We start from the raw sequence: 56,993 nt of genomic DNA on the forward strand, positions 1-56,993 counted from the left end.
GCCAAACAGGTCGATGGGCGCACTCAGCTTGCCGGTTTCGAGGTCCAGCCTGTACGCCGCTTCCGGCCAGGGATTGCTGTCTTCCGGCGCCTGCGACAGTCCCGTCGCCCAGAGGGCCTGGTTGCCTTTACGCACCGGACTCAGGAAGGGGTTCTTCCACACCACCGGCAGGTCGAAGATGCGCCAGCGGCCGCTGTCCGGGTTGAACATGGCGTGCTTGTTGCCGCCGACGGCAACCCAGACCCGGTCCTGCGGGTCCACCTGGATATCCTGAACCCCGACGATGCGCTGGGTGCCGGGCGCGGGTTCCGCCGGGTGGAAGTTGGGGGCCTCCCACTCGGAGAATTCCCCGGTTTCGGGATTCAGCCTGCCGATGTAGTCCCAGCCAGTATTGCCGTACCAGACATCGCCCTGTGAATCGACGTCGAGATCGTGGATAACACTGGGTTGGCGCGGAATCGGGAACACAGTCACGACGGCCCGGGTGCCTTCACCGGTTGGACGGGGCAGTGGCCTGAGCCGATAGTCCCAGGTGCTCTTGCCATCGCTCAGGTTGATGGTCGCCAGGTAGCTGGCAATATCGGCGGCCTCGCGCCCATACCACATCAGGCCCTCCAGTGGCTCCGGCGGCGCCGCGATCTGGATTCGCTCCGCCGAGGAGTGGTCGCTCTCGTAGGTCTTCATACGCTGGATCACTCTGAGCATGTCTTCAGCGCTGTGGCCTGATCGCGCCACCCGTTCCAGGCTGTGGCAAAAACCGCAGTTCACCATGTTGCGCACCAGCAGGCTCTTCTGGGCTTGAGAACCCGGGAAGCTGTTGATCCAGCCCAATGAGGTGAGTTGGCTGGCCAGTTGCGAGGGCTCATCCACTTGCTGCAGGGACAGTGACAGCCGGGCGGGAGAGGATACCGCCACCTCCACCTGGTGCTGGCCGGGGCTTAGCTGCCAACCGGCGGCGCGGACGGTGATGGTGTACTGGCCGGGCTGCAGGCGCTGCGCCGGGAAGGTGAAGCGGCCGTCGGGGCCGGAGGTGACCGCCGTCAGCACATCGCTCCCAGTACCCCGCGCAATGACCACGACACCCTCCATGGGTCCCTGGCCGGCGCTGATTACCGTACCGCCCAGGGGCGGGGTACCAGGCTCGACGCCAGCGTGCGCGAGGCCACCGGCGCTCAGGCAGGCCACCAGCAGGCCCCAGGTGAGGAGCCGGCCGTGGCTGGCGACGGCGTGCACTGGTCGGGCGGGGGGTGGCGAATAATGAATTTTGCAGTCAGACATGAAAACCCGCGAAAATCAGTGGAACAGGGCCGCCGGATCGTTTTCCGCAACGATCTCCTGCAACTCGAACACATTGCCGTCCGGGTCTCTGGCGTAGGTGGCCCACACGCCACCGAAATCCTGGGGAGGGGCGTGAAAGTGCACACCGGCTGCCAGCAGCCTGTTATAGACCTCGCCGATATCGGTCACATCCATGCAGATGTGGGTATGCCCGTGATTGCACACCGGACGATCCGGGGCCATCGGCGCCGGCTCGGGTGACGCGAACTCGAACAGTTCCAGGCACAGGTTGCTGGTTTTCAGCATGGCCTGGCGTGCCGAACAGTCATGCAGTGCCAGTACCCGGTCGATCTGCCCAGTGCCCCTGGGCCAGCTGGTTTGCTGTATCTCCTCGAAACCGAGCTGGTCGCGATAGAAGGCCAGCAAGCGGTTGAGATTGGGGGTGGATATCGCTACATGGTGTACGCCGCGGATCATGCTGTCTGTCCTCCATTCAGGTACTTGTCCAGCGTCTGGTGCAGCTGGCGCACCCGGGCCTCCTGGTAATTGCCCAGCGTTTCTCCCGCTTTCATGCTCGACTTGAAGCCGCGCTGCTGGGCGATGAGGTTGCCGGTGTCCTGGTCATAGATGGTGGCCAGCCCTGGGTCAAACCCGGGTACCTCGTGGAAGGACTGGTCGAAGCCCAGTTCCACCGGCTCGGCCGGATCCGGGCGCTCACCGGAGTCTGGCAGCGGCTGCAGGTAGAGCAGGTCAAAGACGGTGGAGTCCGGATCGTTTCCGTTGGGGACAAAGCGGTACACCATGGGGAATAACAACGAGGGGAACAGGCAGGTATTGGGAAACAGGCTGTACTCGATGGCATCGATGGTTTCACTGACGGACAGGGCGGAAAAGTCTTTTGCGAAAGCTTCACCCAGTGTTTTCTTCAGGTGGTCGGCAAACACTTCCCGTGCGCGCCCGCCCTTCGGCACCTGGAGTCTGGAGCTGTCGTCGTAGACACCTTCGACGACGCCTTCTGCCATCAGGGCATCGAGGGTCTGCTGTTCGCTGCGCGGCTCCTGAATGTGCGGGCTGGGAAAGCCTACAAGGTGCACGAAACGCGACACATGGTCACCGTACAGGTCGTACTGGGTGTTGGCATCACCGACCGTGGCCACCCCCTGGGGGTGGGTTTCCAGCACGTGGAAGGATTCCAGGAAGGCCTCGATGCAGGCTTTCCAGTTGGCTGGCAGCAGCTTGCGCACATGCATGGCCACGAATTTGTCTTCGAGTTTCCAGCTGGCGAAATGTTCGGGGATCACGCCGAGAAAATCCTGCAGCGAGCCCGCGTTCTGGTCGAAGTTGATGAACACGAATCCCCCCCAGGTATCGACCCGCAGTTCCGGCAGACAGAAGTTGTCCGAGGTGACGTGCGGGAAGTCCCACTGGCAGGGCACCTCCTTCAGCTGTCCTTCGAGCGTCCAGGTGAAGCCGTGGAACGGACAGCGTAATTGCTGGCTGCTGCCGCAGGAGCCCGAGGGCTTGAGCTGGGTACCCCGGTGCAGGCAGGCATTGGGGTAGGCCTTGATGGCGCCATCACTGGTGCGAACCACCAGCACCGATCGCTCGCAAATGTCGTAGACGAAGTAGTCACCGGGTTCGGGGATGTCCTCTTCCCGGCAGGCCCACTGCCAGGTCTTCATCCACATATGCTCCACTTCCGACGCGAAGAACGCGTCTGAGGTGTAACGTGTGAAGGGGATATCCTCGTTACCGAGAAAACGGTAGGACTCAGAGAGAATGTGGGCGGGCGCGCCACCGCGATCTGCGGCGATAATTTCGCGGGTGCTGGCTCCGGGGCAGCGGGCTTCACCGGGGCGGGACTCGGACATTCCGGGTGACTCCTGTGTTTCGATAGTCGGTTCTTTTATGACTTTGCTTTATCGATAGCAGGGCGCCCCTTTGCTGTATCGGGGCCGCCCCTATCATGGCAAAGTAGCAGCCCTTCATATTAAAAACAAGCAGGATGGTGTTTTTTGTGATAGCCTGTCGCGACAGTGTTTGTGTATAACCAATACGTATAAGGAGCATGTCAATGCCATTCAGCGGACCTCTTGAAGATCGGGTGCAAATCCGGGAGTTACTGTCCAGTTACTGTGATGCCGTAAACCGGCGTGATGGCAGGGCCTGGGGCGAGACCTGGGCGGAAGATGCTGTATGGGAATTGCCTCACCTCGATATGGACAATGTCGTCGGGCGGGAAGCCATAGTTGCAAGCTGGGAAGAGGCGATGAAACTGTTTCCTTTCGTCAACATGATGTCCGAGGCGGGCTCCATCGAGGTGGAGGGCGACCGGGCCACCATGCGCAGCTATACCTCAGAAGTGGCGGTGATGCAGGATGGCAAGGAGATTCGCCCTGTGGGGCGCTACGATGACGTGTGCGTACGCCGCGATGGCCGTTGGCAGTTTGCGCATCGCATTTTCACCGTATTGCACGGCGAATAGTAAAGTTTGCGTGGGGCTCCCGTCGCGGAGCCCAGCCGGCCGGGTTGGCAGGGTCAGACGCCAGGCAGGCCCGCGGTGGCACCGCCATCGATGACCAGTTCCGAACCGGTCATGAATCTTGCGTTGTCGGTTGCCAGGTAGATAACCAGGGATACGATTTCCTCGGTGGAGCCCAGGCGTCCTACCGGTGCAACGCTTTCCAGGAGTTTCCGCGCTTCTGCGGGGTTGGGAGCCTGGTTGATAGCGCCCTTGATCAGCGGTGTCTCTATCACCCCGGGGTGGATCGAGTTGCAGCGGATGTTCAGTTTCTGCTTTGCGCAGTGCACTGCGACAGACTTCGCCAGCAGGCGCAGAGCCCCCTTGGTGGTGGAATAGGTGACATCCCCGGCCAGGGCAAGAATGCCGTTTATCGAGCTGTTCAGCACGATTGAGCCGCCTGACCCCTCCGGGTTTTGCCTCATCAGGGCAATGGCATGTTTGCAGGTGAGCATGGCGCCGGTCAGGTTGACATCGACAATGGAGCGCCACGCATCCAGTTCTACCGTTTCGATGTCGCTGTCTCCAATGTGTATGCCCGCGTTGGCAAAAGCGAGATCCAGCCGCCCGAGTGAGCGGACCGCGGCGCTTACCTCCGCCCAGCCTGCGGCATCCTGTACCCGGTGTTTGACAAACTGCGCACCGGTTTCGGCCGTGATGCGCGCCGCGGCCTCTTCATTGCCGCCGGTAAAGACGACCTGGGCACCTTCGGCGACAAGACCCCTGACGGCGGCTTCCCCGATGCCATTGGTACCGCCAGTCACAAGGGCGACCTTGTTCTTCAATTGGCCTGTCATATAGCTGTATACCTTATTCGTGGCGAGTGGATAGTTGGGATTGTCGGGCTTGATCCGGTTGCCGGGCGCCAGGCTGTAGGGCCGGAGCCTAGCATTCAATCAATAAAAAAACAAGCTAGACTGTGTTTATTGTGCTTGCAAGACCGGCCTGTCTGTACGCATCCTCGACCATTTCCCCAGAGGAAGCAAAACGTTCAGTAGCTGTCGTTGTCGGTCAGGCGAACCAGCAATTTACCCCGGTTGGCGCCGGTAAAGAGACGGCGGTAGGCATCGACCGTACTTTCCAGGCCTACCACGACATCCTCTGCAAATTTCAGCCTTCCCTCGTCGAGCCAGCGGCGGAGGTCTTCCAGTGCGGCCGGGAAGCGATCAACATAGTTGGTTGTCAGCAAGCCCCTGACGGTGGCGCTGCGGGCCAGAACCTGCCAGTAATTGAACGGCCCCGGTACCGGGCCGCTGGTGTTATACGAGGAAATAGCGCCGCAGAATACCACCCGGGCGTACTTGGCAAGATTCATCAGCGCCGCATCGAGTATCTCGCCTCCCACGTTGTCGAAGAAAATATCGACCCCCTCGGGGCAGATTGTCGCGATGGCGCTGTCAAGGTCGGCTTCGGCGCGGTAGTTGATATAGCCGTCGAACCCCAGCTCATCGGTCAGCCAGCGCCCTTTCTCGTCGCTGCCTGTCAGCCCTATGACCCGGCACCCCTGAATCTTCGCGATCTGACCTGCAATCGAGCCGACCGCCCCGGCGGCAGCGCTGATCAGTGCGGTCTCTCCGGGCTTCGGCTGGCCGAGTTCGAGCATGCCGAAGTAGGGAGTGAGCCCCATCGCGCCACTGAAGATGCTCAGGTGGTAGTGAAGGGGGAAGGCTTTTTCCTGATCGACTTTGGTCAGTAGGTCGCCAGCGGTGCAGCTGTAGTCCGCCCAGGTATTGGCAGCCAGGCCGAGCGCAAAATCGCCGGGCTGGTAGTCGGGGTGGCGACTGCTGACGACCTCTCCCAGTGTTGTGCTGCGGATCGCCTCGCCAATGGCAATGGGTGGCATATAGCTGACCTTGTCACTCATCCAGTCACGCTGGGCAGGGTCGAGCGACAGATAGAGGTTCCTGAGCAGAACCTCCCCGTCGTCCGGGCGGGGTGCAGGTACCTCGCGAAGCCGAATGTCCTCGCCTGTCGGGATTCCCTGGGGGCGTTGGTGCAGGTACAGCTCGCGATTCGTCGTCATAAGGTGCGCCTCGTGAGGGGTTGGTGAATGCTGTTTTCAGAGCTTAACAACAGTCAATAAAAAAGCAAGCATGCTTGACTTTTATATTTCCGGAACCTAGTCTGAACGCCACACAATAAAACCTCATCATATTGGAGAGGGCCCGCTATGCCAGTGATCGAAGCTTCGCACGACTATACCGTTAATGCAGAATCCATCTGGGGGCTGCTTGTGGACTTCGGGAATATTGAGGCCTGGTGGCCCACCTCCGGGCCGGTCAGGATCGCCCGTGTTGAGCTGGAGGGTAAAGGCGTCGGCATGGTTCGCCATATTTTCAACGAGGGGATGCCCGCGCCCGTGAGCGAGCGTCTGGATGGCCTCGATGAAGACTCGCTGACCTGGCAGTTGTCGATTGTGGGCGAGCGTCCGGCCGGACTGTTGCAATATCAGGCCACCGGGACGCTCGCTCCGCTGCCTCGGGGCGGATGCAGAATGGCCTACCGCGGTGAATTCGAGGCCGCACCCGGGCGGGAAGAGGAGGCTCGCGAGTTCCTCAAGGGAGCCTATGCTTTGATGTTTGATGGCCTCGAGCAGGCTACACGGCGCTGATGCCGGTGGAGCTCACCCTGTGGCCGGCTTGTGTAAAAACGCACGGGTTTGCTGATCAGTTGGCGGCCGCGGCCGAAGCCGGATACCACACACTTGCCATGGGCCCTTTAACCTACAGGAAGCTCCTGCAGGAAGGCTGCTCTCCCGCAGAGATACGCCGTATGGCACGGGATCACGGTGTCAAGCTTGGGCACTATGACGGTTTTGCCCGCTGGGCTCGCTATCCGTTCGCGCAGGGTACGCCGTCGGCGGCGAAGGAGGTGTTTGCAGACTCCGTGGATGAGTGCCTGCAAACCTGCCAGGACCTTGAATTGGCAGCGATTTGTGCCACGGGGGTTTACGACCCGCTGGAGGCAGAGCAGTCCTGTCTGATTGATGACTTTGGCGAGTTCTGTGAAAAAGCAGCCCGCTGCGGTGTTCAGGTGGACCTGGAAGGTATCCCGATGTGGGGTGTTCCGGATCTCGCTTCAGCCTGGGCGATCGTAGAAGGCTCCGGGTGCAATAATGCGGCCGTGCTCCTGGATAGCTGGCACTTTTTTCGCGGTAGCGCCGACTGGGAGCTGTTGCGTGCTATGCCTGCCGGCAGTATCCGTACTGTACAACTGGCTGACGCACGCGAATTGCCACCCGAACGCAGCCTGTTGGAGGATTGCCTCGGTTACCGTCTGCTTCCCGGCGAGGGGGATATACCCCTGAAGACACTGCTTGGAATCTTGAAGGATAAAGGTGGCATTTACAGTTTCGGGCCAGAAGTGTTCTCACACGAACTGGATGCGCTAGACGCGAGAACGGCCGCGGCCAGATGCGAGCGCGCAACGCGCAAGGTGATATCAGCTGTATATTCAGCGGCCGGTGGCACGCCGGCCGCTGACAACGATTCAAACATAACAATGGAGTAAGCAGGATGATCGCAATAACCGCCCGTGCAGAAATTTCATCTGCCGATGCCGACGCCTTTGTTGAGGCTGCCCGGCAGATCGTGGAACCCACATTGAAGGAAGCCGGATGTCAGTGGTACGCCATGGCCCGGGATATCTGCAATTCAAATGTTGTCTGGATATCGGAGCAATGGGAAAGCCAGGAGCATCTCTTCGCTCATCTGCGCAGTGCCCATATCAGGCAGTTTATGGAGAAAACCGCCTCCCTCGAGATAATCAGCCTTGAGCCGAGACAGTACGAGGTTACCTCGGTCGGTCCGGTCCAGATGCCGGAGGATTGAACAATGAGTGTAGAAGCCAAAGCTGCCGTTGCCGCCATCCCTGAAGCGCTGGCGGAGTGTTACAACCGGGCTGTCGAGTCCATGATGGACCATGTCGAGAACGGCACCACTGACATGGCCGAGGATGTCATGCGGGTGCCCTATGAACAGTATACGGACCCGGATGTATGGCAGCGCGAGATCGATCTCATATACAAGCGTTTACCGATCATGGTCGGGCTTTCCATTGAGATACCCGAGCCGGGTGACTTTAAAACCATCGAAATGCTGGGCATGCCGCTTCTTGTCACCCGGGCATCGGACGGAGAAGCCCGGGTCATGCTCAATGTCTGCAGCCACCGGGGAATGAAACTGACGACCGAGGGTTGCGGCCACGCTCGTCTGTTCACTTGCCCCTATCACCGCTGGTCCTACGGCCTGGACGGTGCCCTGAAAGGGGTGGCGGAGTACAAGAAGTTTGGCGATGTGGACAAGGCAACGCTGGGTCTCACGCAGCTGTCCTGTCATGAGCAGGGTGGCATGATATTCGCGGTCCTCACCCCGGGCCTGGAGGTCGACTTCCAGGCCTTCCTGGGCGGAATGATTGCCGATGTGGAACAGAAGCACTTCGAGAACTGGCACTTTTGCGGTAGACGCGAGATTTTTGGTGGAAACTGGAAAGTTGCCTACGACGGTTATCTGGAAGGTTACCACTTCGCAGCAGCTCACCCTGAGACCATTCATCCGCGCACCTATTCCAACATCATGCACTTCGAGGCTCATGGCCCCCACATTCTGATCGGGTTTCCACAGCGCAGCATCGATCAACTGCGCGACGTTCCGCGAGATGAATTGTGGAAATACGAGAATAACGGTTACGACTTTATCCGGACTTTCTTCCCCAACATTTCCATTTTCGTGGCACCCGAGATCACCCAGGTGGCACAGTTAATCCCCGGGCCGACGCCCGCTGAAAACCGTACCATCCTCTATTTCCTCAAGCCGGAGCCGCCGGCCAACGATGAGGAAAAGCAGGCCACTGAGACCATGGTCGACTGGCTGCAGTCCGTTGTTGATCGGGAGGACTACCAGGTGGGATTGCAGGTCCAGCGAGGGTTGGAGTCCGGTGCCCACGACAGTGTGATTTTTGGGCGCAACGAGCGAGGTAACCAGTATTTTCACCGCTGGTTGGACTACTACCTCGCAGGGGAGGCCGACGCCCCACCCCCTGAATTATAGATATACAGTAAATACACCGCGGCAAGACCAGTCGGGCTGGAGCCCGGCTGGTCTTGTCCGTGGTATGTCACTCCTGCAATGCCCCCTCCCGGAGATGCCGGAACTCAGAGACGTAGGATCAGTTTGCCGGCGTTGCTACCGTCAAAGAGCTTGAGGAACGCGCTGAATGTGTTCTCAAAACCATCGACAATTTCTTCCCTGAACTTGATCTTGCCTTGTTCCACCCATTCGCCCATCTGGGCAATACCCTCGGGGAAGCGGTCGACGTAATCGCTGACCAGGTAACCCTGCACGGTCACACTGCGTGCCAGGATCTGCCACCAGTTGTAGGGACCGGGCACTGGCTCGGCGCTGTTGTAACCCGAGATGGCTCCGCAGAAGACGATGCGGGCGCCACTGTTGAGATTCAGTAGTGCTCCGTCGAGGATTTCGCCACCCACATTGTCGAAATAGATATCGACGCCTGCCGGGCAGGCCCTGGCGATGGCGTCGGCGATAAGACCGCAGGTCTTGTAGTTGATGGCCGCGTCAAAGCCGAGTTCGGAAATGATCCAGTCGCATTTTTCATCGGAGCCGGCCAGACCGACGACGCGGCACCCGGCCAGTTTGGCTATCTGTCCGCCTACAGAGCCCACAGCGCCTGCTGCCGCGCTCATCAGCAGCGTGTCACCGGGCTTTGGCTTGCCGGCGTCCATTACGCCAAAGTAGGGTGTCAGGCCCACGGCACCGAGGATGTTTGCGTAGTAATGCAGTGGAAAGCGGTTGTCGTCCTGTACCTTGCTCAGCATGGCGCCGGGCACGGTCGAAAACTCTTCCCACGCTCCCATGGCCACCACTTTGTCTCCCGGCTGGAAATCTGGATCAAGGCTTTCGACGACTTCGCCTACGGTTGTGCTGCGTACCGGAGTGCCCAGTTCGATGGGGGGCAGGTAGCTGGGTGTGTCGTCCATCCAGCCGCGAATGGCGGGGTCCAGAGAAAAATAGGCGTTGCGCACGCGGACCTGTCCCGCAGCCAGGGGGGCAAGAGAATGCTCTTCGAGAACGACGTCGTCGGTAGTAGGGGTGCCCGCGGGTCGTTGATGCAGGATAAACTGCCGGTTTTTGCTGGTTTGCATGTCAGTAGCCTCTGATTATTTGGCGGGCCTTGGCAGGCTCCGGGGTGGGGTCGGCGTTTTGCATAGTGGCCAGTCTATGCGTCCTGACATAAAAAGCAACCATGATTGTTTTCGTTTTTCTCCCGGACTATAATCGCGCTCTTCAAGAACCGCCTCTGCCCCTCCTGCCACAGCGGTCAACTTGCTGTTGGCAGCGCATTGACTGAAAGGAAAACACCATGAGCTATGACATCAATCGCCAGTGGGTACTCAGGGAGAGGCCTGTTGGCCTGGTCGGGCGCGAGCACTTCGAATGGCGTGAAGGCAAAATTCCCGAGCCGGATGACAATGAGATTCTGGTCAGGAACCATTATGTATCGTTCGAACCTGCCCAGCGAGGCTGGTTGAATGATGTGCCGAGTTACGTACCCCCGGTCAGGATTGGCGAGGTCATGCGGTCGGCCGCAGTGGGGCAGGTGGTGAAATCGAGAAACCCTGATTACCAGGAAGGGGAATTCGTAACCGGTACCTTCGGTTGGCAGGACTACATTGCGACCGACGGCGCGGGTATGTTCCCGATTGCCAGGGTGGGTGAGGTGTCCAGCATCACCTATCCCCTGCATATTTACGGCATCACCGGAATGACGGCTTATTTCGGCATGATGGAGTATGGCAAACCGGTACAGGGTGAGGTTGTCGTGGTGTCCGGAGCGGCTGGCGCGACCGGCTCAGTGACGGGGCAGATTGCCAGGCTTCATGGGTGCACGGTCATTGGTATCGCCGGCGGTCCGGAGAAATGTCGCTGGTTGACCGAGCAGGCCAATTTTGACCACGCCATCGACTACCGGAATGAATCTGTGGCCGAGCGCCTCAAGGAACTGTGCAACAACCGGGTCGACCTGTTCTTTGACAATGTGGGTGGTTCCATACTGGATGATGTACTGGGCAATCTTTCCCTTAATGCGCGGGTTGTCCTGTGCGGTGGAATTTCATCGGGCTATACCGCCGGTAATTTGCCGCCCGGGCCTGCTAATTACATGCAGCTCGTTATACGCCGCTCGACTATGTGTGGATTCCTGGTGCTGGATTTCCTGGACCGCTTTCCGCAGGCAATAGAGCAAATGAAGGCCTGGGTGGGCGCCGGAAAGATTCACGTGGAGGAAGATATCGTTGAAGGGCTGGAAAATTGCCCGGAGACATTGGCCGGTCTTTTTCAGGGCAGGAACTTTGGCAAGCAGTTACTGAAAGTGACTCCGGCCTGAGCGGATACAGCGATTCGCTTGCGTGCAGTCGTCGCAATTCCTTTAAAAGCAGTCGCGATTGTTTTTATTGTGAGGGCGTACTATACTCAGGCCATTACATCGATAACAGGGAGTCAATCCGTGGAAAATTTCCAGGCGGTATTTGCTGCTGAAGAACTGGATAATAACACCGCCAGGGCAGTAGACGTCGATGGCGTCAATGTCCTCGTATGCAATGCTGGCGGAACATTCTACGCCGTCATCAATCAGTGTACTCACCAGGCCTCAGAACTGGAGGGTGGGCGCATTCGCAACTGTTTTATTTCCTGCCCGCTACACGGTGCCCGCTTCGATCTGCGAGACGGTTCCACCAAGGGGCAGCTGACTCAGATTCCGCTGACCACCTACCCGGTACGCGTGGTCGATGGGCAGGTGGAAGTTGCGGTTGACTGATTAGTCAGGACTGCATGACGTGGCGGCCGGCGATATGGCCGAAAGTCAGGGCCGGCCCAATGGTGCCGCCCGCGCCCGCGTAGGCTTGCCGGGTCGGGCTGGAGATGCAGTTACCTGCACCATAAAGGCCGGGTATAGGGCTGCCATCCGCGGCCAGTACCTGTGCGTGTTCATTGATGACGGGGCCGCCGCAGGTGTCCAGCGCTCCGGCGGCAAGGATGAAGGCATAGTACGGGCCCTGCTCGCTGAACGGGTGCATGACCAGGCTGGGCATTGGATTGACGGGATATTCAGTGTCCTTGCGGTGGCTCGAGAACAGTTCGTGCCAGTCGCTGTCGTACTGGTGCTTGCCGCGCTGGAATTCAGTATCCATCCCTTTTCTGGCGTACCCGTTGAAACGCTCGACGCTGTCCTGCAAGGCATCCCGGAAAATCGGGTCCAATGTGAATCCGCCGCTCTGGTCCGCTACGCCTGCCAGTCGTGCGGCGATGTTTGCGGTCAGTTCATCCCATGTGTCGCCCTTGATCAGGTAGCGCGAACCCGCGGGGCTTGAAGGTAGCGGAAAATTCCCGCCGAAGGCGTCGAGGCTGCGGTGATCAAAGACCATGAACTGCAGCTGATTTGGGTATTCTTCCCGGGTCGGATCATAGTAGAAGTGAGTGCGGGTACGGTCGTTGTAGTTGCGCTTCTCGTTGGTGACGCGGCGGCCGTAGCGGTTAACGACAATCATCGAGTCCCCGGGCAGTACGAAGGCGCCAAGGCCCAGTTCCCTGTCGCGCAGGGCTTCTTCGAACAGGACCTGGGTGCGCCAGGCCATGTGTAGCGCTCCCATCTGTGCTCCCACAGCGCCGGCCATGCCAATGAAATCGCCTGTTGACCCGGGCAGGGCGCAGCTACCATAGAGGGCCGTCTGGTGCAGGCTGACCAGGTCGGTGTTGTGGGCGTAACCGCCGGTGCCAAAAACCACGCCCTTGCGGGCTTTGAAGTTTAGCGTGTTGCCTTCGTGGAGCACTTCCACACCCACCACGCGGTCAGCGGCCATAATCAGCCGCGTGACCGGGTGCTCTGTGAGCATGGGGACACCCTGTGACTTGAGCCAATTTGCCAGCGTAACGGCCAGGGAGCCGCCACCAGCGCTGGCACCTGCCCCCGAGGCCGGTTCGATACAGCGTCCACGGGGTACCTTGTTCTCTGGCAGGTGGTCTGCGTAGTCCGGGGGCACCTTGTCCACGTGCCACATTCTGAACTGCTGGAACTTGACGATGTCGTTGTCCTGCAGAAATTCGATGGCTTTGGTGCCGTTGTCGTAGAAAGCTTCCAGCAGGCGGTAGTCGGATTCACGTAAACCCAGAGTGGGGCTGTTGGGCGTATATTGCTGGGGGTAGGCGTAGCGCGCGAGGTAGCGCAGGCAATCAAGCTTGTCGTCGTCTATCCCCTGGGCGCGCAGAATCGGGTTGTTCGGGATCCAGGTGACGCCGCCCGACTTCGCGGTAGTGCCGCCCAGCATTGGCAGTTTTTCCAGGATCAGTACCGAGGCGCCGGCGTGGCTTGCCACAGTCGCGGCGGAACAGGCGGCCGCGCCACTGCCGACGCAGATAACATCGACTTCACGCTCCCAGTGAATGCTGTCCATTGCCGGGTGCGCCGGGCGCGCGCTAACGCCCAGCACGGCTGCTGCGCCAGCTCCGGTGAGCAACTGGCGGCGGCCAATTCCGGTTTGATGTTTCTCTCCCATGGCCTTTATTTCCTTTATCGGGGGATGGATGAATTGAGTTTTCGCCGCTCTCTATGATTCAGAATCCGGCGTATACCAGATAGGCGATGAATAGGCCCGATCCTGTACCGTCATCGGTGCTTTATCGGGCATGGTCTTGTCGAAATAGGCCGCGTCGTAGGCGTTCCAGCGGGGTTTGGTGATCTCGAGTACCCGCACGTAGTAGAACGCGGCCTGCCCTGGCTCAAAGTCGGGGTCGGTCCAGACCGTCGCGAGGCTGGCCGCGCCGACACTGTTCCTGTAGGTCGCATTGGCGACATCTGCGGTGGTGGGAAGCGGCGGCACCTTGCCGGTGTCCGGATCGGCGTGGCGTTCGTCTGACAGCGCCACGTTGTAAACCCGCTCGTGGGACTCTCCCGCGGCGTCCAGCCAGCCTTTAACGATCTGGATTCTGTCGAGATTGGCGCCATCGGGCTCTTTCTCAGCCACAACGAGGAAGCTGGGAGGGGGCGTGGTGCCGCCCTGCGGTAGCAGATCGCCCCCCATGGGAACGCCCTGCTCATAGGCAATGTCTGCGTAATCGGGGCGCTCGTAGAGCGCCGGGTCCATGTTCCAGGCCCCGAAGAAGCGCAGGCGAATCCTCGGCCCTGTCGTGCCGTAGACCTCCTTGCGCCTGAAGGCGTCGAAAATCGCTTCCCGGGTATTGTCGGTGGCCCACACGGCGGCGAGACCGGATGCGCCGAGTTCCCAACTCTCCTGCAGCACATGGGCCATCCTGTTGGTGGCGCGATCTGGCGCGGGCTCCGACTCCAGGAACTTGCCGAAGAAGTTATCTTCCGCCGTGGTGGACAGGGCCGTGTGCGAGTCGGTGCTGCCTATCATGCCGAATTTGAAGGGATTGGTGCCGGTCTTGTCCTGGTGGCGCAGCCCTTCGCGCAGCGCGGAGCGAGCGTACTCGTAGCGCAGCATCCAGGGTTCCTTGTCGGCGGTGAGGGAGATATTGCCCTGATCCCAGGTTTCGAAATCGGCAAATTCATCGGTGGGAGAAAGGGTCGGATGGGTTTCACCGTCCCCCTTTACCTGGGTTACCTCGTACACGGGTTCCCAGCGACTGCGTGTTTTGGCGTAGTCGCTGTCCAGGGCTTTGCCCTTCAGCGTTTCCGGGGCGAACATCCGCCCGTTGCTGACATTGCCATTGTGGGCGATGGCCAGGACCTGGCCACCGGTTTTCTCTTCATAGTCGGCAAGCGACTGCCACAGGTCTTCCGGGTCGGTGCTTTCTTGAGAAGTGAAAGGGAGTTGCCGGGTTACCGTATCTGCATCGTCGCGGTAGAAGACCACCCGGTGAAGATTGTCGCCGCTGATCATCGAGGTCCATTCATAGCCGATCAGGGTGGTGAACATGCCGGGCTGGTTGAACTGGTCGGCGATATCGGCGACCTCCATCCAGGTACTGTAAACAAAGGCCTCGGGCGTCTTCAGTGCATCATCGCTGGACTGAACCGCACTCCCAAAGGCGCGGACGAGTTCTCCGAGTCGCTCTTCCGCCAGCATCGCGGACCATTCATCCCCTACCGCCCAGCCAGCCAGCGCTTCGTCTTCTCGAGCAAGCCCGCGATAGACGCCGAGGTAGTCACTGTGGTCGGTGACGGCGAGAAAGTCGAGGGGCGCCCGCAATCGCGCCTGCATGCCGTTGTCGGCAGTCACGGCCTCGCCACGGGCAAAGCGGTAGCTGTCCTCGGGGCCAAGCCGGGTACCGTTGATAAAGGCGTCGGCGGAAAGCGCGGTGTGCAGGTGGGTGTCGCCCCAGTACAGCTGCGTTGTACCTTCGCGTGTGGGCGGGGAGTAGGCCTCGTCGCTGTGGGTGAAGGCTGTGTGGCATAGCAACAGTGCAGGCAGCAGCAGTGTGCGTTTCTTGAATCGATGCATTGCGGTAAATCCCTCATGCCGTCCGCAGGGCCACCCTGTTGCTCACTGGTTGGCGGTCAGTAGTGAAGCTGCGGTGTTTTTATCATTGACTTCATCAGTTTATATTCGCATATAAAAAACGTCAATGATGGTTTTAAAGTGGGCGGTCCTGTGCGATGATCAAGGCCCCCGGAAATAAGAAAATGCGAGGAGTGAGATCGCGTGATGGATTTTGAGAATCGTGTGGTGCTCGTCACGGGGGGCGGTGCCGGGCTTGGTGAAGCCTGCGCGCTTGAGTTTGCCGCCCAGGGAGCCAGGGTCGCAGTCGCCGACTGGTCCGCCGAGTCCGCGGAGCGGGTCGCCTCTCGTATCAATGATAACGGGGGCGAAGCAATCGCCCTCGCGATTGACGTCTCGCGTGCCGATCAGGTAGACGAGATGGTTAACCGCATCCTCTCGCCCTGGGGGCGCCTCGACGTGGCGGTGAATAACGCCGGTGTCTCTGCGCCGATCAAGCCCCTGGCGGAAACCGAAGAGGACGATTACGAACGTCTGATGGGGGTGAACCTGAAAGGGGTCTGGTTGTGCATGCGAGCGGAGTTGCGCCAGATGCTCAAGCAGGGAGGCGGCAATATTGTCAACATGGCGTCTGCGCTGAGCAAGCGTGTATTCCCGGGCGCCTCCTTCTATGTCGCGAGTAAATTCGCCGTGGCAGGCATGACGCGGACCGCGGCACTGGAGTACGCGGAGCAGGGCATCCGCATCAATGCGGTCTGCCCTGGCAATGTGCGCACGCCTCTACTCGAGAGTACCACCGATGCACAGACTCAGCAGATCCTGGCCGGGCTGCACGCCATGAAGCGTATGGGTACACCGGAGGAGGTCGCACAGGCGGTACTGTGGCTCGCCTCGGGCAGGGCGTCCTTCTGTACCGGTAACCTGATGTCGGTGGATGGAGGCTGGACTGCCGGCTAGCCCCATAGGAGCACCGCTTACAACCGTAACCCAGGCTTGCTGGAGGCCACCAACATGACGCCCCGACTCTTCCCCATCGCCCCCGCCTTTCTTTTGCTGGCCGCTCTGTTGCCCTTTGGCGCCAGTGCCGCATTGGCCACCCCCAGTGTTGTTGTGTCGCCGTCGCCAGAGGCGCTTGCCCGCACTGTGGCCCGTCAGGAGATTGAGTACCTGCGGCGGCAGTACGCTCGGGCGACCGACCTGATAGGACTCAATACGCCTGAGGGCATTGCCGAGGGGCGCGCGATCTACCGGCGTATTTTTGCAGCGGATGCAAAAATCGCCGCAACCGAAGGTGGCAAGACGGGATTTTCGGCCACCGGGCCGGATGCCTGGGTGGAGGTGGCTGCGAAAGCGCTTGCCGTCTTCGCTACCACACAGCACATGATCGGCACCCAGCTGGTGGAAATTCACAGCCTGCCCGATGCCGACGGCAAGGGTGGCGAGGCCTCGATGACCAGCTACCTCCAGGCCTGGCACGACGATCCTGGCCGGCTGGTGGATATCTTTATCGGTACCTACCACGATACCGTGCGCTATACGCCCGGCGTTGGCTGGCAGATTTACGCCATGGAACTGGAGCGGGTTGCGGGGCAGGTGACCGAACGTTAGTGGCGGCGGGACAGTTGAACTGACATTCCTGCTGGTGGGACCGAAGCGAATGCTTTCAATCCCGGCGGGGTAACCCGGCTGGACGATTTGGAAGAGTTTGTGTATTCAGGCGGCATTGCCTCCGTCGACCATGTAGACGCCACCGGTGCAGTAACTGCTGTCGTCGCTGGCCAGGAAAAGCATCAGCTTCGCGACTTCCTCCGGCGTACCGTAGCGACCCATGGGCACGCCGGCGGTGAAGGCTTCGCGCACCTGGTCGGTGTTGTCCTTGTCGAACCCGGACTCGATGGACTCAATCATGCGGGTGGCTACCGGCCCGGGGTTGACCGTATTCACGCGGATATTGTCGGCAGCGCCCTCTTTCGCTGCGCAGCGCATGGTGCCGATGACGGCGTGTTTGCTGGTGTTGTAGGGGCTCATGTTGGGCATCCCCTGGACGCCGGCACCGGAGGAGGTGATGACAATACTGCCGCCGCCCTGGCGGCGCATGGCCGGCATGGCGTACTTGATACCCAGCCAGACACCGCGGACATTGACCGCCAGCACTTTGTCGAAAGCTTCCACCGGGCAATCCTCGATGGATTGGATCGGGCCGACGATGCCAGCATTAGCAACGTAGATATCCAGCTGGCCGAAGTGCTCAACGGTACTCGCAACCGCACGTTCCGCCTGCTCGGGTTGCGTGACGTCCACCACAACACTGGCGGCCTGCTCGGCGCCGAGTTCGGCGACAGCAGCTTCCAGGGCTGCCTGGTCGATGTCTGCCAGCATAACCCTGGCCCCTTCGCCAACGAACAGTTTCGCTGCCGCCAGGCCAATGCCGCCGGTAGCGCCGGTGATCAGTGCGACTTTATTGGTCAGTTTCATCAGGCTGTTTCCTCATTTTTCTTTGCTTGCGATGTTTACGGGTTGTACCAGATAGGCGACGTGTAGGCTCTTTCCTGGGTTACCATCTCGGCGTCTACAGGGGCTTCAGTGCCAAAGTGGGAAGCGTCGTAGGCGGTCCAGCGCGGCGTGGGGATTTCCAGTACCCGTGCGTAATAGAACGCGCGTTCCTGCGGGTTGAAATCCGGGTCCTGCCAGACGGTGGCTAATTGCACCGCACCGAATTCATTGCTGTAGGTGGCCGAGTCGACGTCCACGGTATTCTTTACGGGTTGGGCTTCTCCCGTCGTGGCGTCTACCACGCGTCCGTCGGACAACGCCACGTCGTAGACTTTTTCATGCACCTCCCCGGCGCCGTCGAGCCAGCCCTTGATGACCTGTATGCGATCCAGGTTGGCTCCCCGGGACGCTTTCGAAGCCACCAGCATAAAACGCGGGCTTGCGCCCTGCGGCGGGTCGCTCAGCTTGCCCCCCATGGGCACACCCCGGATGTAGCCCGCCCGGTGATAGTCGGGCCTTATCAGGTCGTTCGGCGTGAAATCCCATCCGCCGAACAGTCGCACACCGATTCTCGGCCCGGTCGTGGCGTAGACCTCCCGCCGTTTCATGGCGTCAAAGATCGCTTCGCGGCTATTGTCGGTGGCCCACACGGCGGCCAGGCCGGAGGCCGCCAGCATGGAGTTGGGCCAGGTCAGCCACTCCATGTTCGAGCCGATGCGTTTGTCGGAGGGCTCGGACTCGGGAAACTTGCCGAAGAAATTGTCCTCGGCGATAGCGGGCAGGCCCGTGTGCGCATCGGTGCTGCCAATAAGGCCGAACTGGAAGGGGTTGGTCCCGAGATTCTGCTCGTGTAGCAGTCCCTGCTTCAGGGCCGGGCGGGCGTACTCGTACTCCAGCATCCAGTCCTCCTTGGGCTGGCCACCGCCTTCTCCCGCGGGGAAGTTGCCGGTATCCCAGGTCTCGTAGTCGGCAAAGCCGTCATCCGGCGAGAGCGTGGGATGGGCCTCGCCATCGCCCTTGATCTGGGTCACCTCGTAGAGGGGCTCCCAGCGGTTGCGGGCGCTGGCGTAATCGGCGGACAGAGGGTTGCCCTCGAAATTCTCCGGCGCGAACATGAGTCCGTTGCTGAGGTTGCCGTTGTGGGCGATTGCCAGCACCCGGCCGCCGGTCTCGGCTTCGTAGTCAGCCAGGAAGCGCCAGAGATCTTCCGGGTTCTGGCTGTCCACCGCGGAGAAGGGCCGCATCTGGCCGGCGGTCTCGGCATCGTCCCGGTAAACGACTACCCGGTGCAGATTGCTGAAGTCGGGGCTCGAACTCCACTCGTAGCCGATCAGCGCGGTGAAGCGGCCAGGCTCGTTGAATGCATCGGCGGTGTCCGCGATCGACTGCCACATCGTTTTCTTGGTGGACTCTGTCACCGGGTCCTTGTCGCGTCCGACTATGGTTTGCTGGAATTCAGCAAAGGGTGAGGTGACATCGCCTCTTTTCAGGAACTCGTGCCAGCGCTTGCCGAGTTCCGTTTCCATAAACCAGGGTTCCCCGTCGGCCGCAGCGGCGAACAGGCCGATAAACTCAGCGTGGTCCGCCACTACCAGGAAGTCGAGCGGATCCCGAAGCGCCGCCTTTACTCCGGTCGAAGACGTCACGGTCTCCCCGCGGGCAAAACGATAGGCCACTTCGGGTGTGAACTCACGGGTGCCGCTCATGAACGCGTCGCCGGAGAGGTTGGTGTGCAGGTGGGTGTCTCCCCAGAGCAGTTGATCGGGGAATGCCTGGTCACGCACCGCGGGCGAGTAAGAGGTGTTGTCCGTCGCCAGGGCAGTGGTACAGGTGATCAGTGCTGCGGCGAGTCCCTGCAGACAATTCCGATGATTCAGCACAGCTCTCTCCTTTCGTTCTTCATTCTTCAGTATGGTCGACCGGCATGACCGGTGGCGGCAGCCATTCACGCTCGAGTATGGCCCGTTCGGGTATGTACAGACGCATCATCAGGTAGAACTCGCCCGCGGGTGCCGGCAACCAGTTGACTGCTGACGTGTCCGGGGCATCGCGCTGAATCCGGATATCGATCGTGCCGTCGTCCCCACTGACCAGTCCCGGCGTGCGGTCACCTATGGTGTAACGGCCGATCGGATTCTCCACCAGGTAGCCGCTGTCGTTATACAGAGTGATGGACCAGAAGCCCTTCACGGGCGGCAGGGCGTCAGCGGGGAGCGAGATGCGATAGTGCTGATCGCCGTGCAGTGGCTCGCCATTGGCATCCAGGCGGGTGATCGGGTAGATGGCCTCTTCGGGCACGGTCACGTAGATCTGGTCCCTGGCGACCGCCGCACGTAACAGGTAGTCGGTGCCGAAACGCGAGCCCAGGTAATTGATCGTCCATCCATTGTGGTTGCTCCCCAGGTCGCGGGAACGTCTTGCTATCAGTTCACTCGCGTCCCGAGCGGCGCGTTTCATGGCATCCAAGGTGGCGTTTTCCAGCCCCTCGATATGAAACGCCTGGGCACTCAATCCGATTTCTTCGAAGGAGCGCAGCAACGATTGTTCTTCCGCGGCAGGTATCCAGTCCCGCAGTACGTTGCCAAGCTGTGCATAGAGCTGCAGATAGTGGCTAGCGCTTTCCACTCCCGCGGAAAGGCGGGTCTGGTCTGGTACTGACGCCGGCGCGGGCTTCCCGGCCAAGTAGCTATCCAGGGGGCGCATGCGAATCCGGTCCTGCAGGCTGTGGACGATCCGGTAATCCTCTTCGGTACCGCTGGTGAGTATGCGGCCGGCAAAATTCAGGTACCGCGTGGCGATACCAATGGCCAGCATATCGTCGGGCACCGGACCGTCGTAGAGCGGGCCGTGAATCAGTACCGTGGGGAGCTGGCTGCCATGGGTCCTTTGCCCAATGGTATCGGCGGAGGAAGAGTCCGCGTTGTAAATTGAGAAGGTGTAGTAGCGGTCACCGAAATCCGGGGCTTCCAGTACCCAGGCCTCGTCCTCGAGATCAAACCAGCCGAAACTGTACAGGGTATCGTGGTTTACCCCTACGCCATTGCGAAATTCCGGGCCAAATAGTTCGCGGGAGTGGTTCAGTGTGTTTAGCGGGCCGGCGGCACTTGGTTGTGCACGCTCCACGTAGGGATCGTCGGGATTGGTGTGTGCCATGCGGATGGCGGCGGCCTTGACCAGCGGATAGCCCCAGATATAGGCGCGCAGCGCCAGCCGGTAGGGGTCGTCAGTTTCACCCGCGAAAATGGCGTCGTTGCTCTGGTAGGTCATACCGGGCGTGGAACCGATATCTTCTGCGGCGTTACCGACCTGCCCGAAGCAGGTCAGCGACAGTGTGAACGCCAGCAAGGCGGTCAGTCCGGGGCGTGTACGAATCGGGGTTGTGTGTTCCATCGCTGATTCCTCTGGTTACAGGACCTGGACATTCAGTAATGTCCAATGCAGGGCGTGGCCAGGCTGTACTCGCGTATTGTGTCCATTGAAAAAAAGGGCGCCCGGTCCGGGCGCCCCTGAGGGCCTCAGAAATAGAGGCGTCCCTGGATGGCTACAGTCCTGCCGATGTCGTTGTGCCTGAAGAAGCTACCGGGTGACAGCGGAACGTCGTTGCCCCAGTGGAAAGTCGTCTCGTCATTGAGATTCCTACCTACCAGGGCGATCTCCCAGCCAGCCGACAGGTTTTCCAGTGCCGCTCTCAGGTCAAACTTGTAGAAGCTGTCCTGGAGCAGAGTGGGGTCGAGATCGTTAGCGACGAAGAATTCGTCGGAGAACACGACATCTGTGGCCAGGGTCAACAGGTAGTCTGAGGAGATTGGCTTTTCCCACGTGAGGTTGAAGTGGCCCGAGTACTCGGGCGCAAACTGCAAATCCTCGCCAGAGAGGTCATTGACACAGAGCTGACCGGTCGGTGTAGCCTGAGTCTGCTGGAAGTTGCACTGCGCGCCGGGGAAGCTGTCATAGGTCGCGTCCAGGTAGCTGAAAGCTAGGGAAGAGGTCAGCTCATCGGTGAGTGCCCAGACGATTTCGACATCGACGCCCTGGGAAACGGACTCTGCGGCGTTGCCGACGTTGAAGTTCGCCACGCCATCAAAGGTGCTGACCTGCAGGTCCGAGTATTCGTTGCGGAAGATCGAGACGTTCAGGGTCATGGCGCCGTCAAGGAGCTGACTCTTGCTGCCGAGCTCCAATGCATCAACTTCCTCGGGTTCGAACTGGAGTTGGTCGAGGTCGCCGGTGGCCAGTCCGAGGTCGAACCCGCCGGCCTTGAAACCCTGGCTGTACTTGGCGTAAACCAGGTGATCGATTGTCGGCGTCCACTCCAGGATCACCGCCGGTGAGAAGTCATTGTCAGTGCGCTCGTCATTGATCACAAAGGCGTTACCCAGTGCTCCCAGCGAGGGAATGGGCAGGCGGTCTGTGGTTTTCAGCGCAGAGAAATACTGCTCCATATCCACTGACTTCTCGTCTTTGGAGTACCGGCCACCCACGGTCAATCTCAGCAGATCACTGATGTTCCAAGTAACCTGGCCAAAAGCGGCGAACGACTCACCTTCCTGCGTGGTAAACGTAGTCCGTGATATACCCGCATCACTGAGGTTGAAGTTATTCCAGACCTCCAGTTTGTTATCCTCATAGTAGACTCCAGCTATGTAGTCGAAGGTCTGCCCGAGGGGCGAGGTCAGGCGCAGCTCCTGGCTGAAGTTTTCATATTTCTCGTCGCGGTTCGATCCCAGTGTATCGAGATGGGTATAGTCGACGTCCAGGTAAAAATCGTCATCGTGATCGGTGTAACCGGTGATCGAAGTAATCTGGTGCTCGCCCACGTCCCAGTTGACAGTAACGCCCGCGCTGAAGGCCTCGAAGTCCTCGGACCCGGGGCCGCCGTCGCTGTCTTCAGAGAAAATGGTGGTCTTGCCGTTGAAACGACAGTCGTCGACACCGGCAACAGTCTGTGCCAAGGTGGGGCTGCACCTCACCAATTCAGCCGGCTTCTCGCCGATCTGAAGATCGGAGTAGGTCAGCTTGCCAATGACTTCCAGAGTGTCGGTCGGATTCCACACGGTGCTGAGCCGGGCTACCAGGTCTTCCTGCTCTTGCATTTCGTCGCCGGTAAAGGTGTTGTCGATCCAGCCGTCCAGTTCGGAGGCGCGTACGGCAAGGCGGGCACCGAAAGTGTCGCTTAGCGGCCCGCCATAGGCGGCTTCCACCGTTTTCTCGTTGGTCTCGATTTCGTAGGTGGCGTTGACGAAGCCTTCGGCTTCCAAACCGGGGTTCCTGGTGGTGATATTCATGGCTCCTGCGATGGTGTTTTTTCCGAACAGAATGCCCTGGGGGCCTTTCAGTATCTCAACCCGCTCCAGGTCGAGGAATCCGGCTTTGCTGCTGCGACCGCGGCCGTAGTAGAGCCCGTCGATAAACATCCCTACGGATTGCTCAAAGCCCTTGTTGACACCGGACCCAACGCCGCGGATGAAGATCTGGTCCTCGCCGGTTCCCTCGGTCACCATGACGGTGGGCGTGTACATGGTCAGGTCGTCGAGGCGCTTTATGCCGAGGTCCCCGATTTTCTCGCCGTCGATGGCAGTCACGGCCACAGGTACATCCTGCAAACTCTGGGCCCTTTTCTGGGCCGTCACGATAACTTCCTCCAGTTGGGCTGCGAGCGCCGGCGTTCCCGCGAGGGCGAGTAGGGCTCCGCCGGACAGGCTTTTGAGCCAGGTCGAGTGCGTGGATAGTTTCGGGGTCTTGCGACGATTCACGTTCATGGGGTCACCTGTTTGTAACGTTATTGGGTTGACTCTGTACCGCTTTTGGATTGTTCAACGTCAGGTTGGGCCCCTTTCGCGACACAGCGATTTGGGCTCGGGCACGTTGTATTAATAGCTAGCTGCTTTCAGGTCTGGGGCGACCGTGTGTTCCGGCTTCATAAGGCATTCCCGCGAATTGGCTGCTGCCTGCTAATTATCAGTTCTAAAATGTACCAAACAGTTCATTCAAATAAAAGCAGTTATGTATGTTTTTTTGATTGTAAATAGTTGGCTGCGACGGGCTGTCAGGTGATACTCATGAGTCTCCGTCTAACTGAAATGGGTGAAAATCTGTGGCCAGAACGCAGCCTCGTCGCCGGGCGCCGAATCAGCTCTCTTCAGAGCGAGAGCAGGAGGTGCTGGATGCTGCGCGGGAAGAGTTTTTTGAGCGCGGGTTGGGCAAAGCGACGATAGAGCGGATCGCCCGGCGCGCCAATGTAACGAAAGTCACGGTTTATCGTCGCTACGTCGACAAGTACGCGCTCTTCGAGGCGGTTATAGCCGATGCCGCTGAGAAGCTATTCGCTGACCTGTCCGGTTTGCAGTTGAATCCCGATACCCCGGGTGAAAGCCTGCGCAAGGCGGCGGAGGCGGTCAGTCGCACCTATCAGTCGCGAGTGCATATTGAGGTTACCCGGTTGATGATTGCCGAGACACCGCGCCACCCCGAGGTCTGTCAGCAGGCGCGTGCAAAGATGATTGCCGTTATCGGTGGCGATTTGCGGCCTTTTTTTCAGGGATTGTCTGCTCGTGGGTGGATGGAAGAAAGTGTCGTACAGCACGCTGTGCTGACGTTTATCCTGGTATTTTCAAAAGGATTTCGCCCGCTGTTCGGCGTGTCTCTTGGTGAGGGGGGAGAGGCGCGACAGTTCGAGGCAGACCTCGCAATGTTCGCTCGGGGTTATGGCATCCCGTATCGGTCTTTCCCCGAGAATCCCGGGTTCTCCGCATCAGTCGGGTAGCGGGTGTTGTTCATCGGTTCGTCAGCTGGTGTGCTGGCACGACGATCCGGAACGCCTGCTGGATATCTTTTTTCAGCCATGGAACTGGAGCGGATTTCGGGAAAAGTGCACTCGGTGTGAGTGCTGGCCAGGTTCATCACGGTCGGCCAGCGTCTTTCAGAATCAGGTCCGCCGCACGGTACCCCAGTGCCATTGCCGGCGCATTGGTGTTGCCCGAGATCGGTCCCGGCATCACCGAGCAATCCGCGACCCGCAGGCCCTCGACTCCCCTGACCCGCAGCTGCGAGTCGCAGACAGCGTCACTGTCTCCGCCCATTCTGCAGGTGCCTGTGGCGTGCAGACCGCACATGGCTTTTGCCCGGAACGCTTCCACTATGTCTTCGTCGCTCTGACAGTCCGCTCCGGGCACCATTTCTTTCACGATATGCTGCGCCAGCGAGGGTTGCGCGGCCAGCTCGCGGATGCGTCGTACCGTGTCTATGGCCTGGCGGCGATCCTCCTCGTGTTCCAGCCAGTTGGGTTCGATTGAAGGAGGGGTGGATGCTTCGCCGTCTCGAATTGTGATAGAACCCCGGCTCTCCAGTTGTAGCAGCTGCCCGTAAATGGTCAGGCCCGGTTCGGGATCGATAGTCGACAGTGGCACCGGGTGTTTGTCGTCACTCAGTGCGAAGTTATAGCCTGCCATAAACAGTTGCAGATTGGGCGGGCCATCGTTGGAACCGACGCGGGTGAATGCACCTACCTCGAAGGGGCCGGTGGTCATCGGGCCCCTGCCCAGCAATTGGTATTGCAGCACGCTCCATAACAAGTGCGGCCAGCGGTAGTGGTGGTTATTGCCGCCGCAGGGGCGGGTGCGGAACATCATCGAGAAGCCGAGGTGTTCCTGCAGATTGCGTCCGACGTCAGGGCTGTCGCACAGCACATCCACGCCGGCGGCCTGCAGTACGTCGGCGGGACCAATGCCGGAACGCTGCAGCAGGAGTGGGCTCTCAAGCGCGCCACCGCACACGATAATTTCTCCGGCGCAGTCGAAATCTCGTGTCATCCCGGCCACTTGTGCAGTAATGCCAACGGCTCGTCCCTGGTCGAAATGGATTTGCTCTGCCAGCGCATGGGTCACGATGTCCAGGTTGTCGCGTGCCTTTGCCGGAGTGATAAAGGCCGCGGCACCGCCGTCGCGTCTGCCATTGCGGACATTATGGCTGTAGTAGCCGATGCGTGGCCCGTGCAGGTCGTTGAGATCAGCGCTGCGCGTCAGGCCGAAGCGTTCACCGGCGTTCAGCATGTCCTCCGTTAGCGGATAGCGGTAGTGCCCGCCCGCGGTAATGTGGACTGGCCCGCCACTGCCGCGGTAGTTTCCCGCGCCAAGCTCGTGGTCTTCAATCGCCTTGAGTGCGCTGTTCATGCTGGTCCAGTTCCAGCCCTCGCAACCGGCCGCCTCCCAGGCCTCGTAGTCGGCCGGCTGACCGCGCGACCAGATCATGCCGTTGATGGCCGAGGAACCGCCCAGTCCGCGACCCCGGATCCACACCTCGGGCCTGTCTCCGGCGCTTTCATTGCCCGCGGTGTAGGACCAGATAAGGTGCGGGTCGTTGACGATCCGGGCAATGCCCTTGGGCATGCGGATCAGGAAATGGTCATTATTGCCGCCGGCTTCCAACAGCAATACGCGGTGCGATGGGTTTTCCGACAGGCGATTGGCAAGGACGGAGCCGCTTGACCCGGCGCCAACCACGATGTAGTCGTAACCTGGTGAATGCCCGTTCATGACGTTATTTCCTCCTGTACATCAGGGACGCAACTGGCCGGGATAAAAAAACCCGGCCGCAGAGGGCCGGGAAGGTGCCACAATTACCGGGACCCGGTATGAGTACCCCGGTCAGGGGGTGGCGAGAGCCTCAATAGTCGCCGAAGGTGTAGACCAGCTCCGCGCCATAGGTGCGGGGCGGGCGGGGGGTTGCAAAGCCGAACAGGGATGACCCGTCTGAATTGGGAGCTACCACGAAGGTGTGGCTGTATTCATCCTCGTCGGTCAGATTGCGACCGAATACGCCGACGCGCCAGTTGCCGAACTGGTAGCTCAATGAGGCGTCGAGCACACCGTAGGCATCCACGTGAGTGCCGGGAAAGTCAGTGACAGTACCGGCATAGTCATCGCGCCAGTTGTAGGACAACCGACCGGTCAAGGCGCCGTTGCCAACGTCCTGCAGGTAATTCAACGCAGCGGTGTAGGTAAATTCCGGTGCCCGGCGCATGGGCAGATAGGAGTTGTCGTCCGTCAGTGCGCCGTCACCAAATATGCGGCCGGTGAACTCGTCGTATTCCGCGTCCAGGTAGCCGCCGTTGAAGTCGACACTGAAGTAGTCATTGATGATGGCCGACAGTTCGAGTTCCAGGCCCTGAATGGTGGCGGAGCCAACATTGAGCACCGCGTCCTGGTTACCCTGTCCCACCCCCGGTAGCGGGATGTTTACCTCCTGCTGCATGTCGTCGTACTCCATGTAGAAGGCAGTCAGGGCGTAGCGCAGGCGATTCTCGAAGGCGGTGGACTTGATCCCGATCTCGAAGTTGCTGACCTGCTCGGGCTCAAAACCTGCCCCTACGATTTCCGGAGAGCTGGCCCGGATACTGAAACCCCCGCTGCGGAAGCCGGTGGAGTAGGTGGTGTACAGCATCAGATCGTCGGTGGGCTCCCAGCGCAGACCGAGACGATAGATGATGTCGTCATCGGTACGCTCCCCGGTGGTGGTGGGCAGCTGGACCAGGCCGAATACCGGCAACTCCGTGGTCTTGGTCAGTTTCTTGGTTTCCTCGATCCAGCGCGCGCCGGCGGTAACAATCCATTCGTCGCTCAGGCGGTAATCACCCTCGAAGAAAACCGAGTCCGAGTCGGATGAGGCCTCGGCGGTTTGTAGCGAGCAGGGCACACCGTCAAAACCACAGGCCTCGACAGGGACACCAATAAACAGGGAGATATCGGTTTCGTTGACCCAGTCGGTCAGTTCGGACTGCCAGTTGAAATAGCCGGCGGTAAAACTGAGGGCGTCGCCGGCGTCGTAGTCAAAGCGCAGCTCCAGGCTGTCCTGCTCGTAGCTATTGGGGCGATAGGCGTGGAAGATCTCGGTCGGAGAACCGTCGAAATCGAGGAAACTTACTTCGTCCATCTCGCGGTGGGCGGCCACCAGTACTGCGCTGAGGTCGCTGTTGATCTCCCAGTTCAGGTCTACCTGGTAGTCCTCGCTGTCCAGTTCGAAGTCCTGTTCCAGGTCGCCGGCGCCTTTGCGGCGGTCACCCGACAGCGGTTTGTCATCGCTCACGGCGCAGGCGCCGAAGCCCTGGCAAAGTGTCGCCTGGGGGCCGCTGATGGACAGCATTGGGGCCAGCGTGCCGTCCTGTTCATAGCTGTTGTACTGTACTTCCGCACGGAAGGTATCGGAGATGTCCCACAGCAGGTGAATGCCGTAGCGGTCCTCGGTGGAATCACCTTCATCCTTGCCGGTGGTGATGTTCTCGAAATACCCGGCTTTTTCTACCTGGGCCAGGTTGAGCTTGACCGCAGCATTGTCTCCAAGCGGGACGTTCAGTACGCCTTCGAGGCCGTAGGCGTCGTACCGTTCAGCACGCGCCCGGACCTTGCCGGCCCACTGGCCCGCGATGGGCTTGGTTCGATGGATATTGATCACGCCGCCGACGGCGTTCTTGCCGAACAGGGTTCCCTGGGGGCCGCGCAATACCTCAATGCGCTCGACATCGAGCAGACTCATGGCATTGCCGGAGTTCGTACCCAGGGGAACACCATCAAGATGGATCAGCACGGTGGGGTCGAAGGTCTTTTCCACGTCCTGGAAGCTGATACCGCGAATCGCGATACCGCCGCCATTGGGCGTGCCGGCGGAGATGTCGTCGAAAATCAGGTTGGGTGAATACTGTACGATGCCGGTAGCATCGCCGAGGAAGGACGCATCGATCGTATCCTTGCTCACCGCGCTGACTGCGACAGGCGAGTCCTGGATGGATTCCTCTTTCTTGCGCGCCGTGACCACGACTTCTTCGAGGGCCATTTGGGCATAGGCGGGCAGCGGCCCACCCAGGGCTGCGGTGACGGCGCAGGCGATGGGCAGGCGGTTGCGGGAGTTAGTGCGCATTGTGTTGTTCCTCTGACGCAAAGCTCAGGTGGCACCCGGGCTGGTTGATTTATGATTATGCGACTGGCGCAATGCCAGTGACGGAAGAATAGCCAAATTACAAAAACAGTCAACACTGTTTTTTAACAACTTTTGTATCTTATAAAAACAGTCGAAGCTGTTTGTTATATCCTGGCGGGTGTGGCACACTCCGCATCCCGAGATGGTGAAGCCATCTGGATCCCGATGTTCAATAAATGACATAACTGAATGGGAGTCCTCAACGATGTTATCCGGGTTGCAAGGAAAAACTGTTCTGGTGACAGGCGCTGCCGGGGGTATCGGCAGTGCGACCTGCCGGCGCTTTCTGGATGAGGGGGCAAACGTTGTAGCCGCTGATCTCAATACGGAGTCCCTGTCCTTTGCCGAAAGCGAGAGGGTGCGTCGAGTCGATGTCGACCTGAGGCGGGCCGAAGGCGCTGCGGCCTGTATCGATGCCGCCGTCGAGTCCTTTGGCGCACTGGATCTGGCGTTTCTCGGTGCGGGGGTGGAGTGCAGGGCCGCCATGGTGGCGGATTTTTCGGAAGCCGAGTACGAGCGCGTCTTCGACGTGAACGTGCGCGGTATGTTCCTTTGCTCCCAGGCGATTGTGAAACATCTGCAGGCGAGCGGCCGCTCAGGCGGCATCCTGATGGTCTCCTCCATCGCCGGTCTGACGGGAAACGCCACCACTTCAATCTACAACGCCTCCAAGCACGCTGTGGTCGGCATCAGCCGTTGCCTGGCACGGGAGGTCGGTTCGCAGGGTATTCGCGTCAATGTGCTGTGCCCCGGCATGGTGGATACCCGCATGGCGCACTCCCTGGAGCAGAGCATGGGGGCCGCCAGTGGTCTGGAGGCGACTCAGGTACGGGCTGCGGTGGAGGCCGGATCCTCGCTCGGACGCTACGCGACTGCAGATGAGGTCGCGTCAATGGGTGCCTGGATTCTGAGTGACGAGGCGCCTTACTGCCACGGTGAAATCTTTACCATCGGTGGCGGCATGATGGCCTAGGAGGAAGCAATGGCAACGCAGTATGACGGTGAAAACCTGCTCGCCGTCCAGGGTGTGCGGCAGGCACTCGCCCTGCACAGCCAGGGCGTCGACCGGGCGGATGAAGGGCTGCTGGCCGCCGCCTACCATGACGATGGCGAAGTCGACTACGGCTTCTTCAAGGGCGCGGCCAGTGAATTTGTCCCCATCCTGAGTAGCGCCCAGCGCCAGGGGCCTGTCACCCTGCATCGCAGCAGTCCCCCCTGGGTACAGATCCTCGGGGAGAGGGCTCTCTCCGAGACTTACGTGCTGGCCTGTGCTGAAGGCGAAGAAGACGGGCAGGGGGTGCAGCGCTTGATCGGCGGTCGCTACCTCGATCGTCTCAGCCGCCGCCGTGGGGAGTGGCGGCTCGATCACCGGCGCTACGTCATGGACTGGAACATCAATCGCCCCGGGCAGTCCGCCTGGCCGGGTACCTCCGCCCTGCTAGCCAACTTCGTACCGAGAGGCGGGCACGCCGAGGCTGATCCCGGCCGCACCCTGCTGGCCCTGGGACTGGCACGGATCAAAACACAGGAGAAAACCATGTCTGCCGACAATCGCGATGCCCAGCTCGATGAGGCTCTGGCGAAGCTTGCCGTGCACGATCTGTTAATGGCCTACGCCCGCGGGGTGGATCGCGCCGATAGTGAATTGCTGGGCTCGATCTTCCTCCCGGATTCAACCGTGGTATCGGGCGCCTTCAATGGCTCCGGGCCGGAATTCGCTCGCGAGATCACCCGCTCTGTGAGCGAAAACCTGGTGCGTTGCTTTCACTCGATCGCCAATGAGTGGGTGAAGGTGGAGGGCGAACACGCGGTGGGCGAGGCCTATGTCATAGCGCACATGACAGCGGGCGGCACGGACACTGTCACCGGCGGGCGCTACGTCAATGAATTCGAGCGACGCGATGGCAGCTGGAAAATCCGCAGCCACACCTTCGTGGCCGACTGGAACATGAACTTGCCCACCAGCTTCCAGAGCGACGGCATGTACGCCGCCCTGGACAGCCGCGGCTGTTTCGGCAGGAACGATCCGGTGTACCGTTTCTGGGAATCTGCGTGATGCGCGTGGCAAACCGGGCAATACGACACAGGTCAACAGGAGAGTAAATATGGCCGGCAGAATGCAGGACAAGGTGGTGGTGATCATCGGTGCTTCGGACGAGCGCAGCATGGGTGCGGCGACCGCCCGGCGCTTGCACGCCGAAGGCGCCAAACTGGTGCTGGCGGCGCGCCGGGAGGACCGCGTAAAGGCGGTGGCCGAGCCCCTGGGCGCGATTGCCATGGCCTGCGATATCAGTGACGAGGCCCAGGTCGAGGCGTTGGCGCAAAGAGCCGTGGACAGCTACGGCCGCCTGGACGGGGCGATAAACTTCGCCGGGGTGGAAGCGGGTGGCCCGATTGCCGAAATGACCCGGGAAACCCTGCAGCAATGCTGTGATGTACATTTCATTGGCACGGCCCTGTTTATCAAACACATGGCGGCCCATATGCCAGACGGGGGCTCCATTGTCACCGCCTCATCGCAGACCGCGATCCTCGCGCCGCCGGGGCTGGCTGCCTATTCGGGCACCAAGAAGGGCGCGGACCAGGTGGTGCGTGTGGCCGCGGTTGAATACGGCCCGCAAAACATTCGCGTCAACTCCCTCTCGCCGGGCTTTACCCCAAGTGCGATGACCGCCGGCTATATGGAAGTCCCCAGTGTCAAGGCGGCCTTCCTGAAGGAAATGCCCCTGGGGCGATTCCCGACCACGGAGGACATGGCCAATACCGCGCTGTGGTTGCTGTCCGACGAAGCCTTTGTGACTGGCCAGGTGATCGACGTGTCCGCCGGGCAGACGCTGCGTCGCATACCCACGCCCGACGAGATGGCGTAGGCCGTGCCGGTGACCAGAATGCTAACGCTGATCCGGCGCGCGAGATCGCCGGGGCTGAGGCCACGCTGTTCGGTCCGTGCAGCCTGCGCAGTTTCACGGTCGAAGAATTTAAATCGGATATGGGGTAACGGTTTATTATGACCAGTAATCAAGCTGTCGTGCTGGCGCGCTTCCCGCGTGGCGAAATCACGCCGGAAGACTTCGCGATACGGGATATCCCGGTACCAGAGCCTGACCCCGGTCAGTTCGTTACGCGCAACCTGGTGCTGTCGATGGATGCGGGGTTCCGGCAGTGGATGAATGAAGGCGCCGGGGACAACTATCTGCCGGGCATGGCGCTGGAAACGCCGGTGCAGAGTATTGTGCTCGGCCGGGTGGTGGCGAGCGAGCATGCCGACTATCCGGTGGGCACTGTGGTTAACGCGCGCACCGCGTGGGAAGAATACAGCCTGCTGGACGGCTCGGATCTCTGCTCCCCGCTCACCCTCGACCCGAGGGTACCGGTGGAAGAGTACATGGCCACCCTGGGGCCCACCGGCATGACCGCCTATTTCGGCCTGTTGGAGGTCGGCCGTCCAGTCGCGGGCGAGGTGCTGGTGGTGAGTGCCGCGGGCGGTGCCGTCGGCACTGTGGTGGGTCAACTGGGGCGGCTGCAGGGCTGCTACTGCATCGGTCTGACCAGCAGCGAGACCAAGGCGCGCTGGCTGGAAGAGGAGGTGGGCTATCACCGCGCGCTCAGCCGGGAGCGCTACCCGGATCTCCCCGCCGCGCTGCGGGAGGCTGCTCCCGACGGGCTGGATATTTTCTTCGACAATGTCGGCGGCAGTGTGCTGGACGCGTCGCTTGGCCACCTGCGTGAGCGCGCGCGTCTGGTCCTCTGTGGCGCAATTGCCCAGTACGAACGCGACCAGCCAGAACCGGTCTACAACGCCTGGGAACTGATCACCAAGCGTGCCACCGCCTCCGGTTTTATGTTTTCCGATTACGCCGATCGCTTTGGCGAAGCCATGGGAGCGCTGATGGGCTGGCTGCAAGCGGGCGAGGTGCGCGGCTTCCTGAACACCTATGAAGGCCTGGGCAGCGTGCCAGAAGCGTTCTGCGACATGATGCACGGCCGTTCGCGCGGCAAGTGCCTGGTGCGGCTGGGCGATTGAGGAAGTCTTGCGCCCGACGGGCGCCTAGAACTGGGCTTCAGGCAGTCTAACCACCAGGCCGTCCAGTTCCTGGGTAATATCAATCTGGCAGCCCAGGCGGCTGTTGTCCCTGGGTTCCACGGTAAAGCCAAGCATCTGCTGTTCCAGCTGATTGGCTTCACCCACGGTTTCAACCCAGGCTTCGTCGATGTAGCAGTGGCAGGTGGCGCAGCTGCAGGCGCCGCCGCACTCGGCCACGATGCCTTCGATGCCGTTGTCGACAGCGGTTTGCATGACAGTGGAGCCGATTTCCGCGTCGACCTCGAAGGTTCTGCCATCGTGTTCAATGTAGGTGATTTTTACCATGTGACGTTCGTATCCTGTCGTTCAGTTCGCTTTTTTGTGGGTGCTTGAAGCCGTGCCGGAACCGCTGCTGGCGGCTTTGGGGCGAGGGCGGGTGGCCGCCGTTTTCTTCGCCCCGGACGCTGCCGCTGTGCGATTGGCACGGGGAAGGTAGATCGCTTCCAGTTCCTCCAGCGCCTGGCCGGTGTAGATCGCCAGTTTCTGCATGTGTGGCAGCGTGTCCCGGCAACCGGAGAATCCGAAGGTCATGGTGCCGGCATAGCTGTAGCAGGTGATATTGAGCGCCTGCCCATGGGTAACCGCCGAAACGGGGTACATGGCTTCCAGTCGCGCGCCGCGGAAATACAGGGGTTCCTGTGGCCCGGGTACATTGGACACGGTGACGTTGAAGACCGGACGGGTCCTGCCTTCCAGGCCGGCAATCATCTGCAGGCCGTATGGCGTCATAAGGGCCATGGAAAATTTTTCGATGGAATCACGTGGCAGGCCCTGCAGCACCGCCTTGGCACCCCGGGTGGAAGTGGCGATTGCCTGCAGTCGGCGCATTGGGTCGGCCACGTTGGTGGCGAGGTCGGCGATGATGAAACTGACGGCCGAGCCTGCTCCCTGGTCATCCGCTGTGCGCAGGGACACCGGAATGCCGGCGGTAAGAGGTCGCCCGGGTAGCGCACCCAGTTCCTTGAGGAAGGTCCGCAGGGCGCCCGCACAGAGTGCAAGTATGATGTCGTTCACCGTGCACTCGGCCAGTTTAGACAGGCGCTTGATGCGGTCGAACTGGTAGAGCTGCGTGGCAAAGCGTCGCTGGCCCTGGATGCGGTGATTGAGGATGGAGACCGGTGTCTGGAACGGCAGCACCACGTGGTCATCGGCCTGCTGCGAAGCGCGCAATAGCTTGACGAGACCGCGCCCGACGTTGGCGAAGGACGCCACAGTGCCTGGCAGCGAACGCAGTGTATGGAATACAGAGCGATGCGGCTTCAGCTTCATGCCGGCGCTGGGGGCATGGGCGCTCCATAAGGCAGGCGTATCCACGTCCTCCGGGCTGGTGGACATGGACCGCTGCAGCATGCGGATGCCGGCGATACCGTCGACCATGGAGTGATGCATCTTGAAGTAGACGGCGAAGCTGTTGTCCTGCAGATTCTCGATGACGTGGTATTCCCACAGGGGGCGCGCCAGGTCCATGGGATTACTGTGCAGGCGTGAAATCAGCATGCCCAGCTCCCGTTCGCCGCCCGGTCTTGGCAGGGCGTGATGGCGCACGTGAAATTCCATGTCGAGGTCGTAGTCGCGGATCCAGGTCGGTGGGGAGAGTACGCGCAGTGCCGGGTTTTGCAGGCGGCGATTGAAGGGGTCGGCGAAGTCTGTTGAGTCGCGCAGCGCTGCGACCAGATCATGCATGTAGTTGTCACCGGCGTTGGTCGGCAGCGTGTAGATCAGCAGCGTGGCGACATGCATGGGGCGCTCGCGGCTCTCCATCATCAGCCAGGACGCATCTGAAGCGTTAACTCTCTCGTTCATGGGAACACCTCATCCTCTCTGTGCTACAGAGCTGTCATACCGCCGTCGATTGAGAAAGCCGCCCCGGTCGCGAAGCGCGATTCGTCAGATAGCAGGTAGGCGGTGATTGCGGCGATGTCCTCCGGTGTGCCCATACGCCCTATCGGGTGTACCGAGAGAAAAGCGGCGAGTGTCGCCTCGGGATCCTCGACCTGGGACAGGACCTTGTCCACGATCGGCGTGCGAATGATACCGGGATGTACGCTGTTGCAGCGGATGCCGTATGCGGAACGGGCGCAGTGCAGCGCCACGGATTTGGTCATCATCGTCACTGCCGCCTTGGCGGAATTGTAGCCCACCAGGTCGGGATCGGCTTTCAGCCCGGCCGCGGACGACATGTTGACGATGGAGCCTCCCGTGGTTTTCATCAATGCTATGCCGGCCTTGCAGCCGAGAAAGACACCGATCACATCGACTTCGAGCTCGTGCCGCAGGTCCGCGACATCGAGTTCCTCTATCGATCCCATGGTGGTAATGCCGGCGTTGTTGACCACGCCATCCAGCCGGCCCCACTGGCTGCGAACCTGGTCGCAGCAGCGCTGCCAGTCGCCTTCGCTGGTCACGTCCAGTGGTATGGCGATCGCCATGTCTCCCAGCGTCTCCGCGGCCGCTTCCGCACCTGCCGCGTCCAGGTCGCAAATTGCCACGCGAGCGCCTTCGGCGACAATCCGCCGGGCGATGGCCAGGCCCAGTCCGGACGCGGCTCCGGTGACCAGTATGTGGTGCCCCGCCAGACGGTCGACGTGGGGGCGGAGTGCCTGCGAGTCATTGTTCATTATTTGCGCCTGGTAGCGGGTGAATGCCGGCCCGCAGGTACAGGCGCCGGCATAGTCGCCAATTTACTCAGCCATGTAATCATCCAGCACCTCGTGGAAGTGCTGCACGCGCCGCTCCTGGTGAGGCAGGTAGTAGCCCTGGAATCCGGCCGATGCCAGGCCCCGTTGCTGGGCATTGCCCACGCTCAGGTCCTGGTCGGCGGTGGTGCCGAGGGTCTTTTCGCCGTAGCGGACATACTCGTGCTCGGCGTCTTCCACCGGCAGGTCCGGGCCACCGGCGGGGGAGGGGGTGGTGTCCTGGCCTTCGACCTTGTTCACCAGCCACCAGTGATCAAACAGGCACTTGCCCGGATCGGTGGGGTGCGGGCGCGGTCGCAGCAGCTGCATACCATCGGGGCCCGCGGTCAGGACGTTGTTCGGAAAGATGTTGTAGATCACGTAATCGGTGAGCTGGTAGTCCGCCAGGTGCTCGTAGTGCAGGTAGCCTTTTTCCTTGCTCTGTTCGCGTTTCCTGTTCTGCACATCGACGCGCAGCTTCTTCCAGCTGTCGCGACCAATGTATTCGTTGCTGTCGATACCCCAGCTGGCCACCATACTCACCAGGGGCTCATCGATGGTGTCAGAGGAGAACTGCTTCGATGGCAGGAAGGCCGGGAACCAGCCGCGATTGTGGCCGTTCTCGAGGAGGTCGAACTGGCAGTCCTCGTAGTCTGCGGCAATATAGGGGATCAGCTCCGGGTGCAGGGTCTTGACGTGATAGGCCTCGTTGAAGTTGTCGGTGATGATCTTCCAGTTGCACTCGGCCTCTGCGGTCATATCCAGCACGCGCACCATTTCCTCGCAGCGATAGGATTCGAGTTCCTGCACCACGGTTTCACCGAGAAAGTCCTTCAGTGAGGGGGCGTCTTCGTCCAGGTTGAACCAGATGAAGCCAAACCGCTCCTCGCAGCGAATTTCCTTGAGGCGCGCTTTGCCGCAGGGGCTGCCCTGGGGGAAGTCCTCCTCGTCCGGCACCGCGGTAACAATGCCCTCAGTATTGAACTGCCAGCCGTGGTAGGGGCACTGAAAGCGCTTGGTGTGGCCCTCTGGCGCCTCGGTAATGCGCGTGCCGCGGTGCGGGCAGGAATTGTGGAAGGCGCGCACTACGCCGTCTTCCTGGCGCATCATGATGATGGACTCGTGGCCGAGTTCTGTCATCAGGTAGTCGCCGTGATCCGGCATCTGGTAGGCGACCCCGCCGATGTTCCATACCCGGTTCCACATCTGCTGCAGCTCGCGGCGAAGATAGTCCGGGCAGGTATAGCGATCGGCGGTTACCGGCGAGCCTCGCAACTCGGGTTCCGGGTGCTTGGGAGGGCACTGGAGGTCGGACTGTAATAGGGCGCTGGTCATCGGTTGGCTCCTGCTGGCTTTGGGCCAGTTCAATTATCGGTATAGGCAGCCGGCGGCTATGGGCTCCGTACATCAAGCAGCAAGATTATCAGTGCGTATTTAAAAAAACAATGACGATTGTATTTTATGAAGTGGCGGTAAGGGGAGCGAAGATACCCGCCGGCTTGCTCAGTGCGCCCGCTCAGCCCTGGGCGTTAACGGCCTGTCCGTGAACGCCGGCGCTGTCTTCGCCCATCAGGTAAAGGTAGGCGTGCATGATGTCTGCCGGTGCGGGATTGCTTGCGGGGTTCTCCGCCGGGTAGGCGGCCCGGCGCATGGCGGTGTTGGTGCCGCCGGGGTTGAGGCTGTTTACCCGCACCCTGGAGGTGTTTTCCTGCTCCGCCGCCAGCACCTGCATCAGGCCTTCGGTAGCGAATTTGGAGACCGCATAGGCGCCCCAGAAAGCCTTGCCGCGGCGACCGACACCGGAGGAGGTAAAGATCAGCGATGCGTCGGGGGCACGCTGCAACAGGGGTAGCAGGTAGCGGGTCAGCAGGAACTGGGCGTTGACGTTGACCTGCATCACTTCTTCCCAGGCTCTCCAGGTGGCGCTGTCGATCGGGCGACGTTCGCCGAGCACGCTGGCGTTGAGCAACAGGCCGTCGAGGTGGCCGAAGTTTTCCTCAATGGCCTGGGCCAGTTCCCGATAGGACGGTTCTTCGGCGCTGGCAAGGTCCAGCGGAAAGATCGCCGGCTGCGGGTGGCCCGCGGCCTCGATGGCATCGTAGACCGTTTCCAGTTTTTCGACCGTGCGCCCCAGCAGGATTACGGTGGCACCGTGGGCTGCGTAGGCCTCGGCTGCGGCGCGGCCAATGCCGTCGCCGGCGCCGGTGACCAGGATTTTTTTGCCCGCAAGCAGGTCGGGGCGTGGTTGGTAATCGGCGGGAGCGGTGGTAGTCGGGTTCAAAACAATCCTCGCAGCCGGCATCAAACCGGACTTTGCATGCTAAATGATCAGGCCCTGCAACTCGGTGCTGCAGGCAACCGAGGCGTTTGCCCCCCAGCTGCCGGGGTCGTCGTCCGCCTCGATATAGCCGTAAAGGGCGGCGATGGTGCGCATGCCGGCGCGACGGCCGGCCTCGATGTCGCGGCGATGATCGCCGATGTAGATGGTGCGCGCCGGACTGCAGCCGAGCTGGCGGCAGGCCAGGTAGAGAGATTCCGGATGGGGTTTGCGCTCTTTGACATCGTCCGGGCAGACCACGCTGCCGGCGGCGGGGCTCAGCGCCAGCGCTGCCAGCAGGGGCTCGGTATAGGCCCGCGGTTTGTTGGTGGATATTCCCCAGCCAATGCCGCGCTCGCCGAGTTCCACCAGCAGTTCGGCAATGCCGGGGTAGGGCACGGCGGTGGTGCCGAGCACCTCGCTGTAGAGATCCAGCAGGCGCAGGCGCTTGCGCTCGAATTCAGCCGCTGATTCGTCGATGCCCAGGGCCAGCTGTACCAGCGCCCGTGCACCGTTGGACACCGAGGCGCGGATGCGCTGCTCTTCCAGCGGCGGCAGGTCGTGTTCGGCGCGCAGGGCCTGCACCACCACCACGAATTCGCTGGCGGTGTCGATCAGGGTGCCGTCGAGATCGAACAATACCGCCTCCAGCGGCTGCTTGCGCGCGCTCAAAGGGGCTTCTCCGCACGCAGCATGTAGTTCACCGAGACGTCCGTCGGGTGCAGGCGGTAGTGCTTTGTGAGCGGGTTGTAGGTGAGGCCGGTGGTCTCGCGCAGCAGCAGGCCGGCGTCGCGGATCCAGCCCGCCAGTTCCGAAGGCTTGATGAACTTGCTGTATTCGTGGGTGCCGGCGGGCAGCAGTTTCAGCAGGTACTCGGCGCCGACAATGGCGAAGGCGAAGGCCTTGGGGTTGCGGTTGATGGTGGAGAAGTAGAGGCTGCCGCCGGGGCGCGCCAGCTCGGCGCAGGCGGCCACGACAGAGGCCGGGTCCGGTACGTGTTCCAGCATTTCCAGGCAGCACACGACATCGAAAGCCCCCGGTTCTGATTCCGCCAGCGACTCCGCCGTGCTCTGGCGGTAGTCGACTTCCACCCCGGATTCCAGTTGGTGGATGCGCGCGACGGCCAGCGGCGCCTCGCCCATGTCGATGCCGGTGACACTCGCTCCGCGCTGGGCCATGGCCTCCGCCAGGATGCCGCCGCCACAGCCGACATCCACCAGTCGTTTGCCGCCGACCGGCGAGTGCTGGTCGATGAAATTGGCGCGCAGTGGGTTGATGTCGTGGAGGGGGCGGAATTCGCTGTTGCGATCCCACCAGCGCGACGCCAGGGCCTCGAACTTGGCGATTTCCTCGGGGTCCACGTTCTGTGCCCCCGCCGTATCCCGGGTTTCAGTTTGCTGTTGGCTCATGCCGCACTGTTCCTGTGTGTTGCGATGCGCCCGCGCCAGTCCTGTACCCGGCTGGCGAGGGCGCTGGTATTGATGGTGGTGAGCTGGCGGTCGCGCAGCAGGGGGCGACCGCCCACCCAGCTGTGGCTGACCTCACTGCCGTTACAGGCATAGACAACCTGCGACAGCGGGTTGTGCACCGGCTGGGTGGCCGGCCCGGATAGATCCACGGCGATGATGTCGGCCAGTTTGCCCACTTCCAGGCTGCCCACCTGCTCGTCGATGCCCAGCGCCCGGGCGCCGCCGAGGGTCGCCATTTCCAGCACGGCAGCCGCGGGCAGGGCACTGGCATCGGCGTCGCTGACCTTGGCCAGCAGGGCCGCGGCCTGCATCTCCGCGAACAGGTTGAGGCTGTTATTGCTGGCTGCGCCGTCCGAACCCAGGGCCAGGTTGATGCCGCTCGCACGGAGTTTTTCGCTGGGGCAGATCCCCGAGCCCAGCTTCATGTTGGAGCGCGGGCAGTGCACCACATGGGCCCCGGTGGCGACCAGCAGCTCGATGTCCTGCTGGCCGAGATCGGTCATGTGCACGCACTGGGCGCGGGGGCTCAACAGGCCGAGGCGGTCCAGGGTATCAATGGGGCGCTCGCCGGTGGCCTCCACCGCCTGCAGCACTTCCGCTGCCGTTTCGTGCAGGTGAATCTGGACCGGCAGGTCCAGCTCGGCGGCGAGGGTGGCGACCCGTGCCAGGTCGGCCTCCGGCACGGTGTAGGTGGCGTGGGGGCCGAAAACCACGCTGATGCGCTCGTCGTGCTTGAGGCTGTCGCGCAGCGCCAGCCCCTTGCTGATGCATTCGCCGGCATCCCGCGCCCAGGCGGTCTGGAAGCCGATGACGGGGATGGACAGCTGGCAGCGCATGCCGGCGGCCTGCACCGCTTCGGCCGCCGCTTCCGGAAAGAAATACATGTCGCTGAAGGTGGTGGTGCCGCAGCGGATCATTTCCGCCATCGCCAGTTCAGTGCCGTCGGCGACGAACTCGGCGCTGACATGGGCGGCCTCCGCCGGCCAGATGTGCTGTTCCAGCCAGGGCATCAGCGGCTGGTCGTCGGCGTAGCCGCGCAGCAGGCTCATGGCGGCGTGGCCGTGGGCATTGATAAGCCCGGGCAGCAGGACTTGCCCCGGTAATTCCAGCTCTTCCTGTGCCTGCCAGCCGGCAAGCTCCGCCCGCGGCGCCAGGGCGACGATACGGCCGTCGCGCATGGCCAGGCTGTGGCCGGTGAGCACCTCTCCCGCCGGTTGCACCGGGATGATCCAGTCGGGGTGGAGGAGGACGTCTGCAATCTTGCCGGGGCTGCTCATGTGCTCATTCCGGGGCGCCTGGGCGGCCGCACCTGGTCGATAATCGGTTAAAAAACAGGCGCCTGTTCCGCGCCGGCGCCTTTTTCCTGCGGCGCCGAATGCGCCAGCGCGGCAGTATAACCGTAAATGGCCCGCCGCCGCCCCGGGTTGGGGGCAAAACGGCAAAAACATGGCGGCTGAAGGGGTTCTTCCGTATAATCGCGGGTTTGCGTCGGGGGCCGTGCAATGCCGGCCGAGGCCAGCATCAGCGTCCTCTGGCTCCGCTCCCGCGCCGAGAATAAAACCTCGCTTTTCGCTGAAGGAATTCGCTGTAAATGGGTGAATTAGCCAAAGAGATACTGCCCGTCAATATCGAGGACGAGCTGAAACAGTCGTACCTCGACTACGCCATGAGTGTGATCGTCGGGCGCGCCCTGCCCGATGTCCGGGACGGGTTGAAGCCGGTCCACCGGCGCGTGTTGTTCGCCATGAACGAACTGAGCAACGACTGGAACAAGGCCTACAAGAAGTCCGCCCGTGTGGTGGGTGACGTGATCGGTAAATACCACCCCCACGGTGATTCCGCTGTCTACGACACCATCGTGCGGATGGCCCAGCCCTTCTCCATGCGCTACATGCTGGTGGACGGGCAGGGTAACTTCGGCTCCATCGACGGTGACAACGCCGCGGCCATGCGTTACACCGAAATCCGCATGCGCAAGATCTCCCACCAGATGCTGGCGGATCTCGACAAGGAAACGGTGGATTTCGTCGACAACTACGACGGCACCGAGCGCATTCCCGCAGTACTGCCCACCCGGGTGCCCACGCTGCTGGTCAACGGCTCCTCCGGGATTGCCGTGGGCATGGCCACCAACATCCCTCCGCACAACCTGCGAGAAGTGGTCGGCGGTTGCCTGGCCCTGCTGGCCAATCCCGACCTCACCGTGGATGAGCTGATGGAGTACATCCCGGGGCCGGATTTCCCCACCGGGGCCATCATCAACGGCCGCGCCGGCATCATCCAGGCCTATCGCACCGGGCGCGGGCGCATCTACGTGCGCGCCAAGGCCGAGGTGATCACGGATGAGAAGAAGGGCAAGGACACCATCCTCATCCACGAGATTCCCTACCAGCTGAACAAGGCGCGCCTCATCGAGCGCATCGCCGAGCTGGTCAAGGAAAAGAAAATCGAGGGCATCACCGAGCTTCGGGACGAGTCCGACAAGGACGGCCTGCGGGTGGTGATCGAGCTGCGCCGGGGCGAGATGGGCGATGTGGTGCTCAACAATCTCTATGCCCAGACCCAGCTGCAATCCGTATTCGGCATCAACATGGTGGCGCTGGTCGACGGCCAGCCCAAGGTGCTGAACCTGCGGGAAATTATCGAGGCCTTCCTGCGCCACCGCCGCGAAGTGGTGACCCGGCGCACCATCTACCTGCTGCGCAAGGCCCGCGAGCGGGGCCATATCCTGGAGGGCCTGGCGATTGCCCTGGCCAATATCGACCCGGTCATCGAACTGATCCGGTCCAGCCCCAGTTCCGCCGAAGCCAAGGAAAAACTGATCGCCCAGGCCTGGGTGCCCGGCGACGTGACCGCCATGCTGGAGCGCGCCGGCGACGACGCCTGCCGCCCCGATGACCTCGAGCCCCAGTACGGCCTGCGCGATGGTAAATACTATCTGTCGCCGGTTCAGGCCCAGGCCATCCTCGACCTGCGCCTGCATCGCCTGACTGGCCTCGAGCACGAGAAGCTGCTCAACGAATACGGCGAGAAGCTGGCGGAGATTGCCGACTACCTGGAAATCCTGGCCGACCCCGATCGCCTCAAGCTGGTGATTCGCGAAGAGCTGGAAGAGATCGTCACCGAGTACGGCGACGAGCGCCTGACGGAAATCACCGCCTCCCAGCACGACCTCACCGTGGAAGACCTGATCACCGAAGAAGACCGGGTGGTCACCATCTCCCACGGCGGCTACGCCAAGACCCAGCCCCTGTCCGACTACCAGGCCCAGCGCCGCGGCGGCATGGGCAAGTCCGCCCTGGCGGTCAAGGACGAGGACTTCGTCGAGCATCTGCTGATTGCCAGCACCCACGCCAACATCCTCTGCTTCACCAACATGGGCAAGGTGTACTGGCTCAAGGTCTACCAGATCCCGCTGGCCGGGCGTAACTCCCGCGGCCGCCCCATGGTCAACCTGCTGCCGCTGGAAGACGACGAGCGCGTCACCTCCATCCTGCCGGTCAACGAGTACACCGAGGGCTATTACATCTTCATGGCCACCGCCAACGGCACCGTGAAGAAAACCGCGCTGCCCGACTTCTCCCGTCGCCGCAGCGTGGGCCTGCGCGCCCTGGAGCTGGAAGAGGGCGACGTCCTGGTCGGCACCGCCATTACCAACGGTGAAAACGACATCATGCTGTTCTCCTCCGAGGGCAAGGCCGTGCGCTTCAGCGAGACCCATGTCCGCGCCATGGGCCGCACCGCCAAGGGCGTGCGCGGTATCACCCTGGGCGAAGGGCACAGAATGCTCTCCCTGATCATTCCCCAGGAAGGCGGCCGTGTACTTACCGCCTCCGAGAACGGCTACGGCAAACGCACCCCGGTGACCGAGTTCCCCACCAAAGGACGCGGCACCAAAGGCCTCATCGCCATGGCCACCACCGAGCGCAACGGCAGCCTGGTCGGCGCCGTGCAGGTGTTCGATGGCGACCAGCTCATGCTCATCTCCAACCAGGGCACCCTGGTGCGCACCCGCGCCGACGAAGTCTCCGAGTTGGGCCGCAACACCCAGGGGGTGCGCATCATCCGCACCAAGGAAGGCGAATTCCTGGTGGGCGTCGAGCGCATCGAGGAACCTGACGAAGAAGAGGTGATCGAGGCGCTGGAAGCTTCGGAGACTGTGGAGGCCACTGGCCCCGTGGCAGATACTCCGGTCGATAGCGATGATAATGCCGCAGAAGACGGTCCTTCAGACGACTCCGGCGACGACTAGAAATGTGCCTCGTACCTGCCGTTGGCAGGGCGCGAGGTGTAATTCGCGGGGGGAGGGTGCAGTGACCGTGTGAGACATGGATGTCGAGCACGAGCCTACATGGACGTATTCACGGCGTGTCACAGAACCCTTCCCCCGCGGATTGCGCCGGACTACAGGGTGCCCGAGAATGCACCTGCAAGTCCGGCCCGATACAACAACGCGTTTCCACCGGTTTATGGTGGTGTTTTAGGGAAATCCAAACAAATGACCCGCAAATACAACTTCTGCGCCGGCCCCGCCGCCCTCCCGGAAGCCGTCCTGCAAACCGCCCGCGACGAAATGCTCGAGTGGCAGGGCAGTGGCCTTTCCATCATGGAAATGAGCCACCGCAGCCCCGAAATCGTCGGTATCGCCGAGCGCGCCGAGGCCGACCTGCGCGAACTGCTGGGCATCTCCGGCGACTACGCCGTCCTGTTCCTGCAGGGCGGCGCCAGCACCCAGTTTTCCGCCGTGCCCCTCAACCTGCTCGGCGACAAAAAGAGCGCCGACTACGTCAACACCGGGCAGTGGTCCAAAAAAGCCATCGCCGAGGGCAAGCGCTACGGCCAGGTAAACGTGGTCGCCTCCTCCGAAGACACCAACTTCAGCACCATCCCGGCCTTCGATACCTGGCAGTTGGACAGCGCCGCCGCCTACCTGCACTACACGCCAAACGAAACCATTGGCGGTGTTGAGTACTTCTGGACGCCGGACGTCGATGTGCCCCTGGTGGCGGACATGTCCTCCACCATTCTGTCGCGGCCCATCGATGTGTCCAGGTTCGGCGTGATCTATGCCGGGGCCCAGAAGAACATCGGCCCTGCCGGGCTCACCCTGGCGATTGTGCGCAGGGACCTGCTCGGCCGCGCCTCCGCCATCTGTCCCGCCATGCTCGACTGGCAGGTGGCGGCGGAGAACGACTCCATGTACAACACCCCGCCCACCTATGCCCTCTACCTGGCGGGCCTGGTGTTTGACTGGCTGAAACAGCAGGGCGGCCTGACAGCGATGGAAGCCCTGAACCGTCGCAAGGCGGAAAAACTGTACGCCGCAATCGATGGCAGCGACTTCTACGCCAACCCGGTGGAAGTGGCGAGCCGCTCCCTGATGAACGTGCCCTTCACCCTGGCGGATGACAGCCTGGACAAGGCCTTCCTTGCCGGGGCCGACGAGGCCGGCCTGCTCAATCTCAAGGGCCACCGCTCCGTGGGCGGCATGCGCGCGAGTATCTACAATGCCGTGGGCGAAGACGCCGTCGATGCCCTGATCGCCTACATGCAGGACTTCGAACGTCGCCATGGCTGATCAACGCACCCTCGAGGAAGTTCGCGCCGATATCGATGCCATCGACCGTGAAATCCAGGCCCTGATCAGCCGCCGCGCGGGCTGTGCCCAGCGTGTGGCGGACATCAAGCTGGAGCAGATGCAGGCGGCCAGCGAGCGCGGTGAAACGCCGGGGGAGGTCGTGTATTACCGCCCCGAACGGGAAGCCCAGGTGCTCAAGCGCATCATGGACCGCAATGAGGGCCCGCTGGCCGGCGAGACCGTGGCGCATATCTTCCGCGAGATCATGTCCGCCTGCCTGGCGCTGGAAAAGCCCCTGCAGGTGGCCTACCTCGGCCCCGAGGGCACCTTTACCCACGCCGCGACCATCAAGCATTTTGGCCACGCCGCCATCCCGGTGTCCCAGAACACCATCGACGCCGTGTTCGCGCGGGTGGAATCCGGCGAGTGCAACTACGGGGTGGTGCCGGTGGAGAACTCCACCGAGGGCATGGTCAGCCACACCCTGGACAACTTCATGGATTCGCGCCTGAAGATATCCGGCGAGGTAGAGATGCCCATTGTCCACCACCTGCTGGTGGCGCCGGGTACCGAGCAGATGGCCGTGACCAAAATCTGTGCCCACCAGCAGGCCCTGGCCCAGTGTCGCAACTGGCTGGACCTGCACTGGCCCAATACCGAGCGCGAAGCGGTCAGCAGCAACGGTGAAGCCGCGCGTCTGGCGGCGGCGACACCCGGAGTCGCCGCTGTGGCAGGGGATATGGCGGCGGAACTCTACGGCCTGGAAAAGCTCGCCGAGCATATCGAGGACTACGCCGACAACACCACCCGCTTCCTGGTGGTGGGGCGCGACGAAGTGCCCTCCAGCGGCCGCGACAAGACTTCCATCATCGTTTCCAGCCGCAATAAACCCGGTGCCCTTTACGCCCTGCTGGACCCCTTCCGCAAGGCCGGTGTCAGCCTGACCCGCATCGATACCCGCCCTTCGCGCACCGAGAAGTGGGCCTATGTGTTTTTCATCGAATTCGAGGGTCATTTGCAGGACGACAACATTCGTGCCATTGTCAGCGAGCTCGAAGAGCAGTCCATTCTGCTAAAACCCCTTGGCTCCTATCCGCGGGCGGTACTGTAGGCCGCTCGAGCAAGACCTATGGCAGCGCGTATCGACACCATGCTCATTCTGGGCCTCGGCCTGATTGGCGGCTCCCTGGCTCGCGCCCTGAAGGCGCGGGGCTTTTGTCGCCGTATCGTCGGCTACGGCCACCGCGAGGCCTCGCTGCAACGCGGCGTGGAACTGGGGGTGATCGACAGTTACACCCTCGATCTCGACGCCGCCCTGGCGGAGGCGGATCTGATCGTGGTCGCCACGCCCACACTGGTGGCGGCGCAAATGCTGGAACGCATTCTGCCGCGCCTCGCTGAACTGGGCCGCGCGCCAGTGATTACCGATGTCGCTAGCGTCAAAGGCAACCTGCAGCGTGCGGCTATTGCCTGCTGCGGCGCCATGCCGCCCAACCTGGTGCTGGGCCACCCCATCGCCGGTTCCGAGAAGAGCGGCGTAGAGGCCTCGCGAGAGGATCTTTTCGTCAATCACCGCGTGATTCTCACACCGGCAGCGGAAAATGACCCGCAGGCGGTCCAGCTGGTCCGCGACCTGTGGGAAGTGACCGGCGCAGAGGTTGTGGATATGGCCGTGGATGACCACGACGCCGTACTTGCCGCCACCAGTCACCTGCCGCACATGCTGGCCTACGCGCTGGTGGACGCCCTTGCCCAGAGCCCGATGAGCACCGATATTTTCCGCTTTGCCGCGGGCGGCTTCCGCGACTTTACCCGCATTGCCTCATCGGATCCGGTGATGTGGCGGGACATCGCTATTGCCAATCGCGATGCCGTGCTGGCGACCATTGACCAGTTCAGCGCCCAACTCGCCAGCCTGCGTGCAGCCGTAGAGCGCGAGGACGCCGACGCCATGCTGCAAACCTTTAGCCGCGCCAAGGCGGCGCGGGACGAATTCGCCCTGATGCTGGAAGCGCGCAGCCGCAAGGACTGACGCCCCGGACCGAAAAGCCTGGAGAACAAGAGACTATGGAATTCAAACTCATGCCCGGCGGCACGATCAGCGGCGAAGCGCGCGTGCCGGGAGACAAGTCAATCTCGCACCGCTCCATCATGCTGGGGGCGCTGGCGGAGGGGACTACCCGGGTCAGCGGCTTCCTGGAGGGCGAGGACGCGCTGGCTACCGTTGCGGCCTTTCGCGCCATGGGGGTGCGTATCGAGGGGCCGGAGGACGGCGAAGTGGAAATTCACGGCGTCGGCCTGCACGGGCTGAAGGCCCCGGCCCGCGCCCTGGATGTGGGCAACTCCGGCACTACCATTCGCCTGCTGTCAGGCTTGCTGGCCGGCCAGGACTTCGACGTGGAACTGACGGGTGACGCATCGCTGCAGAAGCGGCCGATGGGACGGGTCATGGAGCCGCTCGCCCGCATGGGTGCCCAGATCACTGGCGCGGACGGCAAGCCGCCGTTGAAGATCGCCGGTGGCAGTGCCTTGAAGGGGATTCACTACGATCTGCCGATGGCCTCTGCCCAGGTGAAATCCTGTGTACTGCTGGCGGGACTCTATGCCGAGGGCCGCACTTCAGTAACCGAGCCTGCCCCCACCCGCGATCACACCGAGCGCATGCTGCGGGGTTTCGGCTACGAGGTGAAAAACAGCAATGGCGTCATCAGTCTGGCCGGCGGTGGTCAACTGCAGGGCGCGGAAATCGACGTGCCGGCGGATATATCCTCCGCTGCATTCTTCCTTGTGGCTGCCAGCATCGCCCCCGGCTCCGACCTGCTGCTGACCCACGTCGGTATCAATCCCACCCGCATCGGCGTCATCAATATCCTCACCCTGATGGGCGCCGATATCCAGCTCAAGCACGAACGCGAAGTGGGCGGCGAGCCGGTGGCGGATATCCGGGTGCGCTATGCGCCCCTGAAAGGCATTGAAATCCCGGAGGATCAGGTTCCCCTGGCCATCGACGAGTTCCCCGCCCTGTTTATCGCTGCGGCCTGTGCCGAGGGGCGCACTATTCTCCGTGGCGCAGAGGAATTGCGGGTCAAGGAGAGCGATCGCATTGCCGCCATGGCCGAAGGCCTGACCACGCTGGGCGTTGGCAACGAAGTGCTGGACGACGGCATCATCATCGACGGCGGGCCGCTGGGCGGCGGGGTGATCCACACCTACCACGACCACCGAATTGCCATGGCCTTCTCCATCGCCGCCCTGCGCGCAGAGCAGGAAATCCGCGTGCTGGACTGTGATCACGTGGCGACCTCCTTTCCCGGTTTCGACGCCCTGGCCCGCGGTCTCGGGCTGCAAGTCTCGGCGCTGGCGGACTAATGTCCAGCACGCCGGTCATCACCGTCGACGGCCCCAGCGGTGCGGGCAAGGGTACTATCAGCCACCTGCTGGCGGAGAAGCTGGGCTGGCACTTCCTCGACAGCGGTGCCCTGTACCGTGTCACTGGCCAGGCCTGTGTGATCGAGGGGGTGAGCTGGGAGGATCACGAGGCCGTGACCCGCATCGCCCGCCACCTCGATGTCAGCTTCACAACCGCCGACACCGGAGAAATCCTGGTGGCCTATAAAGGGAGGGACGTGAGCCGGGCCATTCGCACCGAAGAGGGCGGCCGGGGCGCCTCCACCGTGGCGGCCATTCCCGCGGTACGCCAGGCCCTGCTGGCACGACAGCGTGAATTCCTGCAGCCGCCCGGTCTGGTGGCAGACGGCCGCGACATGGGCACGGTGGTTTTCCCCGATGCCCCCCTGAAAATTTTCCTGACAGCCTCCGCCGAAGAGCGCGCCAGGCGGCGCTTTGATCAGTTGCTAGCCAAGGGAGAAAGTGTTAGTCTCCCGCGCCTTCTTGAGGACATCGAGGAGCGAGACGCGCGTGACAGCCAGCGCAAAGTCGCTCCCCTGCTCCCCGCGAAGGATGCCGTCGTCATCGACAGTACGGCCACTCCGGTGGCTGATGTGTTTGCGGCGGTCATGAGGGAAGTGGCGGCAAAAGGCCTGAAGTAGGCGGCTTTTTGCGCTAAATGCTGCAAAAATCCCTTTTTGAGTGGTAAGAAACTGAGCGTGAGGCCGGTCCAGAAGAGGCCCGCGCGCAGTATTTTTTATTGACCCGGACCGGCTGGCGGTGCGGTGCAGGCGTAACAACGCCGAATCACTTTTTACAGGTAATGTGTAATGAGCGAATCTTTCGCTGAACTTTTCGAAGAGAGTCTGAAAACTGTCGAGATGGAGCCGGGCAGCATTGTTACCGGCGTAGTGATAGACATCGACAACGAGTGGGTCACTGTCCACGCGGGCCTGAAGTCCGAAGGTGTGATTCCCCGTGCCCAGTTCATCGATGCGGCGGGCGAATGCAGCCTGAGCATTGGCGATGAAGTACAGGTGGCACTGGAAACCGTAGAAGACGGTTTCGGTGAAACCAAGCTGTCCCGTGAAAAAGCCAAGCGCGCCGAGGCCTGGAAAGACCTGGAAGCTGCGCACGAAGCCGACGAAGTCGTCACCGGCGTCATCAACGGCAAGGTCAAGGGCGGCTTTACTGTCGACATCAACTCCATCCGCGCCTTCCTGCCAGGTTCCCTGGTGGATGTGCGCCCCGTCCGCGAAACCACCCACCTGGAAGGCAAAGACCTGGAATTCAAGGTCATCAAGCTGGACCAGAAGCGCAACAACGTTGTGGTTTCCCGTCGCGCGGTCATGGAAGCGGCGAACTCCGAAGAGCGCGAAGCGCTGCTGGAAGCCCTGCAAGAGGGCATGACCATCAAGGGTATCGTGAAGAACCTGACCGATTACGGCGCGTTCGTCGACCTGGGTGGCGTAGACGGTCTCCTGCACATTACCGACATGGCCTGGAAGCGTATCAAGCATCCTTCCGAAATCGTGGAAGTAGGCCAGGAAATCGACGTCAAGGTGCTCAAGTTCGACCGCGAGCGCAACCGTGTTTCCCTGGGGCTCAAGCAACTGGGTGAAGACCCGTGGGTCGAAATCACCGGTCGCTACCCCGAAGGCAGCCGCGTCAAGGCGCGTGTTACCAACCTCACCGACTACGGCTGCTTTGCCGAGCTGGAAGAGGGCGTGGAAGGCCTGGTGCACGTATCCGAAATGGACTGGACCAACAAGAATGTACACCCCTCCAAGATCGTCCAGCTGGGCGACGAGGTAGAGGTGATGGTTCTGGATATCGACGAAGAGCGTCGCCGTATCTCCCTGGGCATCAAGCAGTGCCAGCAAAACCCCTGGGACGCCTTCGCTGCCCAGTACAGCAAGGGCGACAAGATTTCCGGCAGCATCAAGTCGATCACCGACTTCGGTATCTTCATCGGCCTGGAAGGCAACATCGACGGCCTGGTACACCTGTCCGACATCAGCTGGAACGAAGCTGGCGAGGAAGCGGTTCGCAACTACAAGAAAGGCGACGAGATCGAGACGGTTATCCTGTCCATCGATCCGGAGCGCGAGCGCATCTCCCTGGGCATCAAGCAGCTGGAGGGCGACTCCTTCACTGATTATGTCTCCGAGAACGACCGCGGCACCATCGTGACCGGCGAAGTGATCGAAGTGGAAGCCAAGGCTGTGATCGTGAAACTGGCCGAAGACATCGAAGGCGTACTGAAAGCTTCCGATATCAGCCGCGATCGCGTCGAAGACGCCCGTGCCTCCTTCAAGGTTGGCGACAGCGTGGAAGCGAAGATCATCTCCGTTGATCGCAAGAACCGTGTTCTTGGCCTGTCCATCAAAGCCAAGGACTACGACGATGAGAAGGAAGCTGTGAAGTCCCTGAAAGACCAGGACGAAGCGGCCTCTCCCGGTACCATCGGCGACCTGATCAAGGCGCAGATGAACGAACAGTCCTGAGATTAATCGTCTCGCTGTTTGAAAAGGGCCCTTCGGGGCCCTTTTTTTCGTTAAAAAATAACAACTTGCGCTATTGGTCGCGGACGCTAAAATAAGCGGGAACGCGCGCTGGCGTGATAAGAGGCCCTCTCTGTCGGAGGCAGAATGACCAAGAGCGAACTGATAGAAACCATATCCGCACGGCAGTCCCAGCTGTCCTCCAAAGACGTGGAGCTGGCGGTGAAGACGATACTGGAGCACATGTCCCAGGCCCTGGCGGTTGGGGAGCGCATCGAGATTCGCGGCTTCGGCAGTTTTTCCCTGCACTATCGCGAGCCGCGCCGCGGGCGCAATCCCAAAACCGGTGATACGGTCGAGCTCACCGGCAAGTATGTGCCTCACTTCAAGCCCGGCAAGGAACTCAGAGAGCGTGTCAATCTCGGCCTGCAGGCCGGACTCTGAATTGCCACTGTCGCCACAGGCGGTATGAGCTGATCATGCCGCCTTTTTTGTACCGGATTTGACCATGAAGCTGCTGCGTAAAGTTCTCACCCTCCTGCTGGTCCTGGCCATGCTGGCCGTGGGCGTGTTATTCGCCCTGCAGAACAAGGAGGCAGTGGCGCTGGATTTGCTGGTTTACACCTTTGCGCCCCACAGCCTGGCCCTGTGGGTGCTGGCGGCCTTCGCCCTGGGGGGCGTGGCGGGGATGCTGGCTTCCAGTCTGGTGATTCTGAAGCTGCGGACGGGCAGGGCCAACGCCAATCGCCAGCTGCAGCGCGCCAATACCGAACTGGATCGCTTGCGTACCGCGGGGCTCAGTAGTGGCGATTGACCTGCTGCTGCTGGCCATCCTGGTCGCCGCCATCGGCATCGGCTGGCTGCTCGGTCGACGCAGTGTGCACAGTGCCGGCAGCAGTTCCCGCATCGACCTGCCAAGCCAGTACTATCGCGGACTCAACTATCTGCTGGACGGGCGGCCCGATGGTGCGGTGGACGCTTTTATCAACGCGCTTGAAGTCAACAGCGAGACCCTGGAAACCCACATAGCGCTGGGTAACCTGCTGCGCAAACGGGGAGAGGTGGACCGCGCCATCCGCATTCACCAGAACCTGCTGGCGCGCCCCAGCCTGCCGCGGCCCCAGGTGCACCAGGCCCACCTCGAGCTGGCCCGCGACTACATCAGCGCCGGTCTGCTGGACCGCGCCGAACGGCTGCTGCTGGATCTGCTCAAGGAGTCCCCCGAGCAGCGCCGCGCCAGCCAGCGCCACTTGCTGGAGATCTACCAGAGCGAGCGGGAATGGCCCCAGGCCATCGATATTGCGACCCAGCTGCTGCCGCGCAAATCCCTGCTGGGGGGCAATGCGCCGCGCGAACCCGATGGTGCCGGCGGGCAACCGGTCAGTGTGGCGCTGGCGCACTATTACTGTGAGCTGGCCGATGAAAGCCAGAAAGAAGGCAGGCTCTCTGAGGCGGGCAAGTATCTGCAACAGGCCCTGGTGCAGGACAAGCAATGTGTGCGCGCTTCCATCATGCAGGGCGACGTCGAGTACGCCGCCGGCAATTTCAAACAGGCAGTCAAGGCCCTGCGGCGGGTGCGGCAACAGGACCCGGAATTCATACCCGAGACCATCGCGACCTTGCGCAAGTGTTATCAGGAGCTCGGGGATACCAGGGCGCTACGCAATTACCTGAAGGATTGTCTGGCAGCCAACCCCACGGCACCGCTGGTGCTGGCTGTGGCGGAAGACCTGCGCAGCGCCGAGGGGGTCGATGCGGCGGCGGAGTTCCTGTCCCGGCAACTGGCGCAGCGGCCTTCCCTGCGGGGCCTGGCACGCCTGATCAGCCTGCAGATGGACGATGCCGGCGGCAAAGTGCGCGACAACCTCGGCCTGTTGCAGGTGCTGGTGGAGCGCCTGATTGCCGAGCGTCCCGCCTACCGCTGCGGCCACTGCGGCTTCGCTGGCCGCCAGCTGCACTGGTACTGTCCGGGCTGCAAGCACTGGGGCACCATCAAGGCGATTCGCGGCGCGCGCGTCGACTGACTACCGATACAAGAGGAAACTCCATGACCAGTCCCGTTCTAGTGGCGCTCGACTACGCCGACACTATTGACGCGCTGGCACTGGCCCGGCGCCTGTCGCCGGAGCTGTGCCGCCTCAAGGTGGGCAAGGAGCTGTTTACCCGGGGCGGGCCGCAGCTGGTGGAGCGCCTGCAGGAGCTGGGATTCGAAATATTCCTGGATCTGAAATTTCACGATATCCCCAATACAGTGGCGGGAGCGGTGCGGGCCGCCGCCGATCTCGGCGTGTGGATGGTCAATGTCCACGCCGGTGGCGGTCGCCGGATGATGGAAGCGGCCGCCGAGGCGCTTGCCGGGCGATCCCGGCGACCGCTTTTGATTGCCGTCACCGTGTTGACCAGCATGACGGATGAAGATTTGCGGGAACTGGGTTACAGCGAGGGTGCAGAGGCGCGGGTGCAGAAGCTGGCGGCCCTGACCCGCGACAGCGGGCTGGACGGCGTGGTGTGTTCGGCGCTGGAAGCCCCGGGGCTGCGGGCCAGTTGCGGTAAGGATTTTTGCCTGGTGACCCCCGGTATTCGCCTCGCAGGCGATGCCGCCGGCGACCAGCGACGGGTTGTGACGCCGGCCGATGCCCTGGCCAATGGCGCGGACTATCTGGTGATCGGGCGCTCTATTACCGGGGCCGGGGATCCACTGGCGGTGCTGCAGCAGATTTGCTCGGATATCGCGTAACATCAAATGCGCCCGCCGGCGCGCGCCACTGAAGCGGTACTGCTAGTCTCCACTGTGATACGGATGCCTGCACGGATGCAGCCGAGTAAACGGAGATTATGCCATGACGCACTTACAGATCAGTCGAGCGACGCCGGACTCCTTCGTCCGCCGTCTTGTCCAACACCTGAAAACCACGTCCTTTGCCGGCCTGCTGGCGCTGTCTGCAGTGACCGGCCTCCTGCTGCCCGTCGAGGGCAGAGCCCAGGAGACAACGGTGGCCGCCGCCGCGGTGTCGGCGGTCAACATCAACAGCGCGGATGCCGCCACACTGGCAGCGCAACTCAAGGGGGTGGGGCTATCCCGCGCCGAGGAAATTGTGCGCTACCGGGAAATGTACGGCCCCTTCAAGTCGGTCGAAGAACTGGCTGAAGTGAAGGGAATCGGTCCCGCGACCCTGGACCGCAATCGCGCGGTAATAACACTGGAATAGGCCGGGCGCATCCGTATCATGTGGGGGCTTCGGCCCCCGTTTTGCTTCCGGGGCCTGGTCCAGAGCCATCCGGGGGGCGAGTGCTAACAAGCGAACAGCAGGGCGGGCAATGCCTGGTGACCGGCGCCAGCGGCTATATTGGCCGGGCCCTGTGTGCCCGCTTGGCCGCCGAGGGGCGACACTTCGTCGCCACCAGCCGCAGGGCAGCGACTCTGGCTGATGGACAGCCCGTCGTGGCCATGGACCCGCTGACGCCGGACCCGGATCTGCTCGCCGGTATTTCCAGCGTGGTGCACCTCGCCGGTGTCGCCCACCAACATGCCGCGCCAGAGGTATATAGCCAGGTCAATGTCGACGCCACACTGGCACTGGCCAGGGCGGCGCAGGCCGCCGGCGTGCGCCGGTTCATCTATTTCAGCAGTGTCAAAGCGATGGGGCCGTCCCCGGGCCCGGAGCCCCGTACTGAGGGCATGCTGACCCTGCCGGTGGATGCTTACGGCCGCTCCAAGCGGGAGGCGGAACTGGCGCTGGCGCAGTTGTGTGCAAACGGTTCGATGGAACTGGTGGTTCTGAGGCCCTGCCTGGTTTTCGGGGAGGCGCCCAAGGGCAATCTGCGCCTGCTGGCGCGGCTGTCGAGGTTCCGGGCCCTGCGCCCGCCAGGCGGTGGGCGACGCTCCATGGTGAGCTTGCCTGACCTGGTGACACTGACAGTGCAATTGCTGGACAGCACGAGGGCAGGCACCCACACCTGGATTGTCGCCGATGGGCAACCCTGTTCGGCCCGCGAAATGTACGATGCTTTGCGTTTTGCCCGCGGGTTGAGGCCCGGGTTTCAGTGCCTGCCGCTCCCGTTGTGGCGCCTGGCCTGCCGCTGCATCGACCGCTTGCGCGGAGAGGTTGCCGGCAGCACTGCCGGCAAGTTGTTTGGCGCTGAAACCTACCGCGCGGAAGCTGTCCAGAGGGACACCGGCTGGCAAGCCCGGCTGGGTTTTGCCGATCTGGCAGAGCAGATGGTGGCCGGCCAGTGACGGTGCTTGTGCTGGCGTTGCTGGCGGTGATTGCCTCGGCCGGATTATGCGGGCTCTACCTCGGCATTGCGCGCAGAAAGCAGTGGCTGGATCACCCCAATCACCGCAGTTCCCACGACTTGCCGACCCCTCACGGTGGTGGTGTGGGCATTGTGCTGGGGCTGGCCGCGGTGACTGCGCTGGCGGCAGCCTGGGGAGTCCAGTGGCCGGCGCCGGTGCCATGGATGGTGATGCTCGCCCTGTTCCTGATGCTGCTCGGGGTGCTCGATGATGTCCGTGGCCTTTCTGTACCGCTGCGGTTTGCGCTCTACGGGCTTTGCTGTCTCGCACTGGTACTGATGCTGGTGATGCCTCGGGAGATTGGGTGCTGGTGGCTGGTGCTGCCTGCAGTGCTGGCCCTGTTGTGGGGGCTCAACCTCTACAATTTCATGGACGGCATCGACGGCTTCGCCGCCTTGCAGTGTTTTTTTTCCGCCGGTGCCGCGGCGCTGCTGGCGTGGATTTATGGCAATAGTGCCCAGTACGCTTTGTTCTGCCTGCTGCTGGCCGCGGTTCACCTTGGCTTTCTGTTCTGGAATCTGCCGCCGGCGCGGCTATTTATGGGAGATGCGGGAAGTATTCCCACGGGCCTTTTGCTCGGTGGCTTGTTGCTGTGGGGGGGCGTCAGTGGCGCACTGGCGCCGGCAGTGTGGCTGATTCTACTGGCTGTATTTCTGACAGATTCCAGTTGGACGCTGATGCGGCGACTGTTGCGAGGAAGCAATGTGCTGCAGGCTCACCGGGAGCACCTCTATCAGCGCCTCAGCCGCCATTGGGGTGGCCATCTGGCGGTGGACATGGCGCTGGTTGCAGTACTGACTTTATGGTTGTTTCCGCTTGCCTGGCTTGCCCAGACGAATCAGCACCACAGTTTATTCCTTGTAACTTTGGCATATACTCCTCTCTTGATTTGCATGGCGAAAACAGCGGATTTGACGTAATATCCCCGCTCCAGGCTCACAACAATCACATCCATAGTGAGCTTCTGTTAGACCAAAGGGAGTGGGAGGAAATTTGCGCTATCGGCTTGCCAGTTATGCGCTGCAGGTGATTTCCGGAGCTCTCGGAAGCGTGCGCGATGGGCTGGAAAAGCTGATCGAACTTCCCCGCAATATCAAACAGGCCTTCCTGCTTTTACTCGACATGGTCTTTGTCTCTGTCGCCATCTGGGCGGCGGTGGCATTCAGAATGGGGCATGTCGAATTCAATCTCGGTCCGGTGGAGCTGCTGTGTGCAGTCTTCACCATCTTCGCCAGCGCACTCATTTTCTTGCGCCTCGGGCTCTACCGGGCTGTGATCCGTTTCATGGGCCAGCAGGCCATCTGGGCGGTGATTACCGCCGTCAGCTATTCCACGCTGGTGCTGGGTGCCGCGGTGTTCTTTACCCGCGCCGAAGTGCCGCGTTCCATGCCCTTTATTTACTGGTGTCTGGCCCTGCTGATGATCGGTGGTTCGCGCCTCAGTGTGCGGGCCTACTATCAGGCAAAGCTGCGCTCCCTGTCCAAGAACGTGATTATCTACGGCGCCGGTGAGTCCGGTCGCCAGCTGCTCACCGCGCTGCATCACGGTGACCAGTATCGCGTGGTGGCTTTTGTCGATGACAGTCATCACATGCAGCACGCGGTGATCAACGGTTTGCAAGTAGCCCGCGCAGAGGATTTGCCGCAGCTGATAGCCGAGCACAATATCACCCAGGTGCTGTTGGCCATTCCCTCTGCGTCACCGGAGCGGCGTCGCGAAATCATCGATTCGCTGGTGGGCTTGCCGGTGCATGTGCGGACCGTGCCCCGTATCAACGAGCTGGTGGCTGGTCGCGCCAGCGTCAACCAGATCCAGGATGTCGATCTGGACGACCTGCTGGGCCGCGAACCGGTACCGCCACATCCGGAGTTGATCGACCGCTGCATTACCGACAAGGTCGTGATGGTAACGGGTGCAGGGGGGTCCATCGGCTCCGAGCTGTGCCG

The 56,993-nt window shown here is 61.7% G+C and carries 51 protein-coding genes (2 of these 51 running past the window's edge); 29 read left to right on the top strand and 22 right to left on the bottom strand.

Features of this window, described 5'->3' with window-relative positions:
* The 3 genes in view from FVW59_RS03915 to FVW59_RS03925 are tightly spaced (at most 15 nt apart) and all read right to left on the bottom strand, a layout consistent with a single transcriptional unit that may run on beyond the window.
* A protein-coding gene (locus FVW59_RS03915; protein WP_148062894.1) for a carboxypeptidase regulatory-like domain-containing protein crosses the window boundary here: on the bottom strand, window positions 1–1,278 show its 5' portion. Its footprint begins 528 nt before the window's first position; 1,278 of the gene's 1,806 nt are visible here — the first part of the coding sequence; its start codon is at window positions 1,276–1,278; its stop codon lies off the left edge, out of view.
* Window positions 1,279–1,293: 15 nt separating this feature from the next.
* Window positions 1,294–1,755, bottom strand: a complete 462-nt coding sequence (locus FVW59_RS03920; protein ID WP_148062895.1) for a VOC family protein — start codon at window positions 1,753–1,755, stop codon at window positions 1,294–1,296.
* Window positions 1,752–3,149, bottom strand: a complete 1,398-nt coding sequence (locus FVW59_RS03925) for an aromatic ring-hydroxylating oxygenase subunit alpha (protein WP_148062896.1) — start codon at window positions 3,147–3,149, stop codon at window positions 1,752–1,754. The genes FVW59_RS03920 and FVW59_RS03925 overlap by 4 nt, the downstream gene beginning before the upstream one ends.
* 203 nt (window positions 3,150–3,352) lie before the next feature.
* Between FVW59_RS03925 and FVW59_RS03930 the strand changes: the two genes are divergently transcribed.
* On the top strand, window positions 3,353–3,763 hold the full coding sequence (locus FVW59_RS03930) for a nuclear transport factor 2 family protein (protein ID WP_148062897.1): 411 nt from the start codon (window positions 3,353–3,355) through the stop codon (window positions 3,761–3,763).
* A 53-nt stretch (window positions 3,764–3,816) separates the two neighbouring features.
* On the opposite strand, the gene FVW59_RS03935 is transcribed toward FVW59_RS03930, so the two are convergent.
* Entirely contained in the window at window positions 3,817–4,596 is a 780-nt protein-coding gene (locus FVW59_RS03935; protein ID WP_148062898.1) for an SDR family oxidoreductase, read from the bottom strand.
* A 194-nt stretch (window positions 4,597–4,790) separates the two neighbouring features.
* Window positions 4,791–5,822 carry an NADP-dependent oxidoreductase gene (locus FVW59_RS03940; protein WP_148062899.1) on the bottom strand — a complete coding sequence of 344 codons (1,032 nt, stop codon included), beginning with the start codon at window positions 5,820–5,822 and terminating at the stop codon, window positions 4,791–4,793.
* A gap of 147 nt (window positions 5,823–5,969) precedes the next feature.
* Between FVW59_RS03940 and FVW59_RS03945 the strand changes: the two genes are divergently transcribed.
* From FVW59_RS03945 to FVW59_RS03960, 4 genes are read left to right on the top strand one after another with little or no spacing between them, the layout of a single operon-like run.
* The gene (locus FVW59_RS03945; RefSeq protein WP_148062900.1) at window positions 5,970–6,410 is read left to right on the top strand and encodes an SRPBCC family protein; all 441 of its coding nucleotides are present in this window, start codon (window positions 5,970–5,972) and stop codon (window positions 6,408–6,410) included.
* Complete coding sequence (locus FVW59_RS03950) at window positions 6,410–7,309, top strand: sugar phosphate isomerase/epimerase family protein (RefSeq protein ID WP_148062901.1); 900 nt, start codon at window positions 6,410–6,412, stop codon at window positions 7,307–7,309. The genes FVW59_RS03945 and FVW59_RS03950 overlap by 1 nt, the downstream gene beginning before the upstream one ends.
* 5 nt (window positions 7,310–7,314) lie before the next feature.
* On the top strand, window positions 7,315–7,629 hold the full coding sequence (locus tag FVW59_RS03955; RefSeq protein WP_148062902.1) for a putative quinol monooxygenase: 315 nt from the start codon (window positions 7,315–7,317) through the stop codon (window positions 7,627–7,629).
* Between the two features lie 3 nt (window positions 7,630–7,632).
* Window positions 7,633–8,847 (top strand): aromatic ring-hydroxylating oxygenase subunit alpha, encoded by a 1,215-nt coding sequence (locus FVW59_RS03960; protein WP_246139615.1) that lies wholly within the window; start codon window positions 7,633–7,635, stop codon window positions 8,845–8,847.
* 104 nt (window positions 8,848–8,951) lie between these two features.
* On the opposite strand, the gene FVW59_RS03965 is transcribed toward FVW59_RS03960, so the two are convergent.
* Window positions 8,952–9,962 carry an NADP-dependent oxidoreductase gene (locus FVW59_RS03965; RefSeq protein ID WP_148062903.1) on the bottom strand — a complete coding sequence of 337 codons (1,011 nt, stop codon included), beginning with the start codon at window positions 9,960–9,962 and terminating at the stop codon, window positions 8,952–8,954.
* Window positions 9,963–10,180: 218 nt separating this feature from the next.
* Here FVW59_RS03965 and FVW59_RS03970 point away from each other — a divergent pair, with 218 nt between their 5' ends.
* Both FVW59_RS03970 and FVW59_RS03975 read left to right on the top strand, forming a co-directional pair.
* On the top strand, window positions 10,181–11,203 hold the full coding sequence (locus FVW59_RS03970; protein ID WP_148062904.1) for an NADP-dependent oxidoreductase: 1,023 nt from the start codon (window positions 10,181–10,183) through the stop codon (window positions 11,201–11,203).
* Window positions 11,204–11,323: 120 nt separating this feature from the next.
* Entirely contained in the window at window positions 11,324–11,635 is a 312-nt protein-coding gene (locus FVW59_RS03975; RefSeq protein ID WP_148062905.1) for a Rieske (2Fe-2S) protein, read from the top strand.
* Window positions 11,636–11,639: 4 nt separating this feature from the next.
* Here the strand turns inward: FVW59_RS03975 and FVW59_RS03980 are convergent, their stop codons facing one another.
* Both FVW59_RS03980 and FVW59_RS03985 read right to left on the bottom strand, forming a co-directional pair.
* Entirely contained in the window at window positions 11,640–13,370 is a 1,731-nt protein-coding gene (locus FVW59_RS03980; RefSeq protein WP_148062906.1) for an FAD-dependent oxidoreductase, read from the bottom strand.
* Between the two features lie 51 nt (window positions 13,371–13,421).
* Entirely contained in the window at window positions 13,422–15,278 is a 1,857-nt protein-coding gene (locus FVW59_RS03985; protein ID WP_148062907.1) for a DUF3604 domain-containing protein, read from the bottom strand.
* Window positions 15,279–15,482: 204 nt separating this feature from the next.
* Here FVW59_RS03985 and FVW59_RS03990 point away from each other — a divergent pair, with 204 nt between their 5' ends.
* Both FVW59_RS03990 and FVW59_RS03995 read left to right on the top strand, forming a co-directional pair.
* Entirely contained in the window at window positions 15,483–16,232 is a 750-nt protein-coding gene (locus FVW59_RS03990) for an SDR family NAD(P)-dependent oxidoreductase (RefSeq protein ID WP_148062908.1), read from the top strand.
* 54 nt (window positions 16,233–16,286) lie between these two features.
* The gene (locus FVW59_RS03995; RefSeq protein WP_148062909.1) at window positions 16,287–16,883 is read left to right on the top strand and encodes a nuclear transport factor 2 family protein; all 597 of its coding nucleotides are present in this window, start codon (window positions 16,287–16,289) and stop codon (window positions 16,881–16,883) included.
* A gap of 105 nt (window positions 16,884–16,988) precedes the next feature.
* On the opposite strand, the gene FVW59_RS04000 is transcribed toward FVW59_RS03995, so the two are convergent.
* From FVW59_RS04000 to FVW59_RS04015, 4 genes are all read right to left on the bottom strand, one after another.
* Window positions 16,989–17,750 (bottom strand): SDR family NAD(P)-dependent oxidoreductase, encoded by a 762-nt coding sequence (locus tag FVW59_RS04000; RefSeq protein WP_148062910.1) that lies wholly within the window; start codon window positions 17,748–17,750, stop codon window positions 16,989–16,991.
* Window positions 17,751–17,785: 35 nt separating this feature from the next.
* Window positions 17,786–19,648 (bottom strand): DUF3604 domain-containing protein, encoded by a 1,863-nt coding sequence (locus FVW59_RS04005; protein ID WP_246139616.1) that lies wholly within the window; start codon window positions 19,646–19,648, stop codon window positions 17,786–17,788.
* A 19-nt stretch (window positions 19,649–19,667) separates the two neighbouring features.
* Window positions 19,668–21,158, bottom strand: a complete 1,491-nt coding sequence (locus tag FVW59_RS04010) for a DUF1254 domain-containing protein (protein WP_148062911.1) — start codon at window positions 21,156–21,158, stop codon at window positions 19,668–19,670.
* 125 nt (window positions 21,159–21,283) lie between these two features.
* Window positions 21,284–23,527: a TonB-dependent receptor gene (locus tag FVW59_RS04015; protein WP_148062912.1), complete on the bottom strand. Its 2,244-nt coding sequence runs from the start codon at window positions 23,525–23,527 to the stop codon at window positions 21,284–21,286.
* A gap of 398 nt (window positions 23,528–23,925) precedes the next feature.
* On the opposite strand from FVW59_RS04015, the gene FVW59_RS04020 reads away from it, so the two are divergent.
* On the top strand, window positions 23,926–24,531 hold the full coding sequence (locus tag FVW59_RS04020) for a TetR/AcrR family transcriptional regulator (RefSeq protein ID WP_187275741.1): 606 nt from the start codon (window positions 23,926–23,928) through the stop codon (window positions 24,529–24,531).
* A gap of 136 nt (window positions 24,532–24,667) precedes the next feature.
* On the opposite strand, the gene FVW59_RS04025 is transcribed toward FVW59_RS04020, so the two are convergent.
* Together FVW59_RS04025 and FVW59_RS04030 are read right to left on the bottom strand one after the other, a co-directional pair.
* On the bottom strand, window positions 24,668–26,299 hold the full coding sequence (locus FVW59_RS04025; protein WP_148062914.1) for a GMC family oxidoreductase: 1,632 nt from the start codon (window positions 26,297–26,299) through the stop codon (window positions 24,668–24,670).
* A gap of 130 nt (window positions 26,300–26,429) precedes the next feature.
* Complete coding sequence (locus FVW59_RS04030) at window positions 26,430–28,676, bottom strand: TonB-dependent receptor (RefSeq protein ID WP_148062915.1); 2,247 nt, start codon at window positions 28,674–28,676, stop codon at window positions 26,430–26,432.
* A 298-nt stretch (window positions 28,677–28,974) separates the two neighbouring features.
* On the opposite strand from FVW59_RS04030, the gene FVW59_RS04035 reads away from it, so the two are divergent.
* From FVW59_RS04035 to FVW59_RS04050, 4 genes are all read left to right on the top strand, one after another.
* Entirely contained in the window at window positions 28,975–29,709 is a 735-nt protein-coding gene (locus FVW59_RS04035) for an SDR family NAD(P)-dependent oxidoreductase (RefSeq protein WP_187275742.1), read from the top strand.
* A 9-nt stretch (window positions 29,710–29,718) separates the two neighbouring features.
* Entirely contained in the window at window positions 29,719–30,792 is a 1,074-nt protein-coding gene (locus FVW59_RS04040) for a nuclear transport factor 2 family protein (protein ID WP_148062917.1), read from the top strand.
* 49 nt (window positions 30,793–30,841) lie between these two features.
* Complete coding sequence (locus tag FVW59_RS04045; protein ID WP_148062918.1) at window positions 30,842–31,606, top strand: SDR family NAD(P)-dependent oxidoreductase; 765 nt, start codon at window positions 30,842–30,844, stop codon at window positions 31,604–31,606.
* 137 nt (window positions 31,607–31,743) lie between these two features.
* Window positions 31,744–32,760 (top strand): MDR family NADP-dependent oxidoreductase, encoded by a 1,017-nt coding sequence (locus tag FVW59_RS04050; RefSeq protein WP_148062919.1) that lies wholly within the window; start codon window positions 31,744–31,746, stop codon window positions 32,758–32,760.
* A 24-nt stretch (window positions 32,761–32,784) separates the two neighbouring features.
* Here the strand turns inward: FVW59_RS04050 and FVW59_RS04055 are convergent, their stop codons facing one another.
* From FVW59_RS04055 to FVW59_RS04090, 8 genes are all read right to left on the bottom strand, one after another.
* A complete protein-coding gene (locus tag FVW59_RS04055; RefSeq protein WP_148062920.1) occupies window positions 32,785–33,105 on the bottom strand; it encodes a 2Fe-2S iron-sulfur cluster-binding protein in 321 nt (106 codons plus the stop codon).
* Window positions 33,106–33,126: 21 nt separating this feature from the next.
* Window positions 33,127–34,623 carry a WS/DGAT/MGAT family O-acyltransferase gene (locus tag FVW59_RS04060; RefSeq protein ID WP_148062921.1) on the bottom strand — a complete coding sequence of 499 codons (1,497 nt, stop codon included), beginning with the start codon at window positions 34,621–34,623 and terminating at the stop codon, window positions 33,127–33,129.
* Window positions 34,624–34,646: 23 nt separating this feature from the next.
* On the bottom strand, window positions 34,647–35,438 hold the full coding sequence (locus tag FVW59_RS04065) for a glucose 1-dehydrogenase (protein WP_148062922.1): 792 nt from the start codon (window positions 35,436–35,438) through the stop codon (window positions 34,647–34,649).
* Window positions 35,439–35,501: 63 nt separating this feature from the next.
* On the bottom strand, window positions 35,502–36,830 hold the full coding sequence (locus FVW59_RS04070; RefSeq protein ID WP_148062923.1) for an aromatic ring-hydroxylating oxygenase subunit alpha: 1,329 nt from the start codon (window positions 36,828–36,830) through the stop codon (window positions 35,502–35,504).
* A gap of 181 nt (window positions 36,831–37,011) precedes the next feature.
* Window positions 37,012–37,776 carry a YciK family oxidoreductase gene (locus FVW59_RS04075; RefSeq protein WP_246139617.1) on the bottom strand — a complete coding sequence of 255 codons (765 nt, stop codon included), beginning with the start codon at window positions 37,774–37,776 and terminating at the stop codon, window positions 37,012–37,014.
* 39 nt (window positions 37,777–37,815) lie between these two features.
* Window positions 37,816–38,484 carry an HAD family hydrolase gene (locus tag FVW59_RS04080; protein WP_246139618.1) on the bottom strand — a complete coding sequence of 223 codons (669 nt, stop codon included), beginning with the start codon at window positions 38,482–38,484 and terminating at the stop codon, window positions 37,816–37,818.
* On the bottom strand, window positions 38,481–39,221 hold the full coding sequence (gene ubiG, locus FVW59_RS04085; RefSeq protein WP_148062925.1) for a bifunctional 2-polyprenyl-6-hydroxyphenol methylase/3-demethylubiquinol 3-O-methyltransferase UbiG: 741 nt from the start codon (window positions 39,219–39,221) through the stop codon (window positions 38,481–38,483). The genes FVW59_RS04080 and ubiG overlap by 4 nt, the downstream gene beginning before the upstream one ends.
* The gene (locus tag FVW59_RS04090) at window positions 39,218–40,558 is read right to left on the bottom strand and encodes a TRZ/ATZ family hydrolase (RefSeq protein WP_148062926.1); all 1,341 of its coding nucleotides are present in this window, start codon (window positions 40,556–40,558) and stop codon (window positions 39,218–39,220) included. The genes ubiG and FVW59_RS04090 overlap by 4 nt, the downstream gene beginning before the upstream one ends.
* A gap of 314 nt (window positions 40,559–40,872) precedes the next feature.
* Between FVW59_RS04090 and gyrA the strand changes: the two genes are divergently transcribed.
* The 15 genes from gyrA to FVW59_RS04165 form a co-directional block, all read left to right on the top strand.
* Window positions 40,873–43,533: a DNA gyrase subunit A gene (gene gyrA / locus FVW59_RS04095; RefSeq protein WP_148062927.1), complete on the top strand. Its 2,661-nt coding sequence runs from the start codon at window positions 40,873–40,875 to the stop codon at window positions 43,531–43,533.
* Between the two features lie 246 nt (window positions 43,534–43,779).
* Window positions 43,780–44,859, top strand: a complete 1,080-nt coding sequence (gene serC / locus FVW59_RS04100) for a 3-phosphoserine/phosphohydroxythreonine transaminase (protein WP_148062928.1) — start codon at window positions 43,780–43,782, stop codon at window positions 44,857–44,859.
* Window positions 44,852–45,970, top strand: a complete 1,119-nt coding sequence (gene pheA, locus FVW59_RS04105) for a prephenate dehydratase (protein WP_148062929.1) — start codon at window positions 44,852–44,854, stop codon at window positions 45,968–45,970. The genes serC and pheA overlap by 8 nt, the downstream gene beginning before the upstream one ends.
* 18 nt (window positions 45,971–45,988) lie before the next feature.
* Window positions 45,989–46,891, top strand: a complete 903-nt coding sequence (locus FVW59_RS04110) for a prephenate dehydrogenase/arogenate dehydrogenase family protein (protein WP_148062930.1) — start codon at window positions 45,989–45,991, stop codon at window positions 46,889–46,891.
* A gap of 35 nt (window positions 46,892–46,926) precedes the next feature.
* Window positions 46,927–48,228: a 3-phosphoshikimate 1-carboxyvinyltransferase gene (aroA, locus tag FVW59_RS04115; protein ID WP_148062931.1), complete on the top strand. Its 1,302-nt coding sequence runs from the start codon at window positions 46,927–46,929 to the stop codon at window positions 48,226–48,228.
* On the top strand, window positions 48,228–48,908 hold the full coding sequence (cmk, locus tag FVW59_RS04120; RefSeq protein WP_148062932.1) for a (d)CMP kinase: 681 nt from the start codon (window positions 48,228–48,230) through the stop codon (window positions 48,906–48,908). Before aroA ends, cmk begins: the two co-directional genes overlap by 1 nt.
* Window positions 48,909–49,076: 168 nt before the next feature.
* The gene (gene rpsA, locus FVW59_RS04125; RefSeq protein ID WP_148062933.1) at window positions 49,077–50,753 is read left to right on the top strand and encodes a 30S ribosomal protein S1; all 1,677 of its coding nucleotides are present in this window, start codon (window positions 49,077–49,079) and stop codon (window positions 50,751–50,753) included.
* A 144-nt stretch (window positions 50,754–50,897) separates the two neighbouring features.
* On the top strand, window positions 50,898–51,194 hold the full coding sequence (ihfB, locus tag FVW59_RS04130) for an integration host factor subunit beta (protein ID WP_116368712.1): 297 nt from the start codon (window positions 50,898–50,900) through the stop codon (window positions 51,192–51,194).
* A 64-nt stretch (window positions 51,195–51,258) separates the two neighbouring features.
* Window positions 51,259–51,564, top strand: a complete 306-nt coding sequence (locus FVW59_RS04135) for a lipopolysaccharide assembly protein LapA domain-containing protein (protein ID WP_148062934.1) — start codon at window positions 51,259–51,261, stop codon at window positions 51,562–51,564.
* Window positions 51,554–52,774, top strand: coding sequence for a lipopolysaccharide assembly protein LapB (lapB, locus tag FVW59_RS04140; RefSeq protein WP_246139619.1), 1,221 nt, complete (start codon window positions 51,554–51,556; stop codon window positions 52,772–52,774). The genes FVW59_RS04135 and lapB overlap by 11 nt, the downstream gene beginning before the upstream one ends.
* 23 nt (window positions 52,775–52,797) lie before the next feature.
* Window positions 52,798–53,487 (top strand): orotidine-5'-phosphate decarboxylase, encoded by a 690-nt coding sequence (pyrF, locus tag FVW59_RS04145; protein WP_148062935.1) that lies wholly within the window; start codon window positions 52,798–52,800, stop codon window positions 53,485–53,487.
* A 103-nt stretch (window positions 53,488–53,590) separates the two neighbouring features.
* Window positions 53,591–53,959, top strand: coding sequence for a ComEA family DNA-binding protein (locus FVW59_RS04150; RefSeq protein ID WP_148062936.1), 369 nt, complete (start codon window positions 53,591–53,593; stop codon window positions 53,957–53,959).
* 80 nt (window positions 53,960–54,039) lie between these two features.
* The gene (locus FVW59_RS04155; RefSeq protein ID WP_187275743.1) at window positions 54,040–54,987 is read left to right on the top strand and encodes an NAD-dependent epimerase/dehydratase family protein; all 948 of its coding nucleotides are present in this window, start codon (window positions 54,040–54,042) and stop codon (window positions 54,985–54,987) included.
* Window positions 54,988–54,995: 8 nt separating this feature from the next.
* Window positions 54,996–55,967, top strand: a complete 972-nt coding sequence (locus tag FVW59_RS04160) for an MraY family glycosyltransferase (RefSeq protein ID WP_148062938.1) — start codon at window positions 54,996–54,998, stop codon at window positions 55,965–55,967.
* A gap of 130 nt (window positions 55,968–56,097) precedes the next feature.
* On the top strand, window positions 56,098–56,993 hold the start of the coding sequence (locus FVW59_RS04165; protein WP_246139620.1) for a polysaccharide biosynthesis protein. Its footprint extends 1,093 nt past the window's final position; the window shows 896 of its 1,989 coding nt (coding positions 1–896); the start codon lies at window positions 56,098–56,100; its stop codon lies off the right edge, out of view.

This window comes from Parahaliea aestuarii (assembly GCF_008064635.1).
Lineage (GTDB): Bacteria > Pseudomonadota > Gammaproteobacteria > Pseudomonadales > Halieaceae > Parahaliea > Parahaliea aestuarii.

What these genes read in the sequence shown, in the direction of transcription:
- FVW59_RS03920 (WP_148062895.1), bottom strand. Translation starts at nt 1,755, where the DNA reads ATGATCCGCGGCGTACACCATGTAGCGATATCCACCCCCAATCTCAAC.
- FVW59_RS03925 (WP_148062896.1), bottom strand. Translation starts at nt 3,149, where the DNA reads ATGTCCGAGTCCCGCCCCGGTGAAGCCCGCTGCCCCGGAGCCAGCACC.
- FVW59_RS03930 (WP_148062897.1), top strand. Translation starts at nt 3,353, where the DNA reads ATGCCATTCAGCGGACCTCTTGAAGATCGGGTGCAAATCCGGGAGTTA.
- FVW59_RS03935 (WP_148062898.1), bottom strand. Translation starts at nt 4,596, where the DNA reads ATGACAGGCCAATTGAAGAACAAGGTCGCCCTTGTGACTGGCGGTACC.
- FVW59_RS03940 (WP_148062899.1), bottom strand. Translation starts at nt 5,822, where the DNA reads ATGACGACGAATCGCGAGCTGTACCTGCACCAACGCCCCCAGGGAATC.
- FVW59_RS03945 (WP_148062900.1), top strand. Translation starts at nt 5,970, where the DNA reads ATGCCAGTGATCGAAGCTTCGCACGACTATACCGTTAATGCAGAATCC.
- FVW59_RS03950 (WP_148062901.1), top strand. Translation starts at nt 6,410, where the DNA reads ATGCCGGTGGAGCTCACCCTGTGGCCGGCTTGTGTAAAAACGCACGGG.
- FVW59_RS03955 (WP_148062902.1), top strand. Translation starts at nt 7,315, where the DNA reads ATGATCGCAATAACCGCCCGTGCAGAAATTTCATCTGCCGATGCCGAC.
- FVW59_RS03960 (WP_246139615.1), top strand. Translation starts at nt 7,633, where the DNA reads ATGAGTGTAGAAGCCAAAGCTGCCGTTGCCGCCATCCCTGAAGCGCTG.
- FVW59_RS03965 (WP_148062903.1), bottom strand. Translation starts at nt 9,962, where the DNA reads ATGCAAACCAGCAAAAACCGGCAGTTTATCCTGCATCAACGACCCGCG.
- FVW59_RS03970 (WP_148062904.1), top strand. Translation starts at nt 10,181, where the DNA reads ATGAGCTATGACATCAATCGCCAGTGGGTACTCAGGGAGAGGCCTGTT.
- FVW59_RS03980 (WP_148062906.1), bottom strand. Translation starts at nt 13,370, where the DNA reads ATGGGAGAGAAACATCAAACCGGAATTGGCCGCCGCCAGTTGCTCACC.
- FVW59_RS03985 (WP_148062907.1), bottom strand. Translation starts at nt 15,278, where the DNA reads ATGCATCGATTCAAGAAACGCACACTGCTGCTGCCTGCACTGTTGCTA.
- FVW59_RS03990 (WP_148062908.1), top strand. Translation starts at nt 15,483, where the DNA reads ATGGATTTTGAGAATCGTGTGGTGCTCGTCACGGGGGGCGGTGCCGGG.
- FVW59_RS03995 (WP_148062909.1), top strand. Translation starts at nt 16,287, where the DNA reads ATGACGCCCCGACTCTTCCCCATCGCCCCCGCCTTTCTTTTGCTGGCC.
- FVW59_RS04000 (WP_148062910.1), bottom strand. Translation starts at nt 17,750, where the DNA reads ATGAAACTGACCAATAAAGTCGCACTGATCACCGGCGCTACCGGCGGC.
- FVW59_RS04010 (WP_148062911.1), bottom strand. Translation starts at nt 21,158, where the DNA reads ATGGAACACACAACCCCGATTCGTACACGCCCCGGACTGACCGCCTTG.
- FVW59_RS04015 (WP_148062912.1), bottom strand. Translation starts at nt 23,527, where the DNA reads ATGAACGTGAATCGTCGCAAGACCCCGAAACTATCCACGCACTCGACC.
- FVW59_RS04025 (WP_148062914.1), bottom strand. Translation starts at nt 26,299, where the DNA reads ATGAACGGGCATTCACCAGGTTACGACTACATCGTGGTTGGCGCCGGG.
- FVW59_RS04030 (WP_148062915.1), bottom strand. Translation starts at nt 28,676, where the DNA reads ATGCGCACTAACTCCCGCAACCGCCTGCCCATCGCCTGCGCCGTCACC.
- FVW59_RS04040 (WP_148062917.1), top strand. Translation starts at nt 29,719, where the DNA reads ATGGCAACGCAGTATGACGGTGAAAACCTGCTCGCCGTCCAGGGTGTG.
- FVW59_RS04045 (WP_148062918.1), top strand. Translation starts at nt 30,842, where the DNA reads ATGGCCGGCAGAATGCAGGACAAGGTGGTGGTGATCATCGGTGCTTCG.
- FVW59_RS04050 (WP_148062919.1), top strand. Translation starts at nt 31,744, where the DNA reads ATGACCAGTAATCAAGCTGTCGTGCTGGCGCGCTTCCCGCGTGGCGAA.
- FVW59_RS04055 (WP_148062920.1), bottom strand. Translation starts at nt 33,105, where the DNA reads ATGGTAAAAATCACCTACATTGAACACGATGGCAGAACCTTCGAGGTC.
- FVW59_RS04060 (WP_148062921.1), bottom strand. Translation starts at nt 34,623, where the DNA reads ATGAACGAGAGAGTTAACGCTTCAGATGCGTCCTGGCTGATGATGGAG.
- FVW59_RS04065 (WP_148062922.1), bottom strand. Translation starts at nt 35,438, where the DNA reads ATGAACAATGACTCGCAGGCACTCCGCCCCCACGTCGACCGTCTGGCG.
- FVW59_RS04070 (WP_148062923.1), bottom strand. Translation starts at nt 36,830, where the DNA reads ATGACCAGCGCCCTATTACAGTCCGACCTCCAGTGCCCTCCCAAGCAC.
- ubiG (WP_148062925.1), bottom strand. Translation starts at nt 39,221, where the DNA reads ATGAGCCAACAGCAAACTGAAACCCGGGATACGGCGGGGGCACAGAAC.
- FVW59_RS04090 (WP_148062926.1), bottom strand. Translation starts at nt 40,558, where the DNA reads ATGAGCAGCCCCGGCAAGATTGCAGACGTCCTCCTCCACCCCGACTGG.
- gyrA (WP_148062927.1), top strand. Translation starts at nt 40,873, where the DNA reads ATGGGTGAATTAGCCAAAGAGATACTGCCCGTCAATATCGAGGACGAG.
- serC (WP_148062928.1), top strand. Translation starts at nt 43,780, where the DNA reads ATGACCCGCAAATACAACTTCTGCGCCGGCCCCGCCGCCCTCCCGGAA.
- pheA (WP_148062929.1), top strand. Translation starts at nt 44,852, where the DNA reads ATGGCTGATCAACGCACCCTCGAGGAAGTTCGCGCCGATATCGATGCC.
- FVW59_RS04110 (WP_148062930.1), top strand. Translation starts at nt 45,989, where the DNA reads ATGGCAGCGCGTATCGACACCATGCTCATTCTGGGCCTCGGCCTGATT.
- aroA (WP_148062931.1), top strand. Translation starts at nt 46,927, where the DNA reads ATGGAATTCAAACTCATGCCCGGCGGCACGATCAGCGGCGAAGCGCGC.
- cmk (WP_148062932.1), top strand. Translation starts at nt 48,228, where the DNA reads ATGTCCAGCACGCCGGTCATCACCGTCGACGGCCCCAGCGGTGCGGGC.
- rpsA (WP_148062933.1), top strand. Translation starts at nt 49,077, where the DNA reads ATGAGCGAATCTTTCGCTGAACTTTTCGAAGAGAGTCTGAAAACTGTC.
- ihfB (WP_116368712.1), top strand. Translation starts at nt 50,898, where the DNA reads ATGACCAAGAGCGAACTGATAGAAACCATATCCGCACGGCAGTCCCAG.
- FVW59_RS04135 (WP_148062934.1), top strand. Translation starts at nt 51,259, where the DNA reads ATGAAGCTGCTGCGTAAAGTTCTCACCCTCCTGCTGGTCCTGGCCATG.
- pyrF (WP_148062935.1), top strand. Translation starts at nt 52,798, where the DNA reads ATGACCAGTCCCGTTCTAGTGGCGCTCGACTACGCCGACACTATTGAC.
- FVW59_RS04150 (WP_148062936.1), top strand. Translation starts at nt 53,591, where the DNA reads ATGACGCACTTACAGATCAGTCGAGCGACGCCGGACTCCTTCGTCCGC.